Origin of the sequence: Pseudonocardia sp. TRM90224 (genome assembly GCF_021245725.1) — a bacterium.
GTDB lineage: Bacteria > Actinomycetota > Actinomycetes > Mycobacteriales > Pseudonocardiaceae > Pseudonocardia.
In genome coordinates this window covers 171,176-228,366 of record NZ_JAJGSX010000005.1, presented here as the reverse complement: position 1 = coordinate 228,366, position 57,191 = coordinate 171,176, and the positions used below count along the sequence as shown (strand labels likewise).

At 73.2% G+C, this 57,191-nt stretch carries 54 protein-coding genes (2 of these 54 running past the window's edge); 34 read left to right on the top strand and 20 right to left on the bottom strand.

Annotated elements, in window-relative coordinates; translation table 11 throughout:
- Together trpD and LL648_RS10345 are read left to right on the top strand one after the other, a co-directional pair.
- Positions 1-869 carry the 3' portion of an anthranilate phosphoribosyltransferase gene (gene trpD / locus LL648_RS10350; RefSeq protein WP_232662244.1) on the top strand. 181 nt of this gene lie to the left of the window's left edge, so only the last 869 of its 1,050 coding nucleotides appear in the window; its start codon lies off the left edge, out of view; it ends in the stop codon at positions 867-869.
- Positions 870-873: 4 nt separating this feature from the next.
- Positions 874-1,506, top strand: a complete 633-nt coding sequence (locus LL648_RS10345; protein WP_232662243.1) for a phosphotransferase — start codon at positions 874-876, stop codon at positions 1,504-1,506.
- A gap of 205 nt (positions 1,507-1,711) precedes the next feature.
- Here the strand turns inward: LL648_RS10345 and LL648_RS10340 are convergent, their stop codons facing one another.
- Together LL648_RS10340 and LL648_RS10335 are read right to left on the bottom strand one after the other, a co-directional pair.
- The gene (locus tag LL648_RS10340; RefSeq protein ID WP_232662242.1) at positions 1,712-1,990 is read right to left on the bottom strand and encodes an Lrp/AsnC family transcriptional regulator; all 279 of its coding nucleotides are present in this window, start codon (positions 1,988-1,990) and stop codon (positions 1,712-1,714) included.
- 205 nt (positions 1,991-2,195) lie between these two features.
- The gene (locus tag LL648_RS10335) at positions 2,196-3,914 is read right to left on the bottom strand and encodes a DEDD exonuclease domain-containing protein (RefSeq protein WP_232662241.1); all 1,719 of its coding nucleotides are present in this window, start codon (positions 3,912-3,914) and stop codon (positions 2,196-2,198) included.
- 106 nt (positions 3,915-4,020) lie between these two features.
- On the opposite strand from LL648_RS10335, the gene LL648_RS10330 reads away from it, so the two are divergent.
- A complete protein-coding gene (locus LL648_RS10330; RefSeq protein ID WP_232662240.1) occupies positions 4,021-5,403 on the top strand; it encodes an NYN domain-containing protein in 1,383 nt (460 codons plus the stop codon).
- Between the two features lie 53 nt (positions 5,404-5,456).
- Here the strand turns inward: LL648_RS10330 and LL648_RS10325 are convergent, their stop codons facing one another.
- Complete coding sequence (locus LL648_RS10325) at positions 5,457-5,621, bottom strand: hypothetical protein (RefSeq protein ID WP_232662239.1); 165 nt, start codon at positions 5,619-5,621, stop codon at positions 5,457-5,459.
- A 742-nt stretch (positions 5,622-6,363) separates the two neighbouring features.
- On the opposite strand from LL648_RS10325, the gene LL648_RS10315 reads away from it, so the two are divergent.
- Together LL648_RS10315 and LL648_RS10310 are read left to right on the top strand one after the other, a co-directional pair.
- Positions 6,364-7,422, top strand: coding sequence for an NlpC/P60 family protein (locus tag LL648_RS10315; protein ID WP_232662237.1), 1,059 nt, complete (start codon positions 6,364-6,366; stop codon positions 7,420-7,422).
- 92 nt (positions 7,423-7,514) lie between these two features.
- The gene (locus LL648_RS10310; RefSeq protein ID WP_232662236.1) at positions 7,515-8,669 is read left to right on the top strand and encodes a glycosyltransferase family 4 protein; all 1,155 of its coding nucleotides are present in this window, start codon (positions 7,515-7,517) and stop codon (positions 8,667-8,669) included.
- 159 nt (positions 8,670-8,828) lie between these two features.
- Here the strand turns inward: LL648_RS10310 and LL648_RS10305 are convergent, their stop codons facing one another.
- Positions 8,829-10,652 carry an AMP-dependent synthetase/ligase gene (locus LL648_RS10305; protein WP_232662235.1) on the bottom strand — a complete coding sequence of 608 codons (1,824 nt, stop codon included), beginning with the start codon at positions 10,650-10,652 and terminating at the stop codon, positions 8,829-8,831.
- Positions 10,653-10,779: 127 nt separating this feature from the next.
- Here LL648_RS10305 and LL648_RS10300 point away from each other — a divergent pair, with 127 nt between their 5' ends.
- Genes LL648_RS10300 through LL648_RS10275 form a run of 6 tightly spaced genes read left to right on the top strand, consistent with a single transcriptional unit; the run spans position 10,780 to position 15,060 of the window.
- Positions 10,780-11,208, top strand: a complete 429-nt coding sequence (locus tag LL648_RS10300; RefSeq protein ID WP_232662234.1) for a polyketide cyclase / dehydrase and lipid transport — start codon at positions 10,780-10,782, stop codon at positions 11,206-11,208.
- 10 nt (positions 11,209-11,218) lie between these two features.
- Positions 11,219-12,007, top strand: a complete 789-nt coding sequence (locus tag LL648_RS10295) for a metallophosphoesterase family protein (protein WP_232662233.1) — start codon at positions 11,219-11,221, stop codon at positions 12,005-12,007.
- Between the two features lie 29 nt (positions 12,008-12,036).
- Positions 12,037-12,477: an SRPBCC family protein gene (locus LL648_RS10290; protein WP_232662232.1), complete on the top strand. Its 441-nt coding sequence runs from the start codon at positions 12,037-12,039 to the stop codon at positions 12,475-12,477.
- Between the two features lie 48 nt (positions 12,478-12,525).
- On the top strand, positions 12,526-13,734 hold the full coding sequence (locus tag LL648_RS10285; protein WP_232662231.1) for an ArsA family ATPase: 1,209 nt from the start codon (positions 12,526-12,528) through the stop codon (positions 13,732-13,734).
- Entirely contained in the window at positions 13,731-14,105 is a 375-nt protein-coding gene (locus LL648_RS10280) for a hypothetical protein (RefSeq protein ID WP_232662230.1), read from the top strand. The genes LL648_RS10285 and LL648_RS10280 overlap by 4 nt, the downstream gene beginning before the upstream one ends.
- 7 nt (positions 14,106-14,112) lie before the next feature.
- Complete coding sequence (locus LL648_RS10275; protein WP_232662229.1) at positions 14,113-15,060, top strand: ROK family glucokinase; 948 nt, start codon at positions 14,113-14,115, stop codon at positions 15,058-15,060.
- Positions 15,061-15,209: 149 nt separating this feature from the next.
- On the opposite strand, the gene LL648_RS10270 is transcribed toward LL648_RS10275, so the two are convergent.
- Positions 15,210-15,767: a hypothetical protein gene (locus tag LL648_RS10270; RefSeq protein WP_232662228.1), complete on the bottom strand. Its 558-nt coding sequence runs from the start codon at positions 15,765-15,767 to the stop codon at positions 15,210-15,212.
- 193 nt (positions 15,768-15,960) lie between these two features.
- Between LL648_RS10270 and LL648_RS10265 the strand changes: the two genes are divergently transcribed.
- Together LL648_RS10265 and LL648_RS10260 are read left to right on the top strand one after the other, a co-directional pair.
- Complete coding sequence (locus tag LL648_RS10265; protein WP_232662227.1) at positions 15,961-16,698, top strand: lysophospholipid acyltransferase family protein; 738 nt, start codon at positions 15,961-15,963, stop codon at positions 16,696-16,698.
- A gap of 148 nt (positions 16,699-16,846) precedes the next feature.
- On the top strand, positions 16,847-17,269 hold the full coding sequence (locus tag LL648_RS10260; RefSeq protein ID WP_232662226.1) for a hypothetical protein: 423 nt from the start codon (positions 16,847-16,849) through the stop codon (positions 17,267-17,269).
- Between the two features lie 111 nt (positions 17,270-17,380).
- Here the strand turns inward: LL648_RS10260 and LL648_RS10255 are convergent, their stop codons facing one another.
- From LL648_RS10255 to LL648_RS10245, 3 genes are read right to left on the bottom strand one after another with little or no spacing between them, the layout of a single operon-like run.
- A complete protein-coding gene (locus LL648_RS10255; protein WP_232662225.1) occupies positions 17,381-18,700 on the bottom strand; it encodes an ABC transporter substrate-binding protein in 1,320 nt (439 codons plus the stop codon).
- Between the two features lie 10 nt (positions 18,701-18,710).
- Positions 18,711-19,541 carry a carbohydrate ABC transporter permease gene (locus LL648_RS10250; RefSeq protein WP_232662224.1) on the bottom strand — a complete coding sequence of 277 codons (831 nt, stop codon included), beginning with the start codon at positions 19,539-19,541 and terminating at the stop codon, positions 18,711-18,713.
- A complete protein-coding gene (locus LL648_RS10245) occupies positions 19,538-20,413 on the bottom strand; it encodes a carbohydrate ABC transporter permease (protein ID WP_232662223.1) in 876 nt (291 codons plus the stop codon). Before LL648_RS10245 ends, LL648_RS10250 begins: the two co-directional genes overlap by 4 nt.
- Positions 20,414-20,523: 110 nt before the next feature.
- Here LL648_RS10245 and LL648_RS10240 point away from each other — a divergent pair, with 110 nt between their 5' ends.
- Positions 20,524-21,012, top strand: a complete 489-nt coding sequence (locus LL648_RS10240; protein WP_232662222.1) for a polyadenylate-specific 3'-exoribonuclease AS — start codon at positions 20,524-20,526, stop codon at positions 21,010-21,012.
- 31 nt (positions 21,013-21,043) lie between these two features.
- Positions 21,044-22,435: a class II 3-deoxy-7-phosphoheptulonate synthase gene (locus LL648_RS10235; RefSeq protein ID WP_232662221.1), complete on the top strand. Its 1,392-nt coding sequence runs from the start codon at positions 21,044-21,046 to the stop codon at positions 22,433-22,435.
- Between the two features lie 83 nt (positions 22,436-22,518).
- Here the strand turns inward: LL648_RS10235 and pknB are convergent, their stop codons facing one another.
- Positions 22,519-24,249: a Stk1 family PASTA domain-containing Ser/Thr kinase gene (gene pknB, locus LL648_RS10230; protein ID WP_232662220.1), complete on the bottom strand. Its 1,731-nt coding sequence runs from the start codon at positions 24,247-24,249 to the stop codon at positions 22,519-22,521.
- Between the two features lie 50 nt (positions 24,250-24,299).
- Here pknB and LL648_RS10225 point away from each other — a divergent pair, with 50 nt between their 5' ends.
- A complete protein-coding gene (locus LL648_RS10225; protein WP_374112020.1) occupies positions 24,300-24,671 on the top strand; it encodes an Rv2175c family DNA-binding protein in 372 nt (123 codons plus the stop codon).
- Positions 24,672-24,771: 100 nt separating this feature from the next.
- On the opposite strand, the gene LL648_RS10220 is transcribed toward LL648_RS10225, so the two are convergent.
- Genes LL648_RS10220 through LL648_RS10205 form a run of 4 tightly spaced genes read right to left on the bottom strand, consistent with a single transcriptional unit; the run spans position 24,772 to position 30,179 of the window.
- Positions 24,772-25,719 carry a phytoene/squalene synthase family protein gene (locus tag LL648_RS10220; RefSeq protein WP_232662219.1) on the bottom strand — a complete coding sequence of 316 codons (948 nt, stop codon included), beginning with the start codon at positions 25,717-25,719 and terminating at the stop codon, positions 24,772-24,774.
- The gene (mptB, locus tag LL648_RS10215) at positions 25,697-27,460 is read right to left on the bottom strand and encodes a polyprenol phosphomannose-dependent alpha 1,6 mannosyltransferase MptB (RefSeq protein WP_232662218.1); all 1,764 of its coding nucleotides are present in this window, start codon (positions 27,458-27,460) and stop codon (positions 25,697-25,699) included. Before mptB ends, LL648_RS10220 begins: the two co-directional genes overlap by 23 nt.
- Before the next feature lie 53 nt (positions 27,461-27,513).
- Positions 27,514-29,043 (bottom strand): phytoene desaturase family protein, encoded by a 1,530-nt coding sequence (gene crtI, locus LL648_RS10210; RefSeq protein ID WP_232662217.1) that lies wholly within the window; start codon positions 29,041-29,043, stop codon positions 27,514-27,516.
- Positions 29,040-30,179 (bottom strand): polyprenyl synthetase family protein, encoded by a 1,140-nt coding sequence (locus tag LL648_RS10205; RefSeq protein WP_374112019.1) that lies wholly within the window; start codon positions 30,177-30,179, stop codon positions 29,040-29,042. Before LL648_RS10205 ends, crtI begins: the two co-directional genes overlap by 4 nt.
- A gap of 181 nt (positions 30,180-30,360) precedes the next feature.
- Between LL648_RS10205 and LL648_RS10200 the strand changes: the two genes are divergently transcribed.
- Positions 30,361-31,266, top strand: coding sequence for a methylenetetrahydrofolate reductase (locus tag LL648_RS10200; protein ID WP_232662216.1), 906 nt, complete (start codon positions 30,361-30,363; stop codon positions 31,264-31,266).
- Positions 31,267-31,380: 114 nt separating this feature from the next.
- Here the strand turns inward: LL648_RS10200 and LL648_RS10195 are convergent, their stop codons facing one another.
- Together LL648_RS10195 and LL648_RS10190 are read right to left on the bottom strand one after the other, a co-directional pair.
- A complete protein-coding gene (locus LL648_RS10195) occupies positions 31,381-32,070 on the bottom strand; it encodes an LppM family (lipo)protein (protein WP_232662215.1) in 690 nt (229 codons plus the stop codon).
- A 20-nt stretch (positions 32,071-32,090) separates the two neighbouring features.
- On the bottom strand, positions 32,091-32,684 hold the full coding sequence (locus LL648_RS10190) for a GNAT family N-acetyltransferase (protein WP_232662214.1): 594 nt from the start codon (positions 32,682-32,684) through the stop codon (positions 32,091-32,093).
- Between the two features lie 173 nt (positions 32,685-32,857).
- Between LL648_RS10190 and LL648_RS10185 the strand changes: the two genes are divergently transcribed.
- Positions 32,858-33,175 (top strand): hypothetical protein, encoded by a 318-nt coding sequence (locus LL648_RS10185; protein WP_232662213.1) that lies wholly within the window; start codon positions 32,858-32,860, stop codon positions 33,173-33,175.
- Positions 33,176-33,188: 13 nt separating this feature from the next.
- Positions 33,189-33,662, top strand: a complete 474-nt coding sequence (locus tag LL648_RS10180; protein ID WP_232662212.1) for an SAV_6107 family HEPN domain-containing protein — start codon at positions 33,189-33,191, stop codon at positions 33,660-33,662.
- Between the two features lie 1,155 nt (positions 33,663-34,817).
- On the opposite strand, the gene LL648_RS10175 is transcribed toward LL648_RS10180, so the two are convergent.
- On the bottom strand, positions 34,818-35,660 hold the full coding sequence (locus tag LL648_RS10175) for a ParA family protein (protein ID WP_232662211.1): 843 nt from the start codon (positions 35,658-35,660) through the stop codon (positions 34,818-34,820).
- A 97-nt stretch (positions 35,661-35,757) separates the two neighbouring features.
- On the opposite strand from LL648_RS10175, the gene LL648_RS10170 reads away from it, so the two are divergent.
- Positions 35,758-36,498: an SAM-dependent methyltransferase gene (locus LL648_RS10170; protein WP_374112018.1), complete on the top strand. Its 741-nt coding sequence runs from the start codon at positions 35,758-35,760 to the stop codon at positions 36,496-36,498.
- A gap of 251 nt (positions 36,499-36,749) precedes the next feature.
- Positions 36,750-37,136, top strand: coding sequence for a DUF3040 domain-containing protein (locus LL648_RS10165; RefSeq protein WP_232662319.1), 387 nt, complete (start codon positions 36,750-36,752; stop codon positions 37,134-37,136).
- 42 nt (positions 37,137-37,178) lie between these two features.
- Here the strand turns inward: LL648_RS10165 and LL648_RS10160 are convergent, their stop codons facing one another.
- Complete coding sequence (locus tag LL648_RS10160) at positions 37,179-38,348, bottom strand: DUF418 domain-containing protein (RefSeq protein ID WP_232662210.1); 1,170 nt, start codon at positions 38,346-38,348, stop codon at positions 37,179-37,181.
- A gap of 72 nt (positions 38,349-38,420) precedes the next feature.
- Between LL648_RS10160 and LL648_RS10155 the strand changes: the two genes are divergently transcribed.
- Positions 38,421-39,023, top strand: a complete 603-nt coding sequence (locus LL648_RS10155; RefSeq protein ID WP_232662209.1) for a TetR/AcrR family transcriptional regulator — start codon at positions 38,421-38,423, stop codon at positions 39,021-39,023.
- 162 nt (positions 39,024-39,185) lie between these two features.
- Here LL648_RS10155 and LL648_RS10150 read toward each other — a convergent pair whose 3' ends face one another.
- Genes LL648_RS10150 through LL648_RS10140 form a run of 3 tightly spaced genes read right to left on the bottom strand, consistent with a single transcriptional unit; the run spans position 39,186 to position 43,733 of the window.
- The gene (locus LL648_RS10150) at positions 39,186-41,456 is read right to left on the bottom strand and encodes a transglutaminase family protein (protein WP_232662208.1); all 2,271 of its coding nucleotides are present in this window, start codon (positions 41,454-41,456) and stop codon (positions 39,186-39,188) included.
- A complete protein-coding gene (locus LL648_RS10145) occupies positions 41,453-42,712 on the bottom strand; it encodes a DUF58 domain-containing protein (protein WP_232662207.1) in 1,260 nt (419 codons plus the stop codon). Before LL648_RS10145 ends, LL648_RS10150 begins: the two co-directional genes overlap by 4 nt.
- A gap of 19 nt (positions 42,713-42,731) precedes the next feature.
- On the bottom strand, positions 42,732-43,733 hold the full coding sequence (locus tag LL648_RS10140) for an AAA family ATPase (protein ID WP_374112017.1): 1,002 nt from the start codon (positions 43,731-43,733) through the stop codon (positions 42,732-42,734).
- Between the two features lie 437 nt (positions 43,734-44,170).
- On the opposite strand from LL648_RS10140, the gene mraZ reads away from it, so the two are divergent.
- The 12 genes from mraZ to murC form a co-directional block, all read left to right on the top strand.
- On the top strand, positions 44,171-44,602 hold the full coding sequence (mraZ, locus tag LL648_RS10135; protein ID WP_232662317.1) for a division/cell wall cluster transcriptional repressor MraZ: 432 nt from the start codon (positions 44,171-44,173) through the stop codon (positions 44,600-44,602).
- A 164-nt stretch (positions 44,603-44,766) separates the two neighbouring features.
- The gene (rsmH, locus tag LL648_RS10130; RefSeq protein WP_232662206.1) at positions 44,767-45,753 is read left to right on the top strand and encodes a 16S rRNA (cytosine(1402)-N(4))-methyltransferase RsmH; all 987 of its coding nucleotides are present in this window, start codon (positions 44,767-44,769) and stop codon (positions 45,751-45,753) included.
- 64 nt (positions 45,754-45,817) lie between these two features.
- Positions 45,818-46,636, top strand: coding sequence for a hypothetical protein (locus tag LL648_RS10125; RefSeq protein ID WP_232662205.1), 819 nt, complete (start codon positions 45,818-45,820; stop codon positions 46,634-46,636).
- Between the two features lie 134 nt (positions 46,637-46,770).
- Positions 46,771-48,486: a peptidoglycan D,D-transpeptidase FtsI family protein gene (locus tag LL648_RS10120; RefSeq protein ID WP_232662204.1), complete on the top strand. Its 1,716-nt coding sequence runs from the start codon at positions 46,771-46,773 to the stop codon at positions 48,484-48,486.
- A 125-nt stretch (positions 48,487-48,611) separates the two neighbouring features.
- Positions 48,612-50,150: a UDP-N-acetylmuramoyl-L-alanyl-D-glutamate--2,6-diaminopimelate ligase gene (locus tag LL648_RS10115; RefSeq protein WP_374112016.1), complete on the top strand. Its 1,539-nt coding sequence runs from the start codon at positions 48,612-48,614 to the stop codon at positions 50,148-50,150.
- Positions 50,151-50,198: 48 nt separating this feature from the next.
- On the top strand, positions 50,199-51,602 hold the full coding sequence (locus LL648_RS10110) for a UDP-N-acetylmuramoyl-tripeptide--D-alanyl-D-alanine ligase (protein ID WP_232662203.1): 1,404 nt from the start codon (positions 50,199-50,201) through the stop codon (positions 51,600-51,602).
- On the top strand, positions 51,599-52,660 hold the full coding sequence (gene mraY / locus LL648_RS10105) for a phospho-N-acetylmuramoyl-pentapeptide-transferase (protein WP_232662202.1): 1,062 nt from the start codon (positions 51,599-51,601) through the stop codon (positions 52,658-52,660). Before LL648_RS10110 ends, mraY begins: the two co-directional genes overlap by 4 nt.
- Positions 52,661-52,945: 285 nt before the next feature.
- Positions 52,946-53,149: a hypothetical protein gene (locus LL648_RS10100; protein ID WP_232662201.1), complete on the top strand. Its 204-nt coding sequence runs from the start codon at positions 52,946-52,948 to the stop codon at positions 53,147-53,149.
- A 114-nt stretch (positions 53,150-53,263) separates the two neighbouring features.
- Complete coding sequence (murD, locus tag LL648_RS10095) at positions 53,264-54,634, top strand: UDP-N-acetylmuramoyl-L-alanine--D-glutamate ligase (protein ID WP_232662200.1); 1,371 nt, start codon at positions 53,264-53,266, stop codon at positions 54,632-54,634.
- Positions 54,631-55,992 carry a putative lipid II flippase FtsW gene (ftsW, locus tag LL648_RS10090; protein ID WP_232662199.1) on the top strand — a complete coding sequence of 454 codons (1,362 nt, stop codon included), beginning with the start codon at positions 54,631-54,633 and terminating at the stop codon, positions 55,990-55,992. Before murD ends, ftsW begins: the two co-directional genes overlap by 4 nt.
- Entirely contained in the window at positions 55,989-57,077 is a 1,089-nt protein-coding gene (locus tag LL648_RS10085) for a UDP-N-acetylglucosamine--N-acetylmuramyl-(pentapeptide) pyrophosphoryl-undecaprenol N-acetylglucosamine transferase (RefSeq protein ID WP_232662198.1), read from the top strand. The genes ftsW and LL648_RS10085 overlap by 4 nt, the downstream gene beginning before the upstream one ends.
- Positions 57,074-57,191, top strand: the start of a protein-coding gene (gene murC / locus LL648_RS10080) for a UDP-N-acetylmuramate--L-alanine ligase (RefSeq protein WP_232662197.1). 1,319 nt of this gene lie beyond the right edge of the window; the window shows 118 of its 1,437 coding nt (coding positions 1-118); the start codon lies at positions 57,074-57,076; its stop codon lies beyond the right edge, outside the window. Before LL648_RS10085 ends, murC begins: the two co-directional genes overlap by 4 nt.

The window sequence follows — 57,191 nt, the reverse complement described above, 5'->3', positions numbered from 1 at the left end:
TCGCGGGCCTCGCGGAGGCGATGCTGCGCCACGCCAACCGGGTGAGCCTGCAAGGCCCGGCCGTCGACGTCGTCGGCACCGGCGGCGACCAGGCGCACACGGTCAACATCTCGTCGATGTCGGCGGTCGTCGTCGCGGCGGCCGGGGTGCCGGTGATCAAGCACGGCAACCGGGCGGCGACATCGGCGAGCGGTGCCGCCGACGTCTTCGAGGCGCTCGGGGTGGCGATCGACCTCCCGGCCAAGGGTGTCGAGACGACGCTCACGCGGGCCGGCATCGGGTTCTGCTTCGCGCCGGTCTACCACCCGTCGATGCGGCACACGTCCAGCGTGCGGCGCGAGATCGGCGTCCCGACCGCGATGAACGTGCTCGGCCCGCTCACCAACCCCGCCCAGCCCGGCGCCGCGCTCGTCGGGTGCGCCGACGCGCGGCTCGCCCCGGTCATTGCGGGCGTCTTCGCGGGCCGTGGCGCGTCGGTGCTGGTCGTGCGCGGCGACGACGGGCTCGACGAGCTGACCACGACCACCACCAGCACGGTCTGGGCCGTCTCCGACGGCGAGGTGCGCCAGGAGACCGTCGACGCCGCCGAGCTGGGCATCCCGCGCGCGACCAGGGCCGACCTGCGCGGCGGCACGGCCGTCGAGAACGCGCAGGTGTTCCGCTCGCTGCTGGCAGGCGACAAGGGGCCGGTGCGCGACGCCGTGCTGCTCAACGCCGCCGGCGCGCTCATCGCGTTCGACGGGCCGCCCACGCCGGTGGCCGCCGCGTTCCCGGCCGCGATCGAGCGGGCCGCCGCCGCGATCGACTCGGGTGCGGCTGCGGCGCTGCTCACGCGGTGGGCGGAGCTTTCCTCGGCCCTGCGTCACTGACGACGTGCACTTCCTCGCCGCGGGGCGTGACGCCGACGTCTACGCGCTCGACGAGCACCGGGTGCTGCGGCGCTACCGGTCGGGCGGGGACGTCTCGGCTGAGGCCGCGGTCATGGCGCACGTCCGCGCCCACGGCTTCCCGGTGCCCGAGGTGTTCGACGCGGCCGGAACCGACATCGTGATGGAACGGCTGCGGGGTGCGACGATGCTGGGGTCGATCGGAGCCGACCCCGCCGAGGCCGCCGTCGTGCTCGCCACCCTGCACCGGCGCCTGCACGCCGTGCCGGGGCGGCTGGTGCCGGACGAGCGGGTACTGCACCTCGACCTGCACCCCGACAACGTCGTGCTGACCGCGAACGGCCCCGTCGTCATCGATTGGCGCAACGCGCGCGAGGGCTCGCCCGAGCTCGACGTCGCGATGTCCGCGCTGATCCTGGGGCAGGTGGCCGTTGGCGGGAGCGAGCTCGCGGCGCCGGCGTCCGAGATGCTCGCGCCGTTCCTCGCCGACGCCGGCCCGATCGGCTCGCAGCTGCGGATAGCGGTCGGGATGCGCGGCCGCGACCGCAACATCTCGGAGCAGGAACGCGCCGACCTCTCGCGCGCCGCCGACCTGGTGCGGGCGAACACCCCCGCGTAGACGGCCAGAGCCGCGAGTCGGGGCCGGGTGGTGCGCGAGTCGGGGCCTGGCCGTGGGCGGGTCGGGGTGGGCGGGTGAGTCGACACTTCGAGCACGGTGAGTCGACACTTCGAGCACGGTGAGTCGACACCTTCGGCACGGTGACACGCGCGTTCCACGCGGTGAGGTGTGGGAGACCGGCGCCGGCAGGCGGGGGACCAGCCCGTCAGTCGAGGCCGACGGAGAAGGTGGCCTCCGTGTCCGCGCGGGAGTACGAGCGGAAGGCGATGTGCGTGTCGGTCCGCAGGACCCCGTCGATCTTGCTGAGGCCGCCGGCGATCACGTCGGCCAGCTCCTCGTGCTCGTGCACCTTGACCACCGCGATGAGGTCGACGTCGCCGGCGCACGAGTAGACCTCGGTGACGCCGTTGATGTCGGCGATGGCCTGCGCCGTCTCTGGGATGCGGTCGGCCTCGGTGTGCACCAGTACGATCGCGGTGATCACGACTGCTCCCTCGTGGGTCGGGCGGCTACCGCGAGCGACATTAGTCCACCTCCGGCTCGGCGGCCCGGAGCGGGCGCCGGCTTCGGCCGCGGCCGGTACTGGCGCCGGGGTGCCTGGGGAGGGCAGGAAAGCCACTTTCCGGCCCTCACAGGGCAGGAAAGTGGCTTTCCTGCCCACGCGTGCGGAACGCACGTATCCGTGGTCGTCAGTCCACGTCCAGCTCGACCGGCCGCGCCCGCTCCGCCCAGGCGCCCCAGGATCCGGCGCCGCGGGCGGGCTCCGTCCACGCCGGGTCGGCGTACACGAGGCGGGTGCCGCCCGTGGAGAGCCAGCGGTGCACCAGCCCGACCTCCTCGGCGTGCGCGCCGCGCAGCGGGCCCACCCCGGCGATGACGGTCTGCGCGCCGAGCCGCAGCGCATCGATCACGGGCATCGGGGCGACGCCGCGGCGCGCCACGCCGGCCGCGGCGAGGCGGCCGTGCCGCACGACCGCGATCTCCCAGCCGCCGCGCCCGTCCGGTCGTGCGCCGACGACCTCCGGCAGCGCCGCGAGCGCGCTCATGCGCTGCGCGCGGTCGAGCGCGCCGATCAGGCCGGCGAGGCGGTCGCGTCGCCGCGCGGCGCTCTCGAACCGCTGCGTGCCGGCGAGCTCGTCGACCTGGGCGGCGAGCCTCCGCAGCGGCTCGTCGGTCGTGCCGGTGACGAGCGCCTCCAGCTGGGCGACGGCGGGCGCGTACTCGTCGGGCGTCTGCAGGCCGGCGCAGGGCGCCGCGCAGCGGCCCAGCTCGTGCAGCGCGCACGGCGACGCCGAGGCGCCCTTCGCCGGGATGCGTTGCGTGCAGGGGCGCATCGGCACGACGTCCAGCACGGTCTCGACGGCCACGCTCGCCTGCTGCCGCGACCGGAACGGCCCCAGCGCGCCGTCGCGCGGCGTGTTGACCACGGAGAGCCGCGGGAACGCCTCCGCGGTCGGGGTGATCCACCACGCGAGGTTGGGCCGGCGGGACCTGCGGTTGTAGCGCGGCTGGTGCGCCGCGATCAGCCGCAGCTCGCGCACCGACGCCTCCAGCGCGTGCGCGCACACGACCGTGTCGACGCGCTCCGCGAGCGCGACCATGTCACGCACCCGCCGGCGTCGCTCGCCGGCGGTGAAGTAGCTGCGGACCCGGCGGCGCAGGTCGCCGCTCGTCCCGACGTAGAGCACCTCGTCGCGCGGCCCGCGGAAGAGGTACACACCCGGCGCGGACGGCGCCCGTTCGGCGAGCACCCGCTTCTTGCGCTGCTGCTGGGTCGGGCGGTGCGGCGCCGACTCGCTCGCCATCGAGAGCAGCTCCTCGAGGCTCTGCACACCGATGTTGCCGACTCTTTCCATCAGCTGGTGCAGCACCTCGACGGTCGCGCGGGCGTCGGCGAGCGCGCGGTGCGTCGGCGTGGTCGCGGTGTCGAACAGCTTGGCCAGCGCCCCGAGCCGGACGCTGGGCGCCTCGTCGCGGCCCAGCACGGCCCGCGCCAGCCGGGCCGTGCACAGCACGGGAGGGCGCGGCCAGCGGTGCCCGTTGCGCTCGCAGGCGGCCCGCAGGAAGCCGGTGTCGAACGGCGCGTTGTGCGCGACGAGCACGCAGCCGGAGAGGAACTCCAGGAGCGACGGGAGCACCGCGGAGAACGGCGGCGCCCCCTGCACCATCGCGGTGGTGATGCCGGTGAGCGCCACGATGTTCGGCGGCAACCCGGTGCCGGGATCGACGAGCGTCGCCAGCTCGCCGACCTGCTCGCCGCCGCGCACCTTCACCGCGCCGATCTCGGTGATCGCGTCGGTCCGCGCGGAGCCGCCGGTGGTCTCCAGGTCGAGCACCACGAACGTGACCTCGCGCAACGGCGTTCCGAGCTCGTCGAAGGAGAGCTGGCGCTGCGACGGGTCGGGCACGGCGGCGGACGCTAGCGGAGGTCACCGACAGAACCGCGGCCCACTTGATATGAGCGGGTTGCGCGCATTTCCGGTGCGGTCGCGGCCGCACGGATAACCTGGACCGATGTCCGCGACGCCCGACGGCTCGCCACCCGACCGGGAACCGGTCGAGCCGACGCATGCCGCGGAGTCCGAAGAGCCGGATCCGCGGGGAACCGCCGCGCCCGTCGACTGGGACCGGCTGCCGGAGCCCGTGCGCGGCCGGCTGGCCGAGGTCGCCGCGACGGCGGTCGGTGGCATGCCCGTCGTCGACGTGCCCGTCCCGCTGCGCCGGCTCGCGCGGTTCACCCCGGCGAAACGCGCGAAGCTCGGTGGCGCCGCGCTCACCGCGGAGCTGGCCTCGTCGACGGTGTTCCGGGCGTCGGTCGTCGCGTGGTGGGACGAGCACCGGCCCGGCGAGCTCGCCTCGACCGCCGACGACCCGCTCGCCGCCGCCGCGTCGGCGTTGCTGCTCGGGCACGACGACGCCGCCGATGCCGTGGCCGCGGCAGCGCGCCGCGGCGAGGCCGTCGAGCTGCGTGCGGAGCGCGACGCCGCGCTCTCGCGGGTCGACAAGCTCACGACCGAGCTCGAACGCCTCCGCGGGGAGCTGTCCGAGGCGCGCTCGCAGGCCCGCTCGGCGGGCGAGCAGCGCGACGCCGAGTACCAGCAGCTGCGGCGGCGCGTCTCGGAGCAGGGCGCGAAGCTGCGCGCGGCGCTCGACGGGCGCGCCGCGATCGAGGACGAGATGCAGCGCCTGCGCGAGAGCGCCGCCGCCGATCTGGCCGCTGCGGCCGCCGAACGCGACCGGGAACGGGCCCGCGCCGACGCCGAGCGCCGGCGCGCCGAGCGGGCCGCGGCGGAGGTCACCGCGGCGCGCCAGGCCGCGCGCGAGGCCCGCCAGGCCGACGAGATGCGCCTCTCACTGCTCATCGACACGCTCGGCGGTGCCGTCGCCGGGCTGCGCCGCGAGCTGGCGCTGGGCGGTGGCGGCGGGCCGCGCCCGGCCGACCTGATCGCCGGCGCGGGCGCGATCAAGGGCGGTTCGGCCGCCGACTCGCTGGCCGCGCTCGACGCGCTGCTCTCGGTGCCGTCGGCGCACCTGATCGTCGACGGCTACAACGTGAGCAAGACCGGCTACCCCGACCTGCCGCTCGCCGACCAGCGCGCCCGGCTCGTCGGGCAGCTGGCCGCGCTGGCGGCGCGCACCGCCGTCGAGATCACCGTCGTGTTCGACGGCGCCGGCGTGACGACGGCGCCGCCGCGCGGCTCACGCGGAGTCCGGGTGCTGTTCAGCGACCCCGGGGTGATCGCCGACGACGTCATCCGCACCCTCGTCGCGTCGGAGCCGCACGGCCGCCCGATCCTGGTGGCGACGTCGGACAAGGCCGTCGTGACGTCCGTGCGCAAGCAAGGCGCCTACTCGGTGCCGTCATCGGTACTGCTGGGCCGGCTGGCCCGCAGCTAGCCCTCGCGGCGCCCACCAGCCACAGGCCTCGGACCGCGAGGACGTACTCCCGACTACCGCCGGACGCGCCGGGTGGCGCCCACCCCGGCCAGGTGCAGCGCCAGGCAAAGCAGCCCTGCTGTGACGAGCAATGAGCTGGTGATGACCGCGAGCGAGAAGCCCGCGAGGTCGAAGATGAGGGCGAGTCCGAACAACACTGCAGCGACGATGGCGAGCATGTCGGATCCTTTCGCGGGACCGTTGTGTCCCAATGGTCCGCTGCCTGCTCCCCAGGCGCTCGATGAAGCGATTGCCTGTGACCCGATCGTTGTCGCCGCCAAGCCGAGTCGGACGTCGTCGCAGCTCCCGGCTGTGCGCACGGATCCGGAATTGTCGGTGCCCGCCTTTAGCGTCCCCTCCGCCAGGAACGATCAACCGTTTCGAGGAGCTGGAATGATCATCGACTGTGACCGCTGCGAAGTTCGCGGAGTCGCGTGTGGCGACTGCGTGATCGGTGTTCTGCTCGGATCTCCCGCGCCGCGCGACACGCGCGACACTGCCGACGGTATGCCGTCCGGCGCGTGCAAAGTGCATCTCGACGCACCGGAGCGACGCGCCCTCGATGTCCTCGCCGCGCAAGGTTTGGTCCCCAGATTGCGGCTGGTGGCATCCGAACCGCGCCGAGCGTCCTCCCGAGCGGACGATGAGTCCCCCGCTCGTGACGCAGGGTGAGATAACGGCGTCATAGAACTACGGGCGGTTGTTCGCGTGTCGTGTGGGTGACGTCGGACCCGCGGCGCGCCGGGGGAGGGGCGAGTTGGACGAGCCCAGCGCTCCTCCGTAATCTCCGCGAGACCTTGCGCCAGGTCAGCCATTCGAACGCGGATGGCGACGCAAGGTCACCGTGCGCTCCCCCGTTCGAAGCACGTACTGCGCTGATCGGGGAACGTGCGGGCGGATGAAGGGAGCACCGTTCGCGTGGTGTCGCTGCGGCGTACCCCGTCCGGATTCGGCCGGTCGATCCGGCGCGTGGTCCCGACAGGCGCTCTCGCGATCGTCGCGATCCTCGTCATGGTCGCCGGTGCGGGTCCCGCGCTGGCCCAGCCGCCGCCCCCCGGCAACGCCAGCGAGGCGAAGAAGCAGCTCGAGACCGTCCAGAAGGAGGCCGAGGCGCTCACCGAGCAGTGGCACGCGGCCAAGGACACCCTCGACGCACGCACGGACGAGCTGAAGCGCCTCCGCGAGGCCGTCGAGCCCGCCAAGGTGGCGCTCGAATCGGCGCAGGCCGAGGAGGAGACGTACCGCAAGCAGGTCGACGTCGTCGCCGCTTCGACGTTCGAGAGCGGCAACCTCGACCAGTTCAACGCGCTGCTGGCGAGCGACAACCCGCAGGAGTTCCTCGACCAGATGTCGGCGCTGGAGTCCATCGCGTCCGACTACCGCGCCGCGCTCGACCAGCTCGTCGAGCGGGTCGACGCCACCGGCCGGGCCCGTTCCGAGGCCGACTCCGCCGCCGAGCGCGCCCAGGCCGCCGCCGACGAGGCCGACCGGGCGGAGAACGACCTCGCCGCGCGCAAGAAGGACGCCGAGATCCGCATCGACGAGGCGGAGAAGCTGCTCGCACGCCTCACCCCGCAGGAGCGCCGCGACCGCAAGGGTGGCGAGGCCGGCCCGTCCGGCCCCATCACCGGCAGCGGGGTGGGCGCCAAGGCGCTCCAGGCGGCGATCTCGCAGATGGGCAAGCCCTACGGGTGGGGCGACACCGGGCCCGACAGCTTCGACTGCTCGGGGCTCACGTCGTGGGCGTTCAAGAGGGTCGGCGTGACCCTGCCCCGGTCGAGCTCGCAGCAGGCCAACGTGGGCCAGTCGGTCTCGTTCGACGAGCTGCAGGTCGGTGACCTGGTCTTCTACTACTCACCCGTCAGCCACGTCGGCATCTACGCCGGCGAAGGCAAGATGCTCGACGCTCCGCAGACCGGCGGCACCGTCGGCTACCGCACCGTCTCGCAGTCGGCGTTCACGGGCGCCCGACGCTTGTAACCGGACCTCGTCCGCTCCCCGGGACTGGGCGGCGGCCGGCCACATGATCGGCCGCCGCCCGATCCTTCCGAACGGGACGATAACGTCCTCGGGTGCCACGCACGCTCCTAATCACGAACGACTTCCCGCCACGCTCCGGTGGCATCCAGACCTACTTGAAGGCACTCGCCGACCGGCTCCCCGCGGGCGAGCTGGCCGTCTACGCCCCGGCCTGGCCCGGCGCCGCTGAGTTCGACGCCACGCTGCCGTACCCGGTGCACCGGCACCCGACGTCCCTGATGGTGCCGACGCCCTCAGTGGCGAGCACAGCCGCCGCGCTGGCCCGTGAGCACGGCGCCCGGACGGTCTGGTTCGGCGCGTCCGCCCCGCTCGCCCTGCTCGGCCCGCAGCTGCGCCGCACGGCCGGCGTCGAGCGGGTCGTCGCGAGCGCGCACGGCCACGAGGTGGGCTGGTCGATGGTGCCGGGGGCGCGCCACGCGCTGCGCCGGATCGGCCACGACGCCGACGTCGTCACGTTCGTCTCCCGCTACACCCGCAAGCGGGTGGCCAGCGCGTTCGGGCCGCTGGCCGCGCTCGAGCACCTCCCGCCGGGCGTCGACGCCGACGTCTTCCGCCCCGACCCGGCCGCGCGCGACGACCTGCGCCGCCGCTACCACCTCGGCTCCGCACCGGTGATCACCTGCGTCTCCCGGCTGGTGCCGCGCAAGGGGCAGGACACGCTGGTCGAGGCGTTGCCGCGGGTACGGACGCGGGTGCCGGGCACGCGGTTGCTGCTGGTGGGCGACGGGCCCCACCGCCGCCGGCTCGTCGAGCTCGCATGGCAGTACGGGGTGGCCGACGCCGTCGTGTTCACCGGCGCCGTGCCCGATGCCGAGCTACCGGCGCACCACGCCGTAGGTGATGTGTTCGCCATGCCGTGCCGCACCCGCGGCAAGGGCCTCGACGTCGAGGGCCTCGGCATCGCCGCGCTGGAGGCGGCCGCCACCGGTCTCCCCGTCGTCGTCGGCGATTCCGGCGGGGCGCCGGAGACCGTGCGCACCTGGCGCGACACCCGCACCGGCTACGTCGTCGGCGGCCGCGACGTCACGCAGCTGGCCGCGACGCTCGTCGGGCTGCTGCGCGACCCCGACGCCGCCGGTGCCATGGGTGCGCGCGGCCGCGCGTGGATGCTGCAGGACTGGACGGTCCCCGAACGCGCCGACCGCCTGCACGAGCTCCTCACGAGCCCACAACCCGTCGCGGCCTGACGCCCCCCGAACTTCCCCACCGTTTTGTGCACTTGCGCGCCTGTGGGGCGCGCATCCACCCAAAACGGTGGGGAAGTTGCCCACCGTTTTGCCAACTTGCACGGGGTTTTGGGTGTGCGGGTTGGCAAAACGGTGGGGACGTTCTACGGGGTGTAGCGGCTAAGCCTTCTGCTTGACGCCCGAGTAGATGCCGGCGATGTCGTCGGCGTACTTCGACGCCACGACGGCACGCTTGACCTTCATCGTCGGGGTCATCTCGCCGCCGGCCTCGGTGAAGTCGACCGGCAGGATCCGGAACTCGCGGATCTGCTCCGCCCGGGACACCGCGAGGTTGGCGTCGTCGACGGCCGACGCGATCTCGGCGCGCAGCTCGGCATCGTCGACGAGCTGGTCGACCGGGGTGTCGGCCGGCTTCCCGTTGCGCTCCAGCCAGCCGGGCAGCGCCTCGCCGTCGATCGTGACCAGCGCGGCGATGAACGGCTTGGCGTCGCCCACCACCATGCACTGGCTGATGAGCGGGTGCGCCCGCAGCCGGTCCTCCAGCACGGCGGGCGCGACGTTCTTGCCGCCCGCGGTGACGATGAGCTCCTTCTTGCGGCCGGTGATCGTCAGGAACCCGGCGTCGTCCAGCTCGCCGATGTCGCCGCTGTGGAACCAGCCGTCCTCGACGGCCTCCGCGGTCGCGGTCTCGTTCTTCCAGTAACCGCGGAAGACGATCGGGCCCTTCAACATGATCTCGCCGTCGTCGGCGATCCGGACCGAGTGCCCGGGCACCGGCCGCCCGACGCTGCCGACGCGCTGCGCGCCGAGCGTGTTGACGGTGATTCCGGCGGAGGTCTCGGTGAGCCCGTAGCCCTCCAGCACCGGCAGCCCGACGCCGCGGAAGAAGTGCCCGAGCCGGTCGCCGAGCGGCGCGCTGCCCGAGACCGCCCCGACGACGTTGCCGCCGACCGCGGCGCGCAGCTTGCTGTAGACCAGCTTGTCGAAGAGCGTGTGCTTGAGGGAGAGCAGCAGGCCGGCGCCGCCGGTGTCCTTCGCCTTGCTCCACGCGATCGCCGTCTCGGCGGCCGCGTCGAAGATCGAGCCCTTGCCGTCGTTGTGCGCACGCTGGCGGGCGCTGTTGTAGACCTTCTCGAACACCCGCGGCACGGCGAGCAGGAACGTCGGCTTGAACACCGCGAGGTCCCCGACCAGGTCGGACACGTCGGCGGTGTGCCCGATGACGGTGCGGGAGTAGGTGGCGCCGCACTGGATCGCCTTGCCGAACACGTGCGCCAGCGGGAGGAACAGCAGCACCGAACCGCCCTCGGTGAGCAGCTCCGGGAACACGTCGGTGACCGTCTTGACCTCGGCGACGAGGTTGCGGTGGGTGAGCTCGCAGCCCTTCGGCCGGCCCGTCGTGCCCGAGGTGTAGATCAGGGTGGCGAGGTCGTCGGCGCGCACGGCCTTGCGCCGCGCGTGCACCTCCTCGGTGGGCGTGTCCGCCCCGAGCGCCGTCAGCTGGGCGATCGCGCCTTCGCCCTCGCCGGTCGGCTCGATCTGCCACACGCTCTTGAGCTCGCCGAGGTCCGCCCGCACGCTCTCGACCAGCGAGGTGTGCTTCGCCGACTCCACGACGGCGCCGACCGCGCCGGAGTCGGAGAGGATCCAGCGGATCTGCTCGGCCGACGACGTCTCGTAGATCGGGACGGTGACGGCGCCGACGGCGGAGATCGCGTAGTCGACGAGCGTCCACTCATAGCGCGTGCGCGAAAGCAGCGCGACCCGGTCGCCGGCCGCGACACCGGCCGCGATCAGGCCGCGGGCCACCGCGGTGACGTCGTCCGCGAACTCCTTGGCCGTGATCTCCGACCACACGCCGTCCGCGCCGCGGCGCCGATAGGCGACGGCCGAACCGCGCTCATCGGCGTTGACGTAGACCGCGTCGGCGAGGTTCTCCTCGTCGCCGACACGGACGGTTGCGGGAACGCTGTACTCGCGCACGGACGTGACCTCCTGGCCGGCACTGGCTGTTGTTCCGAGCGAACTTACCCTTTGGTAGGGGAGGGAGGGCAGGTCCGGACGGTGCCGGATTCGTCCGTCTGGAACTCCGTCCGGCATGCTGGCGCGCATGCCGTCGATTGACGTCGTCGACGAGACCTTCCTGACCGTGCCGCCCGACGTGCTGGCCGCGGAGTTCGCCCAGCCGCACAACTGGCGCCGACTCTGGCCGGACCTGCAGCTGGAGGTCGTCACCGACCGCGGGGTGGAGGGCATGCGCTGGACGGTCACGGGCGCGCTCGTCGGCAGCATGGAGGTCTGGCTGGAGCCGGTGCTGGACGGGACGGTGCTGCACTACTTCCTGCGTGCCGACCCGCCCGGCCCCGATGGCGCGCCCGCTCCCGCGCCGCCGCGCAGGGCTGCGGCGGAGTCGCGCAGGCGCCAGCGCGCCGCGAAGTCGATCGCGCTCGCGTACAAGCTCCGCCTCGAAGCAGGACGCGCGCCGGGTGAGCCGCCGCCGGCCCGGGCGCCGGCGGCGAACCCGGCACGCGTTCGGTAGCGTCGCAATCATGCGCGTGCACGTGGTGTCCGACGTGCACGGCAACGTCGACGCGCTGGCCAAGGCCGGCGAGGGCGCCGACGCACTGGTCGTGCTCGGCGATCTGGTCGACTTCGTCGACTACGCCGACCCCAACCGCGGGATCCTCGGTACGGTCCTCGGCCCCGAGACGAGCGCACATTTCGGCAGGTTGCGCGCCTCGGGACGGCCCGGTGAGCTGATGGCGTTCGCCGAGAAGGCATGGTCGCGCTTCGCCGACCCCGCGGCCGTCGTCGAGGAGGCCGTGCGCGCGCAGTACGCCGAGATGTTCGCCGTGCTGCCCGCACCGACGTACGCGATCGCCGGCAACGTCGACGCCGCCGAGCTGTGGCCGGAGTTCGCGGGCGACGGTGTCGTGCTCGCCGACAACTCGGTGGTGACGATCGGCGGGCTGCGGTTCGGGTTCGTCGGCGGCGCGCCGCTGCCGGTGGGCTTCGAGCCCCGTCGTGCCGGTCCGTGGCGACCCTACCTGCGGCGGTTCGAGGAGTTCGCAGCCGCTGCGCACGCCTTGGAGGACGTCGACGTGCTGTGCAGCCACGTGCCGCCCGCCGTGCCGGAGCTGGCGTACGACGTGATGTCGCGCAAGCCGGAGTCGGCGTCGGCAGCGCTGCTCGACGTGATCCGGCGCGACCGCCCGCGCGCCGCGCTCTTCGGGCACGTGCACCAGCCGCTCGCGCGGCGGATGCGGGTCGGCCACACCGAATGTGTGAACGTCGGCCACTTCCGCGCGACGGCCACGCCCTACGTCCTGCGCTGGTGACCGGACAACTCCCCGGTAACCTCCCCGCCATGGCCGACGCGACGACTTCCTCGATCACCATCGCCGCCCCGCCCGAGCGGGTGATGGCGGTGATCGCCGACTTCGCCGCGTACCCGACGTGGGCGGAGCAGGTCACGAGCGCCGAGGTGCTGGCCAGCCACCCGTCCGGGCAGCCCGAGCGGGTGCGCTTCACGATGGACGCCGGCCCGATCAAGGACACCTACACGCTCGACTACACCTGGGCCCCGGGCGGCACGCTCGTGAGCTGGACGCTCGTGAAGGGCCAGATGCAGAAGGCGCAGGACGGCTCGTACCAGCTGGAGTCGACGGGGGACGGCACGACGGTGACCTACACGCTCGCGGTCGCCCTGAACATCCCGATGATCGGCATGCTGCGGCGGAAGGCCGAGAAGGTGATCATCGACACGGCGCTCAAGGGGCTCAAGCGCAGGGTCGAGAGCAAGGCCTGAGCAGGCCGTATCACTGCCGCTCAGGTCGGGGAGCTAATCTCCCCCACCGTGCGTGTCGTGCTGTTCACCGGCAAGGGAGGCGTCGGGAAGACGACGCTTGCCGCGGCGACGGCCGCGCACCTGGCCCGCTCGGGACGCAAGGTGCTCGTCGTCTCGACCGACCCCGCGCACTCCCTCGGAGATGCGCTGGCCGCGGACCTGACCGGGGAGCCCGTCGAGCTCGAACCGGGCTTCTTCGCGGCGCACATCGACACCAGGGTGCTCGTCGACGGGGCGTGGGCGCAGCTGCAGGGCCACCTGCGAACGCTGCTCGCCGGCGCCGGGGTGGACGAGGTGGTCGCCGACGAGCTGACGGTGCTGCCCGGCGTCGACGACCTGCTGGCGCTCGGCGAGGTGCGCAGGGTCGCGGAGAGCGGGCTGTGGGAGGTGGTCGTCGTCGACTGCGGCCCCACCGCCGAGACGCTGCGCCTGCTCGGCCTCCCCGAGGCGATCTCGGGCTACCTCGAACGGCTCTTCCCGGCCCACCGACGCGCTGTGCGCGGGCTGCTGGCCGGGCTGTCCCGCGGCGCCGAGCCGGCGTGGGAGAAGACGATCGACGCGCTGGACGGCCTCGCGGAGCAGCTCACAGGTCTGCGCGAGATGCTCGGCGACCACACGCGCACGTCGATCCGGCTGGTGCTGACCCCGGAGCGGGTGGTGGCGGCCGAGACCCGCCGCACGCTCACGGCGCTCGCGCTGCACGGCCTGCGCGTCGACGGGATGATCGCCAACCGGGTCCTGCCCGGTCCGCCGCCCTCGTTGCGCGGGCCGGCTGCGCGGTGGCTGCGCGAGCGGCACACCGAGCAGCAGGCGGTGCTCGCAGAGCTGGCCGGCCCGCCGCTGCGCACCGCGGCGCACACGGCAGCGGAGCCGATCGGCATCCCCGCGCTGCTGGAGATCGCCGGCTCGCTCTACGGCGACGACGACCCCGCCGCGGCGGGGGAGCGCGGCAGGCCGCTGTTCGAGGTGCGCCGCACGGCGGGCAACGGGACGTCGATGGAGTCCGAGTTCGAGCTGGTCATGCCGCTGCCGGGGGCCGAGGACGGGCCGCTGGAGCTGGCCAGGGTCGGCGACGAGCTCGCGATCGGCGTCGGGCCGGTCCGCCGCATGATCGCGCTGCCGGCCGTCCTGCGCCGCTGCGCAGTCACCGGCGCGCGGCTCGAGGACGACGACCTGTGCGTCGTCTTCACCCCCGACCCCGCGGTGTGGTCCCGATGACGACCGCCCAGGAGCAGGAGGCGTGCGAGGGGCATCCCGGGCTCGCCGCGGAGCTGCGCACCGTTGTGCTCACAGCGCTCGACCGGCTGGGCCCGCTGCTCGACGACCTGCGCGCCGAACCCGTCCCCGGCACCCCGCCCGCGGCCTGCGCCTCGTGCCCGGTGTGCGCGGTGATCGCGGCGTTGCGCGGGGAGCGTTCCGAGCTGGGAGTCCGGCTGGCCGAGCAGGCGTCCGGGATGATCACCGTGCTGCGGGCGGCGCTGGAAGAAGGCACCCCGGCAGCGCCCGGCCCGGTGTCCGAGCCCGCCGCAGCGTCGACGGCTCGGCCAAACGGACGGACCGTCCAGTACATCCACGTCGAGCGCCGGTGAGCCCATCGTGCTGACCATCGGCGTCGACGTCGGCGGCACCAGCGTCCGCGCAGGCGTCGTCGACGTGGACGGGAACGTGCTCGACACCGCGAACACCCCCACCCCTCGCAGCGTGAACGCGTTGGAGACCGCCGTCGCGCGGGTCGTGAAGGAGCTGGCCGGGCAGCACCGCGTGCGGGCCGCGGGGCTCGCGCTCGCCGGGTTCATCACGCCCGACCGGCGTGGGGTCCGCTTCGCGCCGCACCTCTCGTGGCGGGACGCACCGGTCGCCGACCGCATCGCCGAGCGGGTCGGCTTGCCCGTCGTCGTCGAGCACGACGCCAACGCCGCGGCGCTCGCGGAGCGGCACTACGGCGCCGCGTCCGGCGCCGGGACCTCCGTCTTCATCGCGATCGGCACCGGCATCGGCTCGGCGTTGCTGCTGGACGGGGAGCTGTACCGCGGTGCGTTCGGCGTCGCCCCCGAGCTGGGGCACCTGCGGGTCGTCCCGGACGGGCGACCGTGCGCGTGCGGCAAGAACGGCTGCTGGGAGCGGTACTGCAGCGGCACCGCGCTGGCGACCACCGCCGTCGAGCTGCTCGCCCGCGACCCCGGCCGGTCCCCGGTGCTGCGCAGGCTCGTTGCGGGCGACCACGGGCGCGTCACCGGGCGGCGGGTCGCCGCCGCCGCGACGCAGGGCGACCCGATCGCCGCCGCCGCGATCGCCGATCTCGCCAGATGGCTGGGGGAGGGGCTCGCGCTCGTCGCCGACGTGTTCGACCCCGAGCTCGTCGTCATCGGCGGCGGGGTCTCCGCCTCGGCGCCGCTGTTCCTCGACGAGGCCCGCGAGCACTACGCCGCCACCGTCACCGGCGCCGGCCGGCGCCCACTGGCCCGCATCCGCACCGCCCAGCTCGGCGAGGCCGCCGCCGTCGTGGGCGCGGCCCAACTCGCCCGCGAGGCCGTCCTCAGCTGACGGGGCGAGACCCGCGGCGAGGCCCTTCACCAGCCGACTGGGAAGGGCAGGAAAGCCACTTTCCTGCCCTGTGAGGGCCGGAAAGTGGCTTTCCTGCCCTCGCGCGTCTCCCGGCCCGTCCTGCCCGCGAAGAGCCGAGCCCTGATGCGCTAGAGGATGGCGCCGTCGTCGTCGGGGTCGATGGGGTCGTCGTCGCCGGGGCGCTGCTCGTCGGGCCACAGGCGCAGCACCAGCCAGCCCAGGCCCGCAGCGAGGCCGAGGAGGCCCAGCGGCAGGCCGTACGGCGACGGGATGCCGAGCCAGGTCGGCGAGATCACGAGCGTGAGGCCGAGCACCAGCAGCACGATCCCGACGAGCGCCGGCGGGCCCAGCTTCGGCAGCGGGGGCGGCTCGGGCGGGACGAAGTGGTCGTCCTCCGGCGCCCGCCGCGGGGCGGGGGACGGGGTGCCCTGCCGCGGCGTCGGCGGTGGGACGAACAGCGGTGCGGTCCCGCCAGTGTCGACCGGGTCGGTCGCCGGATCGGGCTGCGTCTCCCGCAACGTCTTCGGTGGGGTGTCCGGCGGCGCATCGGGCGGCATGACGCCGTCCTTCGGCCATTGCGGAACGTCACCCTCGTTGCGCCAAACAGCAACGATCGCTTCGAACGGATCGGGCGGGGTGCCGTCTCCGAGCTCGCGGCCGCTGTCGAAGTCGGGTTCGCGACTCACACGGCCTCCTCGCCACCGCCGCCCGTGACCGGGCGGTGCCTGCAACCCATCCTGACACGTCCCGGCGGACAAAAGGAGCCGCCGTTTGCTGCGTGGGTACCCGGACTCGGGTGTGGTGTTACCGCGAGCCCGTTGTCGCGGCACGCGCACCGTCCGTAGGCTGACGCGGTCGATCTGGAGGGGGCACGTCCACGTGCTGTACTGGTGGTCCAAGTTCGTGCTGCTCGGCCCGTTGCTGAGGCTGTTCTGCAGGCCGACCATCGAGGGTCTCGCCAACGTCCCCGAGCGCGGTGGGGCGATCCTCGCAAGCAACCACCTCGCCGTCGTCGACTCGTTCCTGCTCCCGCTGATGGTGCCGCGGCGGATCACGTTCATGGCCAAGCGCGAGTACTTCACCCAGCCGGGCCTCCTCGGCCGTTTCAAGAAGATCTTCTTCACCGGGGTCGGGCAGGTCCCCGTCGACCGCTCCGGCGGCAACGCCGCGCAGGAGGCGATGGCGACGGCGATCCGGCTGCTGCGTGAGGACAAGCTGCTCGGCATCTACCCCGAGGGCACCCGTTCCCCCGACGGCCGCTTGTACAAGGGCAAGACCGGCGTCGCGCGGATGACGCTGGAGGCCGACGTGACCGTCGTGCCGGTCGCGATGATCGGCACCGACCGGGTCAACCCGATCGGCTCGCGCATGTGGCGCCCCTACAAGGTGCACATCAAGATCGGCGAGCCGCTCGACTTCACGCGCTACCAGGGCATGGCGGGCGACCGCTTCATCGAGCGCTCCATGACCGACGAGATCATGTACGCGCTCATGGAGCTGAGCGGGCAGACCTACGTCGACATGTACGCAGCGTCAGTGAAGGAACGCGCTGCGAAGGCCGCCGCGGCGAAGCCGGCTCAGCCACCCGCCGACATACCTCACGCAAAAGTGAGCTGACCCACACGATCAGGTATTTCTTCGCCCTAATGGAGGAACATCTGGTCGCAGCCCGTAACTCGAGCGGGGGTTCGCTCGATGACTCGGTGTGCCTGGAAGTCCCGATCGGTCCATCGACGCTCCCACGACCGCGATCCAACACGTCCGCGTGCCGGAGCCGCCGAGCCCGAGCTACGTGCGCACGCTCGCGCCGTGGATCGGGCTGAGTGTCGTGGTCGTCGTGGTGATCACCGCGGTGACCGCCTGGGCCGGGGCCCTGAACAAGCCGGCCGAGCCCCCGCTGCCCGACCCGGCCGCGGTCGCGCGTGCGCTCGGCCCGCTCCCGACGACGACGCCGGAGCCGACGGAGGAGAGCTCCACGGCCCCGACGAAGCCTGCGCAGGGGACCAAGAAGCCCGTCCCGCCGGCGGCCAAGAAGACGACCGCGCCGCCGACCGTCGCGAAGACCACCAAACCTCCGGCCCCGACCACGGAGAAGCCGGAACCCACGACGAAGAAGCCCACCTCGGCGCCGAAGACGACCAAGAAGCAGAACTGCGGCATCCTCGGCTGCTCGAACCCTGACGACTAGCCGACGGCGCGCGGCCAGCCGGTGAGGGCAGGAAAGCCACTTTCCTGCCCTCACAGGGCCTGAAAGTGGCTTTCCTGCCCTCGCGTCGGGCCCCCCTCGCAGTGCGCCTCGTCAGCGCAGCGCGGCGTTCCCGGCCTCCTGCGCCTTCTGCAGCGCCTCGGCCACCGGCGTCCGGCCCGCGAACATCTCCTTGAAGATCGGCTCGTAGGCCGTCGCCCCGGCCCCGAACTTCGGCCCGCTGGGCGCCGGGATGCTCGCCGAGCCGCCGTCGGCGCCGAAGAACCGGGTGTCGACGCCCATGCCGGCCCAGTAGTCGAAGTAGCCCTTCTGCGCGGCCGTGACGGCCGGTAGCGCCGATCCCTCCGCGCCCACGGCCGAGGCGCCCTGCTCCGAGCCGAGCCAGCGCAGCACCTTCAGCACGGCGTCGCGGCGCGGGCTGTCGGCGTTGCCTGCGGCGATGACGCTGTTCACGACGCTGACCCGGCCGGCGGGCCCGGCGAGCATCGGCGCGATGCCCCACTCGAACGTCGCGCCGTCGGCGACGTTCTTGAGGTTGTAGGTACCGGACTGGAAGAGCGCCATCTTGCCCTGCAGGAACTGGTCGCGGCTGAAGTCCGGGTTGTCGTTCGTGTCGGCGGCCGACGGCGCGACGTGGTGGGTGTTGATCAGGTCCACCATGTACTGGAACGCCTGCTGCGACTGCGGGTTCGCGAACGCGAACGTGTCGTCGGGCGCCTGGAAGCGCCCGCCGTTCGACCCGACGAAGTTGTAGAAGATCGCCTGCAGGTCGCGCCCGGCGTTGAAGCCGTACTGGGTGACCGACCCCGGGTCGAAGCCCGGCTGGTCGGCGGTGCGACCCGTGGAGTCGCGCGTGAGCTTCTTCGCCGCCGGCAGGAACGTGTCGGCCGCCGGGTCGGTCGGGTTCCACGTCAGCGCGGTCGGGTCGACGCCGGCCGCGGCGACCATCGCCTTGTTGTAGTAGACGGCGATCCGTCCGTCGGTCAGCACCGGGACGCCCCAGAGCGTGCCGGCGCGGGTGTACTGCTCGACCGCGGCCGGCACCCAGCCGCCGACGTCGCCGGCGAGCTCCTTGCCGACGTCGATCAACTTGCCGCCATCGGCGAGCGCCCCGAACTCCGAGGAATTGATCCAGTACACGTCGGCGGCGGTGCCGCTGGCGACGTCGAGCCGCAGGCCGGTGAAGTAGTCGGCGAACGGCACGACGGTCATCTCGACCTTGATGTCCGGGTTCTGCTTGCTGAACTCGGCGAACGACTTCTCGTACGCCGCCGCGACCTGCTTGTCCCAGAGGCGCAGCGAGACGGTGGTCGTGCCGCTGCCGTCGGACGGCGTGGACGGCGGCGCGGCCGGCGAGCACGCGGCAAGCGCCAGCGCGGCGATGGCCGCCGCGGCCACGGTTCTGAGTCGCATCAGGTACTCCTCATCGGAAGCCGGTGATCGTGATCGAGCGGATGACGTGCCGCTGGAAGACCAGGAACAGCACGAGCAGCGGCAGGATCGCCACCGTCGTCGCAGCCATGACGATCGTCCAGTTGCCGTTGTACTGCGACTGGAGGCCCGCGGTCGCGACCGTGATGACCTGCCACTGCGGGCCGGTGGTGATCACCAGCGGCCACAGGAAGTTGTTCCAGTGCGTGACGACGGTGATCACGGTGAGCGTCGCGAGGATCGGTCGGCTCACCGGCACGACGACGTGGCGCAGGATGCGCAGCGTGCCGGCCCCGTCGAGCTTCGCGGCGTCGAGCAGGTCGCCGGGGATGCCGCGGAAGTACTCGCGCAGCAGGAAGATCGCGTACGGCGAGCCGAACAGCTGGGGGAGCACGAGGCCCCAGAACGTGTTGCGCAATCCGAGGTCCGCCATCATCGAGTACAGCGGGATGATCGTGACGGCCTGCGGCACCATCAGCGTCGCGAGGTACACCCAGAACAGGGCGTCGCGCCCTGGGAAGCGCAGCCGGGCGAAGGCGTACGCGGCGAAGACCGAGAACACCAGCTGCCCCACCAGGATCACCGCGACGACCTGCGCGGTCACGACGATCGGCGTGACGAACCCGAACCGCGAGCCGAAGAGCTCCACGAAGTTCTCGCCGGTCACCGGGTTCGGCGGCTGCAGCGTCGGCTGCGACGCGAACTGCAGCGGCGACTTGACGGCCGTCATCAGGCTCAGCAGGAACGGCGCGAGCGTCAGCAGCGCTCCGGCGCCCAGCGCCAGGTAGGTCGCGGCGTCGCGCAGGACGCTGGAGCGCGTCACGTCGAGAGGTCGTAGGTCGTGCGGCGGGAGAACCACCGCTGCTGAGCGACGGTGACGACCACCAGCAGGACGAACAGCACGACGGCCATCACCGCGGCCTGCCCGACCGCCCGCGACTCGAAGGCCTCGAAGTAGATCCGGCCCGCCACGACGTCGGTGACGCCCTGCGGGCCACCCTTGGGTGTGAGCGCGTAGACGGAGTCGAACGTCTGGAACGCCGAGATCACGCCCGTCACCAGCACGAAGAACAGCGTCGGGCGCAACAGCGGGAGGGTGATCCGGCGGAACGTCTGCCACGGGCCGGCGCCGTCCAGCACGGCGGCCTCGTGCACGGAAGGCGGGATCGCGCGCAGGCCCGCGACGAAGAACAGCGCGACGTACCCCACCTGCGTCCACACCGACACCGCCGCGACCGACGGCAGCGCGAGCGCGGGATCGGCCAGCCACTCGACCCGCCTCCCGAGCAGCGCGTTCAGCGCCCCGTCGGTCGGCGCGAGGATCCACCGCCACACCACACCGATCACCAGCGGCGCGCAGATCCACGGCAGCACGTAGAGCACCCTGAAGAACGTCGAGCCGCGCAGGCCGCGGTTGAGCAGCAGCGCCGCACCGAGCCCCAGCACCGTCTGCGCCGGGATGACGACGGCCACGAACACCGCCGTGACCAGCAATGATCGCGCGAAACGGCCGTCCTCGGCGACAGCGACGACGTTGTCGAAGCCGACGAACGTCCGCGGCCCGATCAGGTCCCACCGCTGCATGCCCAGCCCGATCACCACGAGGATCGGGAGCACCAGGAACACGGCGACGCCGAACAGGCTGGGCGCGAGCAGCAGGTACGCGATCCGTGTCTCACGCGGCCTACCGCCCATGCCACCCCCCGGTGCAGGCCCGAGAGCGGCGGGCCCTGGGGTGCTCGGACGCTAAGATCGGCATCTCCCGCTGTCAAGCGCGACAGGCCGGGCGAGATAGCCTCGCCTTCGTGCGCTTCTTCTACGACTGCGAGTTCATCGAGGACGGGACGACGATCGACCTCGTGTCGATCGGGGTGGTCGGCGAGGACGGGCGCGAGTTCTACGCGGTCTCCACGGAGTTCGACCCGTCGCGGGCGGGCTCGTGGGTCCGGGCCAACGTGCTTCCCAAGCTGCCGTCGCCCGCCGACCCGGCATGGCGCTCGCGGGAGAAGCTGCGCGCCGACCTGCTCGCGTTCCTGACCGACGCACCCGGCGACGTCGAGCTGTGGGCCTGGATCGCCGCCTACGACCACGTCGCGCTCTGCCAGCTGTGGGGTGCCATGCCCGCCCTGCCGCGAGCGCTCCCGCGCTTCACCCGTGAGCTGCGGCAACGCTGGGAGGACGCCGGACGGCCGCCGCTCCCGCCGCCCACCGTCGACGCCCACGACGCGCTCGCCGACGCCCGGCTCAACCTGCTGCGCTGGAATGCGATCGAGACCGCCGTAGCCGCACGCTGACCGGTCGCCGCGACACTTTAGGCTGGTGGCCGTGAACTGGACGGTCGATGCACCGGTCGACGTGCTGCCCGAGCTGCCCCCGCTGCCCGACGAGCTGCGCGCGCGGCTCGACGACGCGCTCTCGCGGCCCGCCGCGCAGCAGCCCGACTGGCCCGACGCCGCGCACGTCGCGCACGTCAGGACGGTGCTGGAGTCGGTCCCGCCCGTCACGCTGCCGCCGGAGGTCGACCGCCTGCACGAGCGGCTGGCCGCTGTCGCGCGCGGTGAGGCGTTCCTCCTGCAGGGCGGTGACTGCGCCGAGACGTTCGTCGACAACACCGAGCCGCACATCCGCGCGACCATCCGCACGTTGCTGCAGATGGCGATCGTGCTGACCTACGGGGCGTCGCTGCCGGTGGTGAAGGTCGGGCGGATCGCCGGCCAGTACGCGAAGCCGCGCAGCGCACCGATCGACTCGCTCGGGCTGCCGTCGTACCGCGGCGACATCGTCAACTCGATCGTTCCCGACCCCCGCGCGCGCATCCCCGACCCGTCGCGCATGGTGCGGGCCTACGCCAACGCCGGCGCCGCGATGAACCTCGTGCGCGCGCTGACGGCCACCGGGATGGCCGATCTCACGATGGTCCACGACTGGAACAAGGACTTCGTGCGGCAGTCACCCGCCGGGGCGCGGTTCGAGGCGATCGCGGCGGAGATCGAGCGGGCGCTGCGGTTCATGGACGCCTGCGGCGTGGACGACCACAACCTGCACAGCGTCGAGTTCTACGCCTCCCACGAGGCGCTGCTGGTCGACTACGAGCGCGCCATGCTGCGCCTCGACGTGCGCGACGCGAACAACCCGCGCCTCTACGACCTTTCCGCGCACTTCCTGTGGATCGGGGAGCGCACCCGCCAGCTCGACGGCGCGCACATCGCGCTCGCGGAGCTGCTCGCCAACCCGATCGGGCTCAAGATCGGCCCGACGACCACGCCGGAGCAGGCCGTCGAGTACGTCGAGCGGCTCGACCCGCACTGCACGCCGGGGCGGCTCACGCTGGTCAGCCGCATGGGCAACGGCAAGGTCCGCGACGTGCTCCCGGCGATCATCGGCAAGGTCGAGGCGTCCGGCCACAAGGTCATCTGGCAGTGCGACCCGATGCACGGCAACACCCACGAGTCCACCACCGGCTACAAGACCCGCCACTTCGACCGCATCGTCGACGAGGTGCAGGGCTTCTTCGAGGTGCACAGGGCGCTCGGGACGCACCCCGGCGGCATCCACGTCGAGGTCACCGGCGAGGACGTCACCGAGTGCCTCGGCGGCGCGCAGGAGATCTCCGACGCCGACCTCGCCGGCCGCTACGAGACCGCCTGCGACCCCCGTCTCAACACCCAGCAGTCGCTGGAGCTCGCCTTCCTCGTCGCGGAGATGCTGCGCGGCTGACGGAGCCCCAACTTCCCCACCGTTTTGTGCACCTGCGCGCCTGCTGAGCGCGCAAGTAGACAAAACGGTGGGGAAGTTCGGCGTCAGCCGACGACGAGGGTGACGGTGGTGCCGGGTTCGACCTCTTCGCCCTCGGAGGGGTTCTGGTCGCGGACCCTGTTGCCGCCGCCGCCGAAGATGCCGCCGAAGATGGTCGACACCCGCTCCGCCTTGAGCCCGAGCCGTTCGAGCTCCCGCTCGGCGTCGTCGAACGAGGAGCCGACCACGTCGGGCACCTCGATCTCGTCCGGCGGCGCGCCGCGGCTCGTGATGATCGTGACGGTCCCGCCGACCGGCAGCTTCGACCCCGCCGGCGGATCTGTGCGGACCACGGCGCCTTCCGCGACGGTGGCGCTGTACTCCCGGTCGCGCTTCTCGCCGCGCTCCGGGCTGAGCTTCGCCTCGCGGATCGCCTTCTCAGCGGCCGCAAAGGGCGTTCCCGGCGCGATGTCGGGCACCGTGGGGCGTCCGGTCGACACCGTGAGGGCCACCGACGCCCCACGCAGGAGCTGCGCCTCCGGCTGCGGGTTCGCGGCGGCCACGACCCCTTCCGCGATGCCGTCGTCGGGGGTCTCGGTGATCGTCGCGACCAGGTTGGCGTCGGCGATCAGCTGCAGGGCCGCCTCCCGCTCCAGCCCGACCACCGACGGCATCGCCGTCCAGCGCCCGCTGCCGAGATACCAGGCCGTCACCCCGACCAGCAGCGCGACGACCAGCACGAGCGCGATCCACAGCGCGAACACCCGCCTGCTGCGCAGCCGTGCCCGCAGGTGCGGCGCGTGCTCGACCTCCTCGACGTCGGGCCGTTCCATCATCCGTGTGCCGGTCCGTCCCGGCGGCGCGGCGGGGTGCACCGCGACCCCGGGCATCGTGTCCTGCTCCTCCAGCGGCCGCCGTGGCGGCACCGGCGGCGGCACCCGCGGTACCTCCAGCAGCTGGGCGACCTGCCGCAGCTCGGCGAGCATCGCGGCGGCGTCCGCCGGCCGGGCCGCGGGGTCGCGACTCGTCGCGCGCAACACGAACCGGTCGAGCTCCGGCGGCACGTCACCCGCGATCAGCGACGGCGCCGGCATGTCGTTGTTCACGTGCCGGTACGCGACCGAGATCGCCGTGTCGCCGGTGTAGGGCGGGGTGCCGGTCAGCAGCTCGTAGAGCAGCACGCCGGCGGCGTAGACGTCGCTGCGCGGGTCGGCGTTGCCCGTCGCCACCTGCTCCGGCGAGAGGTACGCCACCGTGCCCATGATCATGCCGGCGTGGCTGGCGCCGGCCTGCGCCGCGGCCGTGGCGAGCCCGAAGTCGGCGACCTTGACCTCGTGGTTCTCGCTGATCAGCACGTTCTCCGGCTTGACGTCGCGGTGCACGAGCCCGAGCCGGTGCGCCTCGGCGAGCCCGGCCAGCACCGGCTCCATGACGGCGAGCGCGGCGGGCACGCCGAGCGGCCCCCGGTCACGCAGCACGTTGCGCAGCGTCGCACCCTCGACCAGCTCCATCACCAGGAACAGCACCGGCCCGTCGGGGCCGATGTCGTCGCCCTGGTCGTGCACGTCGACGACGGCGGGGTGGTCGATGCGGGCTGCCGAACGCGCCTCCCGCTCGAAGCGCATGCGGAACGCGGGGTCGGCCGCCATCCGCGGATCCATCACCTTGATCGCGACCGGGCGATCGAGCCGGGTGTCGGTGCCCCGGTAGACGATCGACATCCCACCGCGCGCGATCACGGGCCCCAGCCGGTACCGCGCATCGAGCAGCGCGCTTGCGGCCGGAGGAGCGTTCACACTCGAAGACGGTACCGCCCGACCGGATGCTGCCCCTGACGCACTCACCTGTGGCATCGTGTCCGCCTGTGAACGACGTGTTCGTGGTGTCCGACGACGTGGCAACGATGCCGGTCGCGGAGGTCGCCCAGCTGCTTGCCATCCCGGTCACCCGCGTGCACCAGCTCGTGCGCGACGGGCAACTGCTCTCTTTCCGTCGCGACGGCGGCGCCGTGGTGCCGACCGACTTCCTCGACGGCGACACCGTCGTCAAGGGTCTCCCGGGCACCATCACGGTGCTCCGCGACGGGGGCTACTCCGACTCCGACATCCTGCGCTGGCTCTTCGCGGAGGACGACTCGCTGCCGGGAACGCCCGTTGCGTCGCTGCGCGCCGGCCGCCACCGCGAGGTCAAGCGCCGCGCGCAGGCGATGGCCTTCTGACCCGACCGGTCCGCGAGCCGCAACTTCCCCACCGTTTTGGGCACATGCGCGCCGTTCTGGCGCGCATCCACCCAAAACGGTGGGGAACTTCGGGGGCGGTCTACGGGCGGGCTCGCCGTCGCGCCACCAGGGCCGCGGCGAACCGGGGGAGGGCCACCGCGGCCCTGCGGCGCAGCGGCACCGCCACGCGCCTGCTGAGCACGTCGTAGCCCGCGGCCTCGATCTCGTCGAGGATGCCCTTGTAGAGCGTGTAGGCGCACCGGACGCACGAGCGTGACGTCGGCGCGAGCAGGGCGATGCCCGGCTCCGCCCTGCGGTAGACGGCGCGCGTGTGCGCGACGAGGTGCGTGAGCGCCCGGCGCACCCGCTGGTCGGTCCGGCGCGCCTTGCGGCAGTCCAGCAGCAGCTCGCGGTCGACGCCGAACGCGGCGAGTTCCTCGGTCGGCAGGTACAGGCGGCCGCGGTCGAGGTCCTCGCCGACGTCGCGGAGGAAGTTGGTGAGCTGGAACGCCACCCCCAGCGCCGCAGCCGGGGCCTCGGCGTCCGCCAGCGGCCCCGTCGTGCCCAGCACGGGCAGCATCTGCAGCCCGATCGCGGCCGCGGAGCCGTGCATGTACACCCCGAGGTCGTCGAACGTCGCGTACTCGCCGATCCGCGTGTCCATCTGCATCGACGTCATGAAGTCGGTGAAGTGCTTGTGGTCGATGTCGTACCGGTCGGCGGTGTCGCTGACGGCGGCGAGCACCGGGTGCGCCGCGGACCCGCCTGCGAGCGCCGCCTCGAGCTGTCTCGCGAGCGCGGCGAGCCGTTCCGCCTTCTCCACCGTGGGACGGCTGTCGGCGAGGTCGTCGACGATCTCGTCGGCGAACCGGGCGAAGCCGTAGAGGGCGTGCACGGCCGGTCGGGTGGCCGGCGGCAGCATGCGGGTGGCCAGGAAGTAGGTGCGCCCGTGGCGCGCGTTCAGCTCACGGCAGGTGAGATAGGCAGCACGCAGCTCGGTGCCGGTGATCCCGGCGGCGTCGAGCTCAGCCGGCGCGCTGCTCGGCACCGGAGGCCGCGCCCGGCTTGGCAGCGCCGTTCGATGCACCGTTCGCGCCGTTCGAGGCGCCGTTGGATGGAGCGGACGTGGCCGGAGCGGGCTCCGGGGTGACAACGGCCTTGACCTCGACAGCCTCGGGCGCGACCGGCTTCGGCGCGACCGGTTCTTGCGGCGCAGCAGGGCCCGATCCGTTCTGGCCGGCCACAGCCGGCTGCTTCCGGCGCCAGCTCGCCCCGGCCGAGAGCCGCAGCGGGTCGCGCTTGCGCAGCGACACGGCGGCCAGCAGCGCGAGCAGCCCGCACGCGATGAGGTAAGGCCAGTTGTTCAGCTCGTCCTCGCCGCGCGGGTTGTAGACGATCACCAGCATCAGCGACCCGAAGGCCACGAGCTGCAGGCCGCGCAGTCGCCACGGTGCCGCGGCGATCAACGCGATGCCCCAGCTCGGGTACCACGGCAGCATCGCGGGGGAGAGCACGGCGACCGCGAGCAGCACGATCCCGGCCCTGCGGACGGCGTCGGGGCCACCCTCGCGGGCCGCGAGCCACTGCCGCACCGCGATCGTGACGAGCAGGATCCCGCCGAGCGCTCTCGTCACGACGATGAACGGGCCCTGCGGGACGGTCACGAAGATGCCGACCAGGCCGTGCAGGATCTGCCCGACCGCGGTGGGGATCGACATCCAGTTGACGATCATCGCGGGGGCGCTGAGCGCCGGCAGCCACCCGATGTCGACCCCGGCCAGCAGCGAGAGCGCCGCGAAGGTCAGCACGAACACCGCGAGACCGGCGCCGATCGCCTTCAGGATGCGCTTGACGGGCGGGCCGGACATGTACGCGGCCCACACGAGCACCAGGAACGGCAACGCGACGACCGCGCTCGCCTTGACCGCCATCGCCCCGGTGACCAGGACGATCCCGAAGACGTGCTGCTTGCGCAGCGTTACCATCGCGCCGGCGGCGAGCAGCCCGACCACGAGCAGGTCGTTGTGCCCCCCGCCGATCATGTTGACGACCATCATCGGGTTCGCGACGGCGATCCAGAGCGCGACGGGAACCTTGCCGCCGAGGCGGCGGGCCAGCTCGGGCAGCGCCCAGACCAGCAGGAACAGGCCGGGCAGCAGGGCGAGCCGCATGAGCAGCACGCCGAGGATCATGTTGTCGCCCGCGACGGCGGCGACGCCCTTGGCGATGAGGATGAACAGCGGCCCGTACGGCGCCGGCGTGTCCTGCCAGAAGTAGTGCACGTTGTCGGCGATGACGCCCGGCATCGCCTCCGGCCCGAACTCGTACGGGTCGATGCCGGCCAGCGGGAGGCTGCCCTGGGCGAGGTAGCTGTAGATGTCGCGGGTGAACAGCGGCGGGCAGCAGAGCATCGGCAGCGTCCACACCGCCGTGGTGGCGAGCACCGCCCTGCTCCGCACGCGCCCGGCGATCACCTCGCGGCCGAGCTGGATCCACGCCCACGCCATGAGCACGACGCCCGCGTACACCAGGATCGTCGCGAGCTGGTGGCCGTGGCCGTAGCGCCAGAACCCCAGCGGCGAGTTGGTGAGCAGCGGGTCGCGGACCAGCACCCCACCGGCGCCGAAACCCCCGATGGCCATCAGCACGGACCCGGCCAGCCCGAGCAGCAGCGGGCGCCGCGGAGGGCGCCCGAAGCGGTCACGCCACGATGGCGTGGTTGCGGGCACGTGCGCGGGCGACGCCGGCTCGGGGAGCGCCGGTTCGTCGAGCGGTGGTGAGGGCCTCATGACGCGATCCATGCTCGCATGGCCGGTGTCAACGTCCTGTGGGCACCCTGCCATCAGTGCGGTGCGGCGAAGCTCGGGACCCTGCCGGTGAGCCGCTGAGCGGCGAGCCTTCCCGAGATCAGGACCGGTGGGATGCCGACGCCGGGGGTGGTCCCGCAGCCGGCCAGCACGGCGTTGGAGAGGCCGCGCACGACGTTGCGCTGCCGGAACGGCCCCGTCTGGGCGAACGTGTGAGCTGCCGAGAACGGTGTTCCGGCGCCGAGTCCCTGCGCCGCCCACCCGGCAGGCGTGACGACCTCCGCGACCTCGACGTCGTCCGCGAGGCCGGTCAGCCCGCGCGCGTCGAGCACCCCGAGCAGCTCGTCGCGGTAGGCGGGCCCGATCCGCTGCCAGTCGAGCTCGCCGGCCGCGAGGTTGGGGCACGGGGCCAGCACGAACAGCAGGTCGGAGCCTGAAGGAGCGAGCATGGGATCGGTTGCGGTCGGCCGTGTGATCAGCAGCGACGGGTCGCTCATCACCCGACCGTCGTCGATGATCTCGCGGAACGTGCTCTCCCACGCCGCCCCGAACGAGATCGTGTGGTGTGCGAGCTCGGGCCGGCTGCCGCGCAGCCCCGCGTGCACGACGACCGCGCTGGGCGACCAGCGCAGCGGCACGGCCCGGCGCGGCGCGCGCCCGAGCAGCTCGTGCACGACCGGGAGGTCGGGGGTGAGCACGACCGCGTCGCAGGCGAGCCGCTCGGCACCGTCCTCGGCGCCCTTTTCTGCGGACGTCCCTCGATGGCGGACGGCCCGTACCGCGCCGCCGCTGCGTTCGAGCCCGGTCACGCTGCGCCCGTAGAGGATCGTCGCGCCGGCGGCGTCGGCGGCGTCGGCGAGCGCGGCACCGACGGCGCGCATCCCGCCACGCGGGAAGTAGACCCCGCCGATGGTGTCCATGTACGCGATCACGCCGTACGCCGCGAGCGCGCGGGCCGGCGGGACCCCCGCGTAGAGCGACTGGAACGTGAAGATCCGCCGCAGCCGCTCGTCGGGCAGGTAGCGAGCGACCCGGCGGCCGAGCCGGCCGAACCCGCCGAGCCGCGCGAGCTGCAGCAGGTCGGGACCGACCAGGTCGAAGGGCGAGTCGAAGTTCGCGCCGATGAACGAGTCGATCTGTGCCTCGTAGAGCTTCGTCAGCCATTCCCGCAGGCGCAGGTAGCCCAGCGCCGCGTCGGGTCCGCAGGTGCGGCGCACCTCCTCGGCCATGGCCTCGCAGTCGGTGTGCACGTCGATCGTCGACCCGTCGGCGAAGGCCGCCCGGTAGGCCGGGTCGAGCCGCACCAGGTCGAGCCGGTCCTCCATGCGATCGCCGACCGCCGCGAACGCCTCGCCGAGCAGCTCGGGCATCGTGAGGACGGTCGGGCCGGTGTCGGCGTGGTACGTCCCGCGCGGGGTGCGCAGGTCGAGCCGCCCGGCGCGCCCGCCGGGGTGCTCGTCGCGCTCGACGATCGTGACCTGCCGACCCGCGCCGAGCAGGTGCAGCGCGGCCGAGAGCCCGGCGAGACCGGCCCCGACCACGACGACGTGATCGGCGCCCTTCACCGGTGCCGGCGGGTGGCCGTCACAGCGAGGTCGGCGAGCTGCGCGGCGGCGGGCTCCGCGACCTCGACGGCGGAGAGCGAGTCGAGCGCCGAGCCGGTGAGCGCGGCGATCCGCTGCTCGACGGCCTGCGCGGCACCCAGCTCGACCAGCACCGACCGGACCCGCTCCACACCGTCGGTCGCGAGGTCGGGGTTGCCGACCGCGGACGTGACGGCCTCGCGCGCGGCGTCGTCCCCGCGGGCCTCCGCCCGCTCGACGGCGAGCGCGACGAGCAGAGTGCGCTTGCCCTCGCGCAGGTCGTCGCCGGCGGGCTTGCCGGTGACCTCGGGGTCGCCGAACACCCCGAGCAGGTCGTCGCGCAGCTGGAACGCGATGCCGATGTCGGCACCGAAGCGGCGGTACGCGCCCACCAGCTCGGCATCGGCGCCGGCGAGCGAGGCACCGAGCTGCAACGGGCGCTCGACCGTGTACGCGGCGGTCTTGTACCGGTCGACCTGCAGGGCGGCGCGCGCCGACAGGTCGCCGGTCGACTGGTGCAGCACGTCGAGGAACTGCCCGCCGAGCATCTCGGTGCGCATCGCCCCCCACGGCTCCGCGGCGCGCTGCAGCGCCTCCGCGGACAGCCCGGACGTGTGCAGCATGTCGTCGGCCCACGCGAGCGCGAGGTCGCCGAGCAGGATCGCCGCCGCCGCGCCGAACCGGGCGGGCCGGCCGCACCACTGCGACTCGGCGTGCTTTCGGGCGAACTCGACGTGGACGGTCGGGCGGCCGCGGCGCGTCGCGGAGGCGTCCATCAGGTCGTCGTGGATGAGCGCGCACGCCTGCAGCAGCTCGAGCGCGCTGATCCCACGCAGCACGGCGAGCGCTTCCGGCGCGTCGACGGTGCCGCCCGCGCCGCGCCATCCCCACCATGCGAACGTCGGGCGGATCCGCTTGCCCCCGGCCAGCACGAACTCCGCCAGCGCCGCCGTGGCCTGGGCGAACGCGGGGTCGATCGTCGTGGCCTGCGCGTTGCGCACATCGAGGAACGCGGCCAGCGCGTCCTCGATGCCGGAGGCGAGCTCGGTGTCGCTCGGCACCGGTGGCCCGCCGTCGGCGACCTCGGGCCAGGTGTCGAGCGATCCGGTGCGCGTCACCGCGCACCCCCATGTCGCGAACGTCCGGATCGTCGAAGCACAGGTCGAGGGTAGTCGTGGCCGGTCACCGGGGCTCGGCGGCCGCACGCGGGCGGCGCGTCGTGCACCGCCCCGAAGCGTGAAACGGACGTCCGCAATCGGGAAGGACGACCGGGCGGACCGGCCCACTAGGCTGGTGCGGGTGAAGGTCACGCAGCGGATCGACGACCGCATCGGGTCCGGTTCGCCCGGTTTCTCGGTCGAGTTCTTCCCTCCGAAGGACGCGGCGGGGGAGGCCGAGCTGTGGCGTGCCATCCGGCGTCTCGAACCGCTCGACCCGGCCTTCGTCTCGGTCACCTACGGCGCCGGCGGGTCGAACCGCGACCGGACGATCCGCACGACGGCGCGGATCGCGACCGACACGACGCTCGTCCCGATGGCGCACCTCACCGCGGTCTCGCACTCGGTCGCCGAGCTGCGCCACGTCATCGGCTCCTACGCGGCCGCGGGCATCCCCAACGTCCTCGCGGTGCGCGGCGACCCGCCCGGTGACCCGCTCGGGGAGTGGGTGCGGCACCCCGAAGGTGTGACGTACGCCGACGAGCTGGTGCGGCTGGTGCGCAAGCTGGGCGACTTCTGCGTCGGGGTCGCCGCGTTCCCGTACGGGCACCCGCGCTCCGCCGACCTCGACGCCGACCTCGCGATGCTGCTGGCCAAGATGCGGGCCGGCGCCGACTTCGCGATCAGCCAGCTGTTCCTCGAACCGGAGGGCTTCCTGCGGCTGCGCGACCGGCTGGCGGCCGCCGGCTGCGACGCACCGCTGCTGCCCGGGATCATGCCGCTGACCACCGTCCGCACGCTGCACCGCGGGCCGGAGCTCTCCGGCGCGCCGCTGCCGCCGGGGCTCGTCGAGCGGCTCGAGCCCTACACCGGCGACCCGGCGTCCTTCCGCGCCGCCGGCATGGACGTCACCGCGGAGCTCTGCGAACGCCTGCTCGCCGAGGGCGTGTCGGTGCTGCACTTCTACACGCTCAACCGCTCCGTTGCGACGTCCGAGCTGGTGGACCGGCTGGGGCTGGGGGCGCGGCGGGCGGTCGGGGTGCGCTGAGCCGCGCCCGCACCCCCGCACGGAGGGCAGGAAAGCCACTTTCAGGCCCTCACAGGGCAGGAAAGTGGCTTTGCTGCCCTCCCAGCCGGCCCGCCCGGCGCCGACCAGCGGGGCCTACCGGATCGGCGGGCTGACGGGTGGGTTGCGGGTGCGGTACGCGATGAAGACGACGATGAGCGCCGCCAGCACGACGATCCCGGCCAGCCCGAGCGTCCAGTTCACCGGATCGGGTGCATTCGGGTCGTCGTAGATGATGAGGGCGTCGATGTCGCCGACCTCGCCGGGGGTGAAGGTCCAGCTCACGACGTCGGAGTCGGCCTCGCCGTTGGTCTCGCGCAGGGCGCCGGGGAAGGTGATCCGCAGCTGGAAGTCGGCGCTGTCGACCGTCGCGCTGGTCAGGTCGGCCTTGCCGGCGACCAGCACGCGCCCGCCCGAGCGGCGCAGGGTGAGCGTCGCGCCCTTGCCTGCCGGGCCCGCCGCCCCCGTCAGCGCCGTGACCTGTTCGAACGTCAGCCCGGAGAACTCCAGGGACGAACCGGCGTAGCCGTCTTCCTTGTAGGGGGTGACGGTCACCTCGGAGGCGAGGTCGGGCGGGAGCGTGACGGTGGGGCCGGTGTCGTCGGGTGACTTCGCCGGTGTCGCCAGCACGATCTTGCCGTTGACCGTGTCGTCGGGCTGGATCGCGAGGCCGACCTGCACCCGCGCGCACCCGGTCAACGCGCCGACGAGCGCGACCAGCACCAGCAGGACGAGCGGGACGGACCTGCGGCGCGACCGGGCGGGGTGCGATGTCGACGATGGCACGAGGTCATCGTGCCCGGCGGTCAGCCGGAGTGGTGCGGTGGGGGGAGCGGCAGCTCGCGACCCAGCACGGCGAACGGGCGGGCGTCGCCGGTGAAGCGGTGGTCGCGCAGCACGTCGCGGAACCCTGCCCGGCGATAGAGGCGCCACGCCCTGCCGGGCGGGTTCGGCCCGTACTCCGGCGTGGAGAGCAGCACGCGCGAGCGCGGCGTGCCGGCCAGCAGCGCTCGCAGCAGGCCCTCGCCGAGGCCGCCGCCCTGCGCCTGGGGCAGCACGTGCAGCTCGGTGAGCTCGAAGTAGTCGTGCATCCAGAGCGATGGCGCGCCCGTGGTGGTGAGCAGGCCGCGCCGCACCTCCTCGAACCACCACTGCCCCGGACCGCCGGTGTAGCCGTACGCGATGCCGAGCAGCGTGCCGTGCTCGTCGAGCCAGCCGACGGCGCGCCAGCCGGGCCGTCCGGTGTGGTCGAGCCACAGCGTGCGGCGGTGGCGGGCGGTGCTGGCCGGGTAGCCCATGGCCATGACGTAGATCTGCAACGCCTCGGTGAGCCGGTCGGCGAACTCGACCTGGCTGAACTCGACGAGGTGGCGCGCGGGGGCCGCTGTCACGCCCTCCATCACACCACGTGTCGGGCCCCGAGTCCCGTGCTGCGGCACTCGACTTGACGACTCGCCTCCAGCAAGGTTCACTTGTTGTAGGTCGAACATGCGTTCGATCGCCGGGCTCCGGCCGGCGGGCGAAGGGGAAGCGTCCGCCGGTCGGGCAGCCGGTGCCTGTCGGGAGGGGGCGCATGAGCGCGTTCAGCAGGGTGTTCAGGTCGCGGGAGCCCACCCCGATCCTCGTGCGCTGGCAGGACGGCGAGCCTGTCGAGTTCCAGCGCAGGCCGGTGCGGCGCGGGCCCCGGTTCCTGGTCACCGATGTGCGGGAGCGGTGGATCGAGGAGTCGCCCTGGCCGTTCCCTTCGCCCATGCCGATCGGGGGCGACCGGCTGCGGTGCTGGCGGGTGGAGGCGCGCTCGGCCGAGGAGCCGGAGGCGCCGGCGAGGGAGTTCGTGCTCCGCATGCGTGCCGGGCCCGGTGTGTGGGACCTGGTGCGGGTCGCCGAGTAGAGAGGAGCGACCGATGACGATCACCACTTCTGCCACCACTGCTACTACCACGCCGGCGCGGATCCCCGCGCAGCGGCGCGGCCACGTCTCCGCCGCGCCGCGGCCGGCGCCCGCCCCGACGTCGCGCACCGCCCTGTCGCTGTTGCGCCAGGCCGCCGACGGCATCACCGAGGCGCACCGCGAGAGCGACCCGATGCTGCGCTACCCGGCCGCCTACCTCGCGGCGCTGCGCGCGGCCGCCGCCGTGCTCGCGGTGCGGGCCGCGCCGCTGCCGAAGCGGGGAGCGAGCCGCAACGCGTGGCAGCTGCTGGCCGAGGTCGCACCGGAGCTCGCCGAGTGGGCGGCGTTCTTCGCCTCCTGCTCCGACACCCGCGCCGCGGCCGAGGCCGGCATCTCCCGGCTCGTCGGGCAGCGCGACGCCGACGACATCCTGCGCCAGTCCGAGCGGTTCCTCGGGATCGTCGCGGAGTCCATCCCGCTCAGGTGACGGACCGGGGTCGGGCCCGGATGGGGGAGCGCCGCACGAAGCCCGGCCGCGACGGCGGTGATTGCCCGCGGCCGCGGACCCGTTGCCAGGAAAGCCACTTTCCTGTCCTGTGGTGCCAGGAAAGTGGCTTTCCTGGCAACGTGTGCGTTGCGCACGTGTCCTGATCGCGGGTACGTCGTCGGGCCGCGTCAGCGGGCAGGGTCAGCGCGCACTCGCTCACGTCTGGACGTGAACGACTGCGAGTTGATCAACCCGGGGTCGGTGGGCGTGCGCGCAGTCATCTGCGGGCGTGAGCAGCGGTGAGTTGACCGGATGCCGGGCTGTCCGCACCGTCCGATGCCGTCCATGATCACCGGCTGGGTGCACGAACCGACCAAATTGGTTCGTTTGCGCGCCGAGATGGTGATCATGAGCCCGGTTCCCTCGCCGAGCCGCACGTGGTGGCCTGCGGCGAGCAGGTGAGCCGGCCTCCCGCCCGCCTGCCCGGCCGGGCCGTTCACCGACCCAACCCCGGCCGTACACCCGGGCCGGGCCTAGCACGGATTCTCGTCCCTCGTGGCGGCCGAAGGCCACGGCGGACTTCCTGTCCTGTGGTACCAGGAAAGTGGCTGCTGTCAGGCGGATCGCCGCAGCCACCGCGGTGGACCGGCTCCCGGATCCAGGCACTGGCTGCTCGAGAGTGTGCTCAGGGCTGTCGCGGCAGCCCTGAGCACACTCAACTCGACGACCACGCCCGCTCGGCGACCGCGGGATGTGCGCGAACGGCACTTTCAGGCCAACCTATCGTTCGAAAGTGCCGTTCGCGCAGCTCACCCCGGGTTGAGGAGGGCAGGAAAGTGGCTTTCCTGCCCTCGCGTGCGCAACGCACACACCCCGGCCGGCTGCCCCAGCCCTGGCCCCGGCCCCTGGCCCTGGTCGCTCGTGCACAGGTTCACCTCCCCGTGCACAGGTTCGAACGTGTGCACGGCGGCACCAACCTGTGCACGAGCGCCCTGCGCGCCCTGTTCGTGCACTCACCCCGGTCTGCGGTCGCGCACCCGGGCACCCGGGCACGGATTCTCATCCCTCGTAGCGGCCCGGAGGGCCATGGCGGACTTTCCTGGCAACATGTGCGTTGCGCACGCGACCTGCTCGCGGGTAGGTCGCCGGGCCGCGTCAGCGGGTGGCGGGCGGCGCGGCAGGCTCCATGACGCGCCGCTCGGAGCGCAGAACGCGCCCGAGCAGCGTGGTGAACACCGCCGAGACCTCGCGCGCGCCGGGTGTGTCCCACCGCTGGATCGGCAGGCAGGCGCCCTGCGCCTGCTGGATGGCCGAGCGGTCGGGCAGCAGCCCGTTGAGCACCAGCGGGCCGAACAGCTCCCGCAGCTCGTTGATGCGGTACTCGTGCTCGATGTTGCGCGGGCGCACCCGGTTGATCAGTACCCCGAGCGGCTGCAGCCCGGGGTTGCCCCGCTGGCGCTCCGCGTGCACCGCGTCGAACGCCCGTTGCACGCCGGAAACGGCGAACATCGTGGGGTCCGTGACGAGCAGCGCGCGGTCGGCGGCGGCTAGCGCGCCGCGGGTGAGCTGACCCAGCGAGGGCGGGCAGTCGATCAGGACGAGCCGGTACGGCTCGAAGCTCACGCCGCCGACGAGGTCGCCGTCGTCGGGCTCCAGGATCCGTTCGAGCGCGCGGCCCAACCGTCCGAGCTGCGTCCCGCTCGGGTCGGGGTGGTTGTGGCGCTCGGTCTGCTCGGCGCCGACGAGCACGTCGAGGCCCTCGCCCCAACCGCTCGGGACGATCGCTCGACGCAGCACGGCGCGGCGCGGCTCGTCGAGCACATCGGCCACCGTCGCGGTGGTCTGCCCGACGTCCAACGCGATGGTGGCGTTGGCCTGCGGGTCGAGATCGACGAGGAGCGTTCGCACCCCGTGCTGCTGGGCGGCGCCGGCGAGTCCGAGCGCCACCGTTGTCTTACCGACCCCACCCTTGAGGCTCAACGTGGCGACGACCTGCACGGCGATCAACCTACCCTCCGGTCGTGTCCGCCCTTCGACGTCCGCCTCGTGCAACGGCCAGAAGGATCCGTGAGGCGTCGAACCGTAGGCTGCCCGCGTGACGGTGGGTGTTGGTGGGGGTGTCGGGGCAGGGCCGGTGCGTCGTGCTGTGCTCGAGGAGCTCGGCGCGGCCGGTGGCGCCGCGCCGCGTGTGCTCGACGTCGGCGGGGGCAGCGGCGCATGGGCGGTGCCGCTCGCATTGCGCGGCTGCGCCGTGACGGTCGTCGACAACAGCCCCAACGCGCTCGCCGCGCTGCAGCGACGGGCTCGCGAGGCGGGGGTCGCGGACCTCGTCACAGCGGTGCAGGGTGACGTCGACGCGCTCGCCGACGTCGCGCCGGTCGGCGGGGCCGACCTGGTGCTCGGGCACGGCCTGCTCGAGGTGGTCGACGACGTCGAGGCGGCCGTTGCCGCGCTCGCCCAGGCCGCGCGGCCCGGCGGGGCGGTCTCGTTGCTGGTCGCCGGCCGGTACGCGGCCGTGCTCGCCAGGACGTTGGCCGGCCGGCTCGCCGAGGCCCGCGCGATGCTCGTCGATCCGGACGGTCGGTTCGGCCCCGGCGACGCGCTGCGACGCAGGCTCGACGCCCGCGGGCTGCGGACGTTGCTGGAGCAAGGCGGCCTGCACGTCGAGCTGCTGCAGGGCGACGGGGTGCTCGAAGGCTGGGTTCCCGGCGCGGTGCGCGACGGCGGTCCGTCCGACACGAGCGCCGTCGCCGAGCTGGAGTCACTCGCTGTCGCGGAGGCGCCGCTGCTCGACGTGGCGACCCGCTTGCACGCCCTCGCCCGCCGCCCGAGATGATCGTCGTTACACACGAATGACCCGTTTGCCTGATGGACACGACCCCCGCACGGCCTTCTGCGGTACAGATCACACCCGTACGTGGTGGCCATTCGCAGAGATCGACCCGTCCGCTTGACGAGTCCGGGTAGTCGGAAGGCCACGAGACTCGTATCCTCTGGGGTAGACGCCCAATCCCCGGGCGCTTGTCGTGTCGTTCCGGCACCATGGACGATGACCCGACTGGACGACCAAGTGCCGGAGGCGAAGCCATGCCCCTCTCCGAGCACGAGCAGCGGCTGCTCGAACAGATCGAGCGCGCTCTCTACGCCGAGGATCCGAAGTTCGCATCCACCGTGCGCGGTGGACGGCTGCGAAAGCCCACACGACGGCGTCGGCTCCAGGGCGTTGCGGCCTTCCTCGTAGGCCTGGTGCTACTGGTGGTCGGCGTCGCCGTCCCACAGCTCTGGCTGGCTTCCGCCTTCCCTGTCCTGAGTGTTGTCGGGTTCCTGCTGATGCTCGGCGGTGCTGTTCTTGCCGTGACGTCCGTGGGCGCTTCGGCGAAGGCGGGGGAGTCCAAGGAGCAGGCAGAGCCCGACAAGAACGGCTTCACGGGCCGGATGGAGGAACGCTTCCGCCGCCGGTTCGAGCAGGAGTAACCCGAGTTCGTCGCGAAACGGCACCTCGCGGCTGACACCTCGTCAGCCAAGGGGTGCCGTTCGTGTTGCGGCCTTCCGTCCCGCGCTGAACGGCGCCCTCTGCGCCCAGTCCCAGAACAGCTCAACGGGTCCTCGGCCGAACCGGCGCAGCCAGAGCGCGGCGAACGCCATCAGCGCTGCCGAGAGCAGCGCCCATGCTGCGATCGTCCACCAGGGGCGACTCCCGGCGAGCGTCAGCGCGAGCCCGAGGCCCCAGCCGTAGCAGAGGATCGACGCCAGCAGGTTCTGCAGGATGTACCCGGTGAGGGCGGTCCGGCCCAGCGCTGTGACGCCTCGGCGCAGCAGGCCGGGTGCGCCGGACATCCGCAGGACGATCGTGGTGACCATGGCCAGGATCCCGACGGCCACCACCGGCGCGAGCAGGTATCGGCTGATCAGGTTGTTCTGTTGCAGCAGCGTCGCGGCGAAGTTCAGCGGCAGGCCGATCCCGAGCCCGGCAACCGTCAGTCGCTTGCGCAGCGCCGCGCCCACGTGGTCGTCGATGAGGACCCCCGCCCGCCATAGCCGGATCCCGACCAGGAACAGCGTGACGGCCATGGGGAGCATGAGGATCGACTCGGCGCGGTAGACGTACCAGAGGTCGATGCGGTCCTGGACCTGATCGAGGTAGCTGCCCGCGGAGAACAGGTCCGGACGGCTCGTCCGGTTGGCGGGCGGGCCCTGCGCGATGGCCGCGAGCGCCAGCACGAGGGCGGTGTGCAGCCCGCCGGCCGCGTACATCCAGGTGTTGATCGTCTGCAGGGTCCGGCCGACCAGGAAGGCCACGACGACCGACGCAACGGCATACCCCATCAGCACGTCGAACTCGAAGATCAGCACGTAGTGCACGAGGCCCTCGGCGAACAGCAAGGTCGCTCGCCAGAGGTAGCGCCCCGGCCAGCCGGTTCCGCGTCGGCGCGCGGAGCGGTACTGGATCTCCAGGCCGATCCCGAACATGACGGTCAGCAGCGCGATGAACTTGCCGTTGGCGAGGAACGACAGGAACGCCTCGACGCCGTGCGGGAACGAGTCGTACGGGGGCGGGTTGGGCCCGCTCGACGGCCCTGCGGGATCGGTGAACAACCAGATGTTGGTCCCGAGCGAACCGAGGATGGCGATGCCCCGCAGGACATCGAGCGCCTCGACCCGGCGTGATGGCGGTGGTGCTGTCACGAGCGGCTCCTGGGAGTCATATGAATCGCTAGCGATACGAATGTATCACCTGAGATACGGCATACTCCGCAGATGGCGATCACAACCGTCCCGGACGCCCGCCGGCATGCCATCGGGTCCGCGCTGTTGCGCGTGGTCGCCAGGGACGGGCTCGACGGGGTGAGCCTGCGTGCCGTCGCCGCCGAGGCCGCGACCTCGCTGGGCATGGTGCAGCGCCAGTTCGCCACGAAGGACGAGATGCTGCTGTTCGCGCTGCGGCTCTCCGGTGAGATGACGGGGGAGCGCATCCGGCGGGTGCCGTTCCGCGGGCCGGTGCTCTCGACGCTGCGCCGGATCGTCGACGAGCTGCTACCCCTCGACGAGCAACGCATCACCGAGGCGCGGGTCTACCACGCCTTCGTTGCAAAGGCGGCGACGCGGGCCGACTTCGCCGACGTCGTCGAGAAGCAGGACCGCGGCTTCCAGGAGATCCTGGTCTCGGTCTTCGCGACGGCCGAAACAGAGGGCGAGATCGCTCCGGGCCACGATCACGCGGCGCTGGCCCGCCTTTTCAGCTCGGTCCTCGACGGCACCAGCGCGGCCATGCTCGCCAGGCCGCCCGGGGCGCCGACGGCCGACATCACCGCCGGGCTCGACGAGCTGCTGAGGATCTTGCAGCTACCGGAACCGACCTGAGCGAGCCCACGTCGATTCGTCCCTGCCGGGCCCGGGGGCAGGGCAGGAAAGCCACTTTCCTGCCCTGTGAGGGCCGGAAAGTGGCTTTCCTGCCCACGCGTGCGGAACGCACGCATCTGGCTCCGGTCGTCGCGGGGCGGTCGCGGCGACCAGGCGGTGCTGCTACTCGTCCGGTCCGGGGTCACTGCGCTTGCGCCGGAAGCGCAGGAGCGAGCGCGGGATCAGCCGCTCGCGCAGCGTGAGCCCGCTGCCGGCGGTGATGCCCTCGCGAACGGTCTGGACGGGTGCGTCGAGGTCGCCGGGTGCCGGGTGCGCGCCGCCGTACCAGCTCGCCTCCACCGTCCCGACGACCTGGCGCAAGGCCTGTTGTGCGGGCTGATCGAGGCCGTGCTCGCGGACGAGCCGGCGCGCCGCGACCCGGACGGTGTCGCTCTCCTTGCCGGCCGTGCCGCGGTCGGCCGACTCCGCGAGCAGTTCGGCCCACGCCGCCTCCGCGGCTCCTGGCCCACCGCCGGCGGCGGCGGCGAGCCGGCGCTTGCGTTCCCGCGACCGCAGGAGCGTCGGGGAGACCACGACGGCGGCCAGCACGAGCACGACGACGAACGGCCAGATCGGCAGGCTGAACCCTGGCTCGGCGGCCGGCGTCTGCGCTTCCGGGGCGGTCGGCGGCGGGGTTGCCTCGACGGGCTCCGGAGCGACCGGGATCTCCTCCTCGCCCGGCGTTTCCTCGGTGCCGTCCTCGCCGTTGCCGTTGTTCTCGGCCTGCGCTTCGAGCACGTACGGCGGGGTGATCGTGCGGCCGTCGGTGAGCGGGGTCGGGTCGAACGCGGTCCAGCCGACGTCGGGGAACCACGCCTCGACCCAGGCGTGCGCGTCGGACGTCGTGATGGAGCGGTAGTCCTCCGACTCGACGCCCCCGGTGAACCCGACCGCCACTCGCGCCGGCAGCCCCGCTGCGCGCAACATGACGCCCATCGCGGAGGCGTACTGCTCGCAGTAGCCGACCTTCCCGACGGTGAGGAACTCGACGAGCGCGTCGTCGCCGCCGCCGGGTGCGGTCTGGAGGCTGTAGCGGAACTCGCTCTGCGGGCCCGTGAAGAAGTTCTGCAGCGCGAGCGCCTTGTCGAACGGGGTCGGCGCGCCCTGCACGATCTGCTGCGCGAGCGCGATCACCCGCGGGTCGACGCCCTGCGTGTTCAGGTAGTCCGGGCCCGGCGCCGCAGGCCCCGTCGCCGCGCGCAGCTGCGCGACGCTCGGCGTGGCCAGGTCGGTGCGCTCGCGCCACGACCCCTCCTCGCGCGGCCGGGACGTGTACGCGGTGCCGCTGCGGGTGTCGTACACCCACCTGTCGCTGGAGATGTCGGTGATCTCCAGCGGGCTGCCGAAGACCGGGAGCCAGTAGTCCCTGAAGCCGACGTTCTCGACCTGCACGTCGGCGGGACGGGTCCCGCCGCCCGCCGTGATCGTCCCGGGCAGCGCGACGCCGGGATCGGGCCGGGTCGCCTGCCAGCCGGCGTCGGGCACGTAGTCGCGCAACGTCAACGCGCGCAGGTAGGTCGCCTGCGGCAGGCCGCGCACGCGCAGCAGCTCCGACGGGGTGCTCTGGGTGAGCTGGCCGCGCAGCGCCGTGAACGGGCTGAGCCCGATCGCGCTGCCCGAGCCGCCCGATCCCGTCCCGCTGTCGAACCGGCCGGACGTGCCGACCATCCCGGCCGCCGCGCCGACGAGCAGCGCCACGACCGCGGCGCCCGCGACGACCATCGTGCCGTTGGCCGCTTGGCGACGGGCGCCCTCGCGGGTCACGAGCAGCAGTCCGAACCCGGCCGCCGCGCACACGACGGCCCACCACGGCAGCAGGTCGTCGGCGAGCGCGGCGGGTACGGCGAACACCGCGAGCAGCGGCACCCCGGCCGCAGCGGGTGCACCCGCGCCCACCGCGGAGAGGTAGACGGCGACCGCGAGCACGCCGAACGCCGCCGTGACGAGGAAGAGGATCTCCGGCGACGGCGGTACGGGAGCCGTGCCGGTGTTGATCTGGGTGCCTGCTCCAGAGACGAGCGCGCCGAACTCGCTCAGCGCCCCACCCGTCGGGAGCAGCGCGAACACGCCGTCCCCCGCGAACACCGCGGCGAGGAGCACGACAACCGCCAGGCTCTGCGCGAGCGCGACGAGCACCGGCCCGAACCGGTGCAGTGCCAGCCCGACCGCGGTGACCAGCACGGTGATCATCGCGGCGTACCCGACCCAGCCGCCGCCTTGCACGATCGCCCCCACCGGCGCGCCCGCGAGCAGCACGGCCACACCGCTGCCGGCGACCGTGAACCACGGGATGGGCCGCTTCGGGCGCCGCTCGGTCTCCTCGGCCGGCTCGACCGGTCCAGCCGGTCCAGCCGGACCGGCCGGCGCCTGCCGGGGCGGGGCCGGCGCGCTCACGACCCACCCCGCATGGCGTCGGGGGCCGCGCCGGTGACGAGGTCGTCCCACACCCGCTCCGGGGTGGACCGGGCGGTGGCCACCGCGACCCGCCAGCCCGCCCCGCGCAGCATCGCCGCGGTGGCACCCGCCCGGCTGTCGGCGCCGGCCGGGTCCCACGTCGAGGTGTCCAGCAGCACCGCGTGGCCCGGCGCCGTCCGGCGCGCGAGCAGTGCCTCGATCTGACCGGGGCCGACCATGCCCAGCACCGCGAGCACGTCGTTGCCCAGCGCCAGCTCCGGCCCCGCGAGATCCGTGCGGGCCGACGGCCGCAGCGCCGCCAGCGCGTCGAGCAGCGGCTCCACGCTCGTCGTCGTGGCCGGGCCGCCGGTCAACGGGGTGCCCTCCTCGGTCACGATCGCGACCGGCTCACCGCGGCGGATGAGGTGCGCGCAGATGCTCGCGGTCATCGTCACGGCGAACTCGAGGCTCGAGTCGGAGCCGCGCCCGCGGTGCGCGCCGTCCCGCCGGTCGAGCAGCACCGTCATGCCGCCGCGCCACGGGCGCTCCTCCAACCGCACCATCAGCTCGTCGTGCCGGGCCGTGCTGCGCCAGTGCACCCTGCGGATCTCGTCGCCGAACCGGTAGGGCCTGACCAGCACGTCCGACGTGCCCTGCCCCTGGTGGGCGAGCGACGCGCCGGGCGTGCCCTCCCCGGTGCCCAGCGCGGCCGGCTCGCCGCGCAGCGGGACGACCCTCGGCAACGCGAGCAGCCGCTCGGAGCCGTCGAGCTCGCGCTGGAACTCGGCCAGCCCGAGCGGGTCGGTCATGATCCCGGCGAGCGGGCCGACGCGGTGGACGCCGCGCAGCACCGGCCGCAGCGGGTAGCGCAGCCGCGCGCCGCCGCGCCGCGACAGGCGGTGCACGGTGAAGCGGGGAGGGGCCTGCGGTTGCGGGCCTGCGGCGTCGGGCACGGTGTCGACCAGCCGCAACGCCCCGAGCAATGTGGTGCCACGCAGCTTGAGCTCGACGGTGGCCTCGCCGCCGACGGGCAGCCGTGGCGGTTTCAGCTCGCGCGCGACCCGCACGACCCGCCGGGTCCGCGCGGCGAGCAGCAGCGCCAGCAGCGGCAGCAACGCCACGAACACCCCGATCCGCAGCAGGTCGCGCTCGTCGAGCACGATCGCGCACGCCGCGGTCGCGCCGCCGCCCGCCAGCAGGCAGCGCCCCCGCGTGGTGAGGCCCGAGAACCTGCCCGGCGCGCCGCCGCCAGCCATCCGCCCGCGATCCCGGCGGTCAGGCGCCCGGTCGGGCCGGCGCGGGCACGGCCTGCCTGCCGACGAGGGTCCGGACGAGGTCGGACGCCGAACGCCGCGACGCCTGCGCCTCCGGGGTCAGCAGCAACCGGTGGGCCAGCACGGGCACGGCGACCGACTGCACGTCGTCGGGCACGACGAACCCGCGCCCGGCCAGCGCGGCCTGTGCCCGTGCCGCGCGCACCAGCTGCAACGTTGCGCGCGGCGATGCGCCGAGCCGGACGTCTGGGAGGCGGCGGGTGGTGCCGACCAGCTCGACGCAGTACTGCCGGACCTCCGGCCCGACGTGCACGCGGCGCACCGCCTCGATGACCGCGCAGAGCCGGCGCGCGTCGGTGACGGGACGCAGCATGTACATCGGGTCCTGCATCGCGTGCTCGTCGACCATCGCCAGCTCGGCGGCCGCGTCGGGGTAGCCGACGCTGATGCGTGCGGTGAAGCGGTCGCGCTGCGCCTCGGGCAGCGGGTAGGTGCCGTCCATCTCGACCGGGTTCTGGGTGGCGATCACCATGAACGGGTTCGCCAGCGCGTAGGTGGCGCCGTCGACGGTGACCTGGTGCTCGGCCATGCATTCCAGCAACGCCGACTGCGTCTTCGGCGACGCTCTGTTGATCTCGTCGGCGATCACGATGTTCGCGAAGACCGGGCCGGGGCGGAACTCGAACTCGGTGGTCTGCCGGTTGTAGATGGACATCCCGGTGATGTCGCCGGGCAGCAGGTCGGGGGTGAACTGCACGCGGCTCACCGAGCAGTCGATGGACCGGGCGAGCGCCTTGGCCAGCGAGGTCTTCCCGACCCCAGGCACGTCCTCGACCAGCAGGTGCCCTTCGGCGAGGAGCGTGACGAGCGCAAGCCGCACGACCTCCGGCTTGCCGACGATGACCCGCTGGACGTTCGTGGCGATGCGACCGGCCAGATCGGCCACCTCGGCCAGCCCGACGGGATCCCCGTCGACCCCGGGGCGACTGCTCGTCGTGGTCACTCGACCTCCTCGCGCTGCTCGCAGAGCTGTTCTCGGGGCTGTTCTCGGGCTGTTCTCGGCCGTTCCCGGCCCCCGAACTCACCGGGACCAGCGAATAGTCTCTCAAACATCGGCAGTGCCGCTCGCCCGGTCGGCCGGCGCCATTCTGCAGGTCCCCCCACCGTGCCCCACAGCGGCCGTTCGGATGGCCCCACAACCCCCCATTCGCCCGGATTTCGAGGGCTGTAGAGACCTTTTCGGACCGCTACGGAGCGTTCCGGCCGTACCGCAACCGGGTGGTGCCCTGCGGCCCCCCACTTCGCCCCCCTGCCTCTGACCTGCAGGTTTGTTGATCGTCACCTGCCGTTTGGCGGCTTGTTCCGGTTGACGGTGGTGCGAAGTGGGGTAGTGTGGTGATCGCTGGGGCACAACGGAGGCCGCAGGTGGAGGTGGGGCCGGTGTTCCTCGGCACCTACACCCCGAAGCTGGACGACAAGGGGCGGTTGACGCTGCCCGCGAAATTTCGCGACGAGCTGCGAGGCGGGCTGATGATCACGAAGGGGCAGGACCACTGCCTGTACGTGTTCACCCGCGAAGCCTTCACGGAGCTCGCCCGCAAGGTCGCGTCGGCGCCGCTCACGAGCGAGTCGGCCAGGGTCTTCCAGCGCAACCTGTTCTCCGGGACCGACGAGCAGAACCCCGACGCGCAGGGCCGCATAGCCATCACCCCGGAGCTGCGGCGCTACGCGGGACTCACCAAGGAATGCGTTGTCATCGGCGCGTTCACGCGGGCGGAGATCTGGGACGCCGCCGCGTGGCAGCGCTATCAGGACGAGCACGAGGACACCTACGCGCAGGCGCAGGAGGAGGTACTTCCCGGCCTCATCTAGCCGGGACGGGACGCGGGTGCCAGATGGACCCGGCGGTGCCGCCACCCGGTAGCCCTGGCACACCTTCCCCGGTGCCAGGTCTGCCGGGCGGCGGCATCGCCGGTCGGCCCGGCTGGGAGCACGGGCCAGCTGCGGTTCGGCGACACGGGGCAGGGAGGTGGGCTGTGGGGCAGCACGCTGAAGGCGGGAGCGGGCAGGCTGGGGCCAAGCACGTTCCGGTCGCCCTGACCCGCGTCGCCGAGCTGCTGGCGCCGGCCCTCTCCGGCCGGCCGGCGGTCGTCGTCGACGCCACGCTCGGTCTTGGCGGGCATGCCGCCGCGCTGCTCGCCGAGCACCCCCAGCTCACCCTCGTCGGGCTCGACCGCGACCCGCAGGCGTTGGAGCTCGCCGGCCGCAGGCTCGCTGCGCACGCCGACCGGACGCACCTCGTGCACGCCGTCTACGACCGCATCACCGACGTGCTCGACGAGCTGGGCATCCCCGCCGTCGACGGCGTGCTCTTCGACCTCGGGGTCTCGTCGCTCCAGCTCGACGCCGACGAGCGCGGGTTCTCCTACGCCCGCGACGCCGACCTCGACATGCGGATGGACCCGACCACCGGCCCGACCGCGGCGGACGTCCTGAACACCTACGCCGTGCCGCAGCTGGCCAGGGTGCTGCGCGAGTACGGCGAGGAGCGCTTCGCCGGCCGGATCGCCTCTGCGGTCGCACGCAGGCGTGCGCAGGCGCCGTTCCAGCGCAGCTCCGAGCTGGTGGAGCTGTTGTACGACTCGGTCCCGGCAGCGTCGCGGCGCACCGGGGGACACCCGGCGAAGCGCACGTTCCAGGCGCTGCGGATCGAGGTCAACGGCGAGCTGGAAGCACTGCGCGGCGCCCTCCCGGCGGCGGTCGACGCGCTGGCGCTCGGCGGCCGGATCGTCGTGCTGGCCTACCACTCGCTGGAGGACCGCATGGTCAAGCGGGTGCTCGCGGAGCGGGCCAGCTCGACCACACCCGTCGACCTGCCCGTCGAGCTGCCCGGCCACGGCCCCGAGCTGCGGTTGCTGACCCGCGGGTCCGAGCAGGCCGGCGAGGACGAGGTGGCGGAGAACCCGCGTGCGGCGTCGGTGCGGCTGCGCGCGGCGGAACGGATCCGGGAGGTAGCAGCGTGAACGACGGCAACTGCCCGGAAGCGGATGTGAGACCGATCGACCAGCGGAAGGAGGGGCGGCCACGATGAGTGCTCCGGTCACAGAGCGCACCGCGCGAGTCACGCGGGCCCGCGCGACGACGATCCCCGCCCAGCGTCCGGCGCGGTCGTCCGAGACGCCCGCCACGACCACCCGCCGGTCCGACCGCGCTGGGGCGGCCGGGACCGGGGCGGCGGGCAAGGCGTACGCGAAGCGCAACGAACGGCTGCGGCGGCTCGTGGGCAGCGCTGTGGGCAGCGCGGTCGGCGAGAAGGTCGTGCGCACCGTCAGCCCTCCCGGGCGCGCGCAGTTCGTGCTGCTGGTCATGGCGCTGCTGGCGTCGGCGCTGGTCGCGACGCTGTGGCTCTCGACCGCAGCAACGGCCGACTCCTACCAGCTCAAGGACGCCCGCGACAACGCGCGTTCCTTGCGTGAGCAGAGCGAGAAGCTCCAGCGCGAGGTCGCCGCGATGCAGTCGGCGCCGGAGCTGGCGCGCCGTGCGTCGGAGCTGGGCATGGTGCGGGTGCAGGACCCGGCCCGGCTGGTCGTCGCCCCGGACGGCAGCGTGACGGTCATCGGGGAGCCGCGTGCCGCCAGCCACCCGGCGCCGCCGGCACAGCGGTCCGCGCCGCCCGTCCAGGATCCGGCAGCACAGGCTCCGCCGGCCCAGGATCCGGCAGCTGTCCAGCCCCCGGCTGTCCAGGACCCGGCCGTGCAAGCGGCGGCCGAGCCCGAGCGGGGTGAGCGTGCGGCCACCAACGGCAATGGCGCTGGTGACGGCGCGGCCGGACAAGGGCAGCCGGACGCCAACCAGGCCCAGCCCGCTGCGCCGGTCGGAGGGCCGGCCGGCGCGGGTCCCGGCTGATGACGTCGGCCCCGCCCCGGTCGAGGGGCGGAGCCCGTAGCCCGGCCGCGGTCCGATCTGCTGCGCCGCGGCGTCCGACCGCGCCGGTTCGCGCCCGCGGTAGGGCGAACAGGTACAAGGTCGGCCGGATCATCATGGTCGTCGTCCTGGCCGTCGCGACGTTGAAGCTCGTCTGGGTGCAGACGATCCAGGCCGACGAGTTGCGCGCGGCGGCGGACCGGCAGACCACCACTCCGGTGACGTTGCTGGCCGAGCGCGGCTCGATCCTCGACCGGCTCGGCTCGCCGCTCGCTTTCAGCATCGAGTCGGCCGCGTTGACCACGAACCCGAAGATCATCGCGAAGCGGGCCGACGCGGCGACGTACATCCCCGAGATGGCGCGCGCGGTTGCGCAGGGCACCGGTCAGGACGAGGCCTCCGTGCTCGCGAAGCTGACCACCGACCGCGGGTACGTGGTGCTCGCGACGAAGGCCGACCCCGAGATCGGCCGTGCGCTCGGCAAGAAGTTCGTGGAGATCAAGGTCGAGAGCCGGGAGGACCGGCAGTACCCGGGCGGGACGCTCGCGGCCAACGTCATCGGCGCCGCCGGGTGGGACGGCGAGCGCGAGACGCTCAGCGGCAGGTTGGGGCTGGAGAGCTCGCAGGACAACGTGCTGGCCGGCGCGCCGGGGAAGCGCGAGGCGGCGACGGCGGAGGGCAGCAACACCGTCATCCCCGGCAGCATCAGGTTCGAGCGCCCCGCGGTGAAGGGCTCGACGATCCAGCTGACGCTCGACTCCGACCTGCAGTTCACCGTGCAGCGCGCGCTCAGCGACTACGTCGCCCGCACCGGCGCGAAGCCCACGTCGTCGGCCGTGGTGCTCGACGCGTCGACGGCGGAGGTGCTGGCGCTCGCGACGGGACACTCGTTCGACCCGCGCAATTATGGCGCGTATCCGCCGGAGCAGACCGGCAACGCCGCGGTGACCAACGTTTTCGAGCCCGGCTCGGTCAACAAGATCGTCACGATGGCGGCCGCGCTGGACATGGGCGTCGCGAAGCCCGACGACGTGCTGACGGTCCCCGGCAGCATCCGCGTCGCGGACCGCACCATCAGCGACGCGTGGGAGCACGGCCCGGAGCGCTACACGCTCACCGGCGTGCTCGCGAAGTCGTCCAACGTGGGCACGCTGATGACCGCGGAGAAGGTCGGCAAGCAGCGGTTCGCGGAGATGCTGGCGAAGTTCGGCCTCGGGACGAAGACCGGCGTCGGGCTGCCGAGCGAGGCGCCGGGCTCGGTGCTGCCGCTGGAGTCGTGGTCGGGTTCGACGTTCGGCAACCTGCCCATCGGGCAGGGCCTCAACATGACCGTCCTGCAGATGGCCGGCATGTACCAGGCCGTCGCCAACAACGGGTTGCGGGTGCCGCCGCGGATCGTCTCCTCGATCATCGGGCCGGACGGCGTGCGGCAGGTCCCGCCGCCACCGGCGCCGGTGCAGGTGGTTTCGCCGGAGACGGCGGCGACGCTGCGCACGATGCTGATCGCGGTCACCCAGGACGTGCGCGGCGCCCAGCGCGGCACCGGCCCGCAGGCCGCCGTACCCGGCTACCAGGTGGCCGGCAAGACCGGCACGGCGCAGCAGATCGACCCGCGGTGCCGCTGCTACTCGAACTCGACGTACTGGATCACGTTCGCCGGCATGATCCCCGCGCAGGACCCGCGTTACGTCATCGCGATCATGCTGGACGCCCCCGGCGGTGGGACGAGCGCGGCACCGCTCTTCCACGACATCGCCACCTACCTCGCGCAGCGCGAGCGGATCCCGGTCTCCAACGACCCGCCGCTCGTCCAGACGCTGGTCGCGCCATAGCCGCAACGCGTCGACAACGACGTAATGGCTGTTCCGCGGGTGCGGAAACAGCCATAACGTCGTTGTCGACGGTCGACCGGTGCCGCGAGGGGCGTGGCACCGCGGCGCCGGTAGCCTTCTGCGTCGTGTCGCCCGCTCGTTCCGCAGCCACGGATGCCGCCGCCCGACCGCGGTCGCTGCCTCCGGTCGAGCTGCGCGCGGTGGCGTCGGCGATCGGGGTGCCCGCGCCCGCCGCGGACGGCTCCCGGAAGGTCTCCGGCGTCACGCTGCGGGCCTCCGACGCCCGGCCCGGGGACCTGTTCGCCGCGCTGCCCGGAGCGCGTGCGCACGGCGCCGACTTCGCCGCCGATGCGCTGCAGGCGGGCGCGGTCGCCGTCCTCACCGATCCCGCGGGCGCCGAGCGCCCCGCGCTCGCCGGGGTGCCCGTACTGGTGCACCCGACCCCGCGCGACGTCGTCGGGGCGGCCGCCGCGCGCGTCTACGGCGACCCCACGGCACGGCTGTCGATCATCGGCGTGACCGGGACGAGCGGCAAGACCACCGTCTCGCACCTGCTCGAAGCGGGGCTCGCCGCGGCGGGCCGCACCACCGGGCTGGTGGGGACCGTCGGCACCCGCATCGACGGCAGGGCGCTGCCCAGCGCGTTCACCACGCCGGAGGCGCCCGACCTGCAGGCGCTCTTCGCGGTGATGGTCGAGGAAGGCGTCACCGACGTCGCGATGGAGGTCTCCAGCCACGCGCTGGCGATGGGCCGGGTCGGCGGTGCGCGGTTCACCGTCGCGGCCTTCACCAACCTGTCGCAGGACCACCTCGACTTCCACCGCGACATGGACGAGTACTTCGCGACGAAGGCCACCCTGTTCGACGGGCGCGCGCAGCACGGCGTGATCTGCGTCGACGACGAGTGGGGCCGCACGCTCGCGAAGCAGCACCCCACCGCGGTGACCGTCTCCACCACCGGCGAGGCCGACTGGCGGGCCGTCGGCGCTGTGACCGCGCCCGACGGGTCGCAGTCGTTCACGGCCGTCACACCCGGCGGCGAGCGGCTGTCCGTGACGATCCGGCTGCCGGGCGCGTTCAACGTCGCCAACGCGGTGCTCGCGCTGGCGTGCCTCGACGCCGCCGGGGTGCCGGCCGGCGTGGCTGCGGAGCGGTTCGCGCAGGTCACGGTGCCGGGCCGGATGCAGCGGGTCGAGCAGGGGCAGCCGTTCCTCGCCGTCGTCGACTACGCGCACAAGCCGGCCGCCGTCGCCGCGCTGCTCGACACGCTGCGGGCGGAGGTGCCGGGCAGGCTGCTCGTCGTGCTCGGCTGCGGTGGCGACCGCGACCGCGGGAAACGCCCGCTCATGGGCGCGGCGGCGGCCGGACGCGCGGAGCTGCTCGTCGTCACCGACGACAACCCGCGCAGCGAGGACCCCGCCGCGATCAGGGCGGCGATGCTGGAGGGGGCGCTCGCCGAGCCGGACCACGGCGAGGTGCGCGAGATCGGCGACCGGCGGGCCGCGATCGCGGCCGCCGTTGCGGCGGCACGGCCGGGGGATGCCGTCGTCGTCGCCGGGAAGGGCCACGAGAGCGGCCAGGAGATCGACGGGGTCAAGCACCCCTTCGACGACGTGACCGAGCTGGCGGGGATCCTGGGGGCGCGCGGGCGGGGCACCCGGTAGTGACGTCCACCCACATGATCGGATACGACCGATGATCAGGACGACAGCATGATCGAGATGCGGCTGGCCGATATCGCCGCCGTGACCGGAGGGCAGCTGCGGCACGCCACCGGCGACGAACGGATCACCTCCGTCGAGTTCGACTCGCGCGCGACCGGCCCCGGCGCGCTCTACCTGACGCTGCCCGGCGCGCGCGTCGACGGGCACGACTTCGCCGACGCCGCGGTCGCGGCCGGGGCGAGCGCCGTGCTCACCGCGCGTGAGCTGGACCTGCCCTCGGTCGTCGTGCCGGCCGCGGCCCGGGCCACCGGCACCTACCTCGACGACGTCGACCCCGACGGCTCCGGCGCGGCCGTGCTGGCCGCGCTGGCGAAGCTCGCCGTCCACGTGCTCGGCGCGCTGCCGGATCTGACGCTCGTCGGGATCACGGGCAGCTCCGGCAAGACGTCGACGAAAGACCTCATCGGCGCGGTGCTCGCGCCGCTCGGGCCGATGGTGGCGCCGCCGGGCTCGTTCAACACCGAGCTGGGCCTCCCGTGGACGGCGCTGCGCGCCGACCGGGACACCCGCCACCTCGTGCTGGAGTACTCCGCACGCAACGTCGGGCACATCGCCGCGCTCGCCCGCATCGCGCGGCCACGGATCAGCGTCGTGATCAACGTCGGCAGCGCGCACATCGGCGAGTTCGGCTCGATCGAGGGCATCGCGCTGGCCAAGGGCGAGCTGGTGGAGGCGCTGCCGGCCGCCGGCGTTGCCGTGCTGAACGGCGACGACGCCAACGTCGTCGCGATGGCCGGGCGGACCGCGGCCCGGAAGGTCTTCTACGGACTCGGGCCGGACGCCGACGTCCGGGCCACCGATGTCGTCCTCGACGCCGGCCGCCCCCGGTTCACGCTGGTCACGCCGGCCGGCTCGGCCGAGGTGGCGCTGCAGCTGGTCGGCGAGCACCACGTCGGCAACGCGCTCGCCGCCGCGGCCGTCGGCCTCGAGTGCGGCGCGAGCCCGGAGGCTGTCGCCGCGGCGCTGAGCGGAGCCACCGCGGCGTCGAAGTGGCGGATGGAGGTGACCGAGCGGGCCGACGGCGTCACGGTGATCAACGACGCGTACAACGCGAACCCCGACTCGATGCGCGCCGCGCTGCGCGCGCTCGCCGCCGTGGGGGAGGGCAGGCGCACGTGGGCCGTGCTCGGGCCCATGGGCGAGCTGGGCGGGGAGACCGTCCCGGCGCACCGCGGCATCGCCGAGACCGCCCGTTCGCTCGGTGCCGAGGTGCTCGCCGTCGGGGCGCCGGACTACCCCGCGCAGCGGTCCGTCCCGGACGTCGAGAGCGCTGTCGTCATGCTGGAGGCGGAGCTCGCGCCGGGTGACGTCGTGCTGGTGAAGGGTTCGCGCGCCGCCGACCTGCAACGGGTCGCGCAGCGCCTGCTCGCGGAAGCACCGGCGGCGACGTGAGAGGCATCTTCATCGCGGCCGGCGTCGCACTCGCCGTCTCGATCCTGCTCACCCCGTACCTGATCCGGTTCTTCGCGCGGCAGGGCTTCGGGCAGGAGATCCGCGAGGACGGCCCGTCGTCGCACAAGAGCAAGCGCGGCACGCCCACGATGGGCGGGGTCGCGATCCTGCTCTCGATCTGGCTCGGCTACCTCGCCTCGCACCTGCTCACCAGCGAACCGGTGACGGCGTCGGCGATGCTCGTGCTGTTCCTCACGACGGCGCTGGGCATCGTCGGCTTCCTCGACGACTTCATCAAGATCCGCCGCGCCCGCAACCTCGGCCTGAACAAGACGTCGAAGCTGGTCGGGCAGATCCTCACCGCGACGATCTTCGGCATCCTGGTGCTGCGCTTCGCCGACGAGCGCGGGCTCACGCCGGGCTCGGCGAACCTGTCGTTCGTGCGGGACATCACCGTGCTGTCGTTCGGCGCCATCGGCTTCGTGCTGCTGGCCAACCTGGTCGTGGCCGCCTGGTCGAACGCCGTGAACCTCACCGACGGGCTCGACGGGCTCGCCGCCGGCACGTCCGCGATGGTCCTCGCGACCTACACGATCATCGCGTTCTGGCAGTTCCGCAACAGCTGCGAGCTGGTCGCCGCGGCCGGCTGCTACCAGGTGCGCGACCCGCTCGACACCGCGCTCGTCGCCGCCGCGGCCATGGGCGGCTGCATCGGGTTCCTGTGGTGGAACGCGGCCCCCGCCCGGATCTTCATGGGCGACACCGGCTCACTCGCCCTCGGCGGGCTCGTCGCGGGCCTCTCGATCGTGACCCGCACCGAACTGCTCCTCGTCGTGATCGGCGGCGTGTTCGTGGTGGAGGCGCTGTCCGTCGCGCTGCAGATCGCCGTGTTCCGCTCGACCCGACGGCGCGTGTTCCGGATGGCGCCCTTCCACCACCACTTCGAGCTGGCCGGGTGGGCGGAGACGACCGTCATCATCCGCTTCTGGCTGCTGGCGGCGATGTGCGCGGCGCTGGGGTTGGGGTTGTTCTACAGCGACTGGCTGAACTACCAGTAGCAGCGGGCGGCGCACCCCGGGGAGGGCAGGAAAGCCACTTTCCGGCCCTCACAGGGCAGGAAAGTGGCTTTCCTGCCCTCGCATGCGGGGAACGCACCAGGTAGACGACGTACGGGGGCGCGCGGAGGGCCTGTCCTGGACGGCGCCAGCCCCTTCGGCGGAAGTAGCGACGACGGCCTCTCTGGCGTGGGCGCTGCCCGCTATCCTTCGGCGCGGAGGGCGTGGGTCCAGTCAGTGGCCGGACACACCTGAGACGCCGGATCACTGACCAGGGGGACGAGCTAGATGGCATCGCTGCAGACGCTCGAGCGTCGGATTCTCGCGCTCGAGGCCCGGTTGGCCGATGTCGAAGGCGGTTACGGCGACACGCTGTACAAGCTTCATAGGGCGAGCGTCAAGGCGGATCTGCGCACGGCGAAGATACTTCAGAGCCTCGGTGTCGCGGACGTCTCCGATGACGAGGTCGACCGCGCGCTGGACGAGGAGTAGGCCGAGCACCTCGGGATGTGGCCTGCGGTCCCGGCCCCCTCGCATCCGCGAACGGGCGGGGATGGGAAGCTTCCGCGTACGCACCGCCACCCATTGAGGAGCACGTCGATCTCGATGCAGCCATCCCAGCTGCGGGGCGCCCGCGTCGTCGTCGCAGGCGCGGGGGTGTCCGGGCTCGCCGCCGCTGAGGCGCTCGTCGCGCTCGGAGCGCACGTGACCGTCACCGACGCGGTGCCGGCGCGGCTGGCCGATCTCCCGTCCGGCGCCGAGGCCGGCACCGATCCCGATGCCGTGCCACCGGGCACGAAGCTGATCGTGACGGGGCCGGGTCGCCGGCCCGACCACCCGCTGGTCGCCGCGGCCGCTGCGGCGGGTGTCCCGATCGTGGGGGAGCCGGAGCTCGCCTGGTGGATCGGGCAGGCCGCGGCGAAGCCGCCCGCGTGGCTCGCCGTCACCGGGACGAACGGCAAGACGACCACCGTCGGCATGCTCGCCTCGATGCTGCGCGCCGCCGGGCTCGACTCGATCGCTTGCGGCAACATCGGGCACCCCGTCGTGACGGCGGCTGTCGACGGCCACGAGGTGCTCGCCGTGGAGCTGTCGAGCTTCCAGCTGCACTGGTCGCCGTCGGTGCTGCCCGCGGCGGGCTGCGTGCTGAACGTCGCCGAGGACCACCTCGACTGGCACGGCAGCATGGCCGCCTACGCCGCGGCGAAGGCGCGGGCGCTGCTCGGGCCGATCGCGGTCGCGGGCGTCGACGACCCGGCGGCGGCCGCGTTGCTCGCCGCCTCGCCGGCGCGGCGCAAGGTCGGGGTCACGCTCGCGGCGCCCGGGCCGGGCCAGCTCGGGGTCGAGGACGGGTTGCTCGTCGACAGGGCGTTCGACGCGGGCGAGCTGATCGAGGCCGCCGCCGTCGTGCCCGGGGGGCCGTCCGGGATCACCGACGCGCTCGCGGCTGCGGCGCTGGCCCGCACCTACGGCGTGCCGGCCGACGCCGTCCGCAAGGGCCTCGAGGGCTTCCGCTCCGGGCCGCACCGAGGCGCGTCCGTCGGCACCGTCGACGGCGTCGACTACCTCGACGACTCCAAGGCCACCAACCCGCACGCGGCGGCCGCGTCGCTGGGCGCGCAGCGGCACCCGGTCGTCTGGATCGTGGGCGGCCTGCTGAAGGGCGCCTCGGTCGACACCCTGGTCGCGGAGCACGCCGGCGGGCTCCGCGCGGCCGTCGTCATCGGCACCGAGCGTGCGCAGATCGTCGCCGCGCTCGCGCGACACGCGCCCGACGTCCCCGTCGTCGAGGTCGCGGCAGGCGACGATGCACCCATGACGACCGCCGTGCGGCGTGCTGCCGCCCTCGCCCGGCCGGGCGACGTCGTCCTGCTCGCCCCGGCCGCGGCGTCGATGGACCAGTTCTCCGACTATGCGCACCGCGGCACGGCGTTCGCCGCCGCGGTCGCGGAGCTGCCGCGAGCGGAGTTGGCATGAGCGGCGCCGCCGGTGCCGACGGCGCGCGGGCCAAGGCGCGACGCGCACCCGCGAAGCGGACCGGCACCCAGGTCACTGGCCTGCGCGCGGCGATCGGGCGGGCCGCGATCGCGTTGGGCGTCTGGCTGCGCCGCCCGCTGACCTCGCTGCACCTGATCCTCGGCGTCTTCGGCCTGCTGACGCTGTTCGGGCTGGTCATGGTGCTCTCGGCGTCGTCGGTGGTGGCCTACGTCGCCGACAACTCGTCGTACTCGGTGTTCGCGAAGCAGCTGATGTTCTGCGTGCCCGGCGTGATCATGTTCTGGATCGGCCTGCGCATCCCGCCGAAGACGCTGCGCTCGCTCGCCCCGGTGACCATGGTGATCGGCATCGGGCTGCTGGTCGCCGTCCTGCTCATCGGCGAGGTCCGCGGCGGCTCGAAGGCGTGGTTCGCGATCGGCGGGTTCACGCTCCAGCCGTCGGAAGGCGTGAAGGTCGCCCTCACGCTGTGGGGCGCGCACGTCCTGGCCGCCCGCCGCGCGGTGATGCACCGGTGGAAGTACGCGCTCTCGCCCGTCGTGCCGGTGACGGCGCTGCTGTTCCTGCTGCTGCTCCTGCAGCCCGACCTCGGCATGACGATCTCGCTCGGCATCGTGCTGATCGCGCTGCTCTACTACGCGGGCACGCCGATGCGGCTGCTGCTGACGCTCGCCGGCGGCGCGGTGGCGGGTGCGATCACGCTGGCGCTGACCGCGAGCTACCGCTCCGCACGCATCACGGCCTTCCTCAACCCCGACAGCCCCGAGGCGCTCAAGAGCATCTACCAGTCGAACCAGGGGCTGTACTCGCTCGCGGCCGGCGGGCTGTTCGGGCAGGGACTCGGCCAGGGCCGCGGCAAGTGGAAGTACGTGCCCAACGTCCACAACGACTTCATCTTCGCGGTCATCGGCGAGGAGCTGGGCTTCATCGGCGCCTTCGCGGTGCTCGCGCTGTTCGCGGCGCTGGCCTACACCGGGCTGCGCATCGCCGCCCGCAACACCGACCCGTGGCTCAAGATCGTCGTCGCCACCTCGACGACGTGGCTGGTCGCGCAGGCCGCCATCAACATCGGATACGTCGTGGGGCTGCTGCCGGTGACCGGGCTGCAGCTCCCCCTGATCTCCTCTGGAGGCTCGTCGCTCGTGGTCACCATGTTCGTCTTCGGGGTGCTGACCAACGCGGCACGCCACGAACCGGAGGCCATCGCCGCGTTGCGGCAGCACGGCCAGGGCCGGATCGCGAAGATGCTCCTGCTGCCGCCCCCGCAGCCGTACAAGCCGGTCGCCACCGCCAGCGTCCCGGTGCCGCGCAAGCCGCCGCAGCGGGGGAGGGCCCGATGAGCCCGCTCTCCGTCGTCGTCGCGGGGGGAGGCTCGGCCGGGCACATCGAGCCCGCGCTGGCCTTCGCCGACGCCGTGCGCAGGGCCGTTCCGGACGCGCGGATCACCGCCCTCGGCACCGCGCGCGGCCTCGACTCCACGCTCATCCCGGCCCGCGGCTACCCGCTCGAGCTGATCCCGCCGGTGCCGCTGCCCCGCAAGCCGAGCGCCGACCTGCTGCGGCTGCCGGGCCGGGTCCGCGCGGCCATCGCGCGGGTCCGCGCGGTGCTCACCGAGACCAGCGCCGACGTCGTCGTCGGCTTCGGCGGGTACGTCGCGCTGCCCGCCTACCTCGGCGCGCGCGGGCGCGTGCCGATCGTCGTGCACGAGGCCAACGCCCGCGCCGGCCTGGCCAACCGGGTCGGTGCCCGGTTCGCCGACGCGGTGGCCGTCGCCGTCGCCGGCAGCGGCCTGCGCAACGAGCAGGTGGTCGGGATGCCGCTGCGGCAGTCGATCACCGGGCTGGACCGGGCGGGGCTGCGGGCCGAGGCCCGGGCCCACTTCGGCCTGCCGGCCGACGGCCGCACGCTGCTGGTCTTCGGCGGCTCGCAGGGCGCCCGGACGCTCAACTCGTCGATCGCGGCCGCGCTGCCGGCCTTCATCGACGCGGGGATCTCGGTGCTGCACGCGTACGGCAAGGCCGGCACGCCGGCCAAGGAGACCCCCGGCTATGTCGGCCTGCCCTACATCGACCGGATGGACCTCGCCTACGCCGCGAGCGACGCCGTGCTCGGCCGCTGCGGCATGACGACGGTCGCCGAGGTCACCGCGGTCGGATTGCCCGCCGTGTACGTGCCGCTCCCGATCGGCAATGGCGAGCAGGCGCTCAACGCCGCACCGGTCGTCGCGGCCGGCGGTGGCGTGCTGGTGGCCGATCCGGAGCTGACCGGCGAGCGGGTGCTCGCCGAGCTACTGCCGCTGCTGACCGACGACGACCGGCTGCAGCTGATGGGCAAGGCGGCTCGCGCCTCCGGCCACGCCGATGCCGACGACAAGCTGGCCGCGCTGGTGCTGGGCGTGGTCGGGACGAGGAGTGGGACCCGATGACGGGGGCAGAGACGCTCGGTGGCCGCGTGCACCTGATCGGCATCGGCGGGGCGGGGATGAGCGGCATCGCGCGGATCCTGCTCGCCCGCGGGGTCGAGGTGTCCGGGTCGGACG

Coding starts and splice junctions, on each gene's coding strand:
- LL648_RS10330 (WP_232662240.1), top strand. CDS start 4,021: ATGTCCGCGACGCCCGACGGCTCGCCACCCGACCGGGAACCGGTCGAG.
- LL648_RS10325 (WP_232662239.1), bottom strand. CDS start 5,621: ATGCTCGCCATCGTCGCTGCAGTGTTGTTCGGACTCGCCCTCATCTTC.
- LL648_RS10300 (WP_232662234.1), top strand. CDS start 10,780: ATGCCGTCGATTGACGTCGTCGACGAGACCTTCCTGACCGTGCCGCCC.
- LL648_RS10295 (WP_232662233.1), top strand. CDS start 11,219: ATGCGCGTGCACGTGGTGTCCGACGTGCACGGCAACGTCGACGCGCTG.
- LL648_RS10290 (WP_232662232.1), top strand. CDS start 12,037: ATGGCCGACGCGACGACTTCCTCGATCACCATCGCCGCCCCGCCCGAG.
- LL648_RS10280 (WP_232662230.1), top strand. CDS start 13,731: ATGACGACCGCCCAGGAGCAGGAGGCGTGCGAGGGGCATCCCGGGCTC.
- LL648_RS10255 (WP_232662225.1), bottom strand. CDS start 18,700: ATGCGACTCAGAACCGTGGCCGCGGCGGCCATCGCCGCGCTGGCGCTT.
- LL648_RS10245 (WP_232662223.1), bottom strand. CDS start 20,413: ATGGGCGGTAGGCCGCGTGAGACACGGATCGCGTACCTGCTGCTCGCG.
- mptB (WP_232662218.1), bottom strand. CDS start 27,460: ATGAGGCCCTCACCACCGCTCGACGAACCGGCGCTCCCCGAGCCGGCG.
- LL648_RS10190 (WP_232662214.1), bottom strand. CDS start 32,684: ATGGAGGGCGTGACAGCGGCCCCCGCGCGCCACCTCGTCGAGTTCAGC.
- LL648_RS10185 (WP_232662213.1), top strand. CDS start 32,858: ATGAGCGCGTTCAGCAGGGTGTTCAGGTCGCGGGAGCCCACCCCGATC.
- LL648_RS10180 (WP_232662212.1), top strand. CDS start 33,189: ATGACGATCACCACTTCTGCCACCACTGCTACTACCACGCCGGCGCGG.
- LL648_RS10165 (WP_232662319.1), top strand. CDS start 36,750: ATGCCCCTCTCCGAGCACGAGCAGCGGCTGCTCGAACAGATCGAGCGC.
- LL648_RS10155 (WP_232662209.1), top strand. CDS start 38,421: ATGGCGATCACAACCGTCCCGGACGCCCGCCGGCATGCCATCGGGTCC.
- LL648_RS10145 (WP_232662207.1), bottom strand. CDS start 42,712: ATGGCTGGCGGCGGCGCGCCGGGCAGGTTCTCGGGCCTCACCACGCGG.
- LL648_RS10125 (WP_232662205.1), top strand. CDS start 45,818: ATGAGTGCTCCGGTCACAGAGCGCACCGCGCGAGTCACGCGGGCCCGC.
- LL648_RS10120 (WP_232662204.1), top strand. CDS start 46,771: ATGGTCGTCGTCCTGGCCGTCGCGACGTTGAAGCTCGTCTGGGTGCAG.
- LL648_RS10110 (WP_232662203.1), top strand. CDS start 50,199: ATGATCGAGATGCGGCTGGCCGATATCGCCGCCGTGACCGGAGGGCAG.
- LL648_RS10100 (WP_232662201.1), top strand. CDS start 52,946: ATGGCATCGCTGCAGACGCTCGAGCGTCGGATTCTCGCGCTCGAGGCC.
- murD (WP_232662200.1), top strand. CDS start 53,264: ATGCAGCCATCCCAGCTGCGGGGCGCCCGCGTCGTCGTCGCAGGCGCG.
- ftsW (WP_232662199.1), top strand. CDS start 54,631: ATGAGCGGCGCCGCCGGTGCCGACGGCGCGCGGGCCAAGGCGCGACGC.
- LL648_RS10085 (WP_232662198.1), top strand. CDS start 55,989: ATGAGCCCGCTCTCCGTCGTCGTCGCGGGGGGAGGCTCGGCCGGGCAC.